General features: G+C 44.4%; 55 protein-coding genes (2 of these 55 cut by a window edge). 30 read left to right on the forward strand and 25 right to left on the reverse strand.

Annotation, left to right across the window (positions count from 1 at the left end; all coding sequences use genetic code 11):
- The 4 genes in view from LZG73_RS10255 to LZG73_RS10270 are tightly spaced (at most 34 nt apart) and all read left to right on the forward strand, a layout consistent with a single transcriptional unit that may run on beyond the window.
- On the forward strand, positions 1–572 hold the 3' portion of the coding sequence (locus LZG73_RS10255; protein ID WP_233848483.1) for a DUF1361 domain-containing protein. The gene continues 106 nt to the left of window position 1, outside the view; the window shows 572 of its 678 coding nt (coding positions 107–678); the start codon falls outside the window, past its left edge; its stop codon occupies positions 570–572.
- Positions 547–921 (forward strand): diacylglycerol kinase family protein, encoded by a 375-nt coding sequence (locus LZG73_RS10260; RefSeq protein WP_233848484.1) that lies wholly within the window; start codon positions 547–549, stop codon positions 919–921. The genes LZG73_RS10255 and LZG73_RS10260 overlap by 26 nt, the downstream gene beginning before the upstream one ends.
- Positions 922–945: 24 nt before the next feature.
- Complete coding sequence (locus LZG73_RS25585; protein ID WP_310588406.1) at positions 946–2,061, forward strand: hypothetical protein; 1,116 nt, start codon at positions 946–948, stop codon at positions 2,059–2,061.
- A gap of 34 nt (positions 2,062–2,095) precedes the next feature.
- On the forward strand, positions 2,096–2,392 hold the full coding sequence (locus LZG73_RS10270) for a transcriptional regulator (RefSeq protein WP_233848485.1): 297 nt from the start codon (positions 2,096–2,098) through the stop codon (positions 2,390–2,392).
- 70 nt (positions 2,393–2,462) lie between these two features.
- Here LZG73_RS10270 and LZG73_RS10275 read toward each other — a convergent pair whose 3' ends face one another.
- Positions 2,463–2,963 carry a DUF2911 domain-containing protein gene (locus tag LZG73_RS10275; protein ID WP_233848486.1) on the reverse strand — a complete coding sequence of 167 codons (501 nt, stop codon included), beginning with the start codon at positions 2,961–2,963 and terminating at the stop codon, positions 2,463–2,465.
- Between the two features lie 180 nt (positions 2,964–3,143).
- Here LZG73_RS10275 and recG point away from each other — a divergent pair, with 180 nt between their 5' ends.
- Entirely contained in the window at positions 3,144–5,264 is a 2,121-nt protein-coding gene (gene recG / locus LZG73_RS10280) for an ATP-dependent DNA helicase RecG (RefSeq protein WP_233848487.1), read from the forward strand.
- 4 nt (positions 5,265–5,268) lie between these two features.
- On the opposite strand, the gene LZG73_RS10285 is transcribed toward recG, so the two are convergent.
- The 8 genes from LZG73_RS10285 to LZG73_RS10320 form a co-directional block, all read right to left on the reverse strand.
- Complete coding sequence (locus LZG73_RS10285) at positions 5,269–6,612, reverse strand: FGGY-family carbohydrate kinase (protein WP_233848488.1); 1,344 nt, start codon at positions 6,610–6,612, stop codon at positions 5,269–5,271.
- A gap of 130 nt (positions 6,613–6,742) precedes the next feature.
- Positions 6,743–7,438, reverse strand: a complete 696-nt coding sequence (locus LZG73_RS10290) for a GDSL-type esterase/lipase family protein (RefSeq protein ID WP_233848489.1) — start codon at positions 7,436–7,438, stop codon at positions 6,743–6,745.
- A gap of 86 nt (positions 7,439–7,524) precedes the next feature.
- Complete coding sequence (locus LZG73_RS10295; protein ID WP_233848490.1) at positions 7,525–8,208, reverse strand: hypothetical protein; 684 nt, start codon at positions 8,206–8,208, stop codon at positions 7,525–7,527.
- Between the two features lie 7 nt (positions 8,209–8,215).
- Positions 8,216–8,872, reverse strand: a complete 657-nt coding sequence (locus LZG73_RS10300; RefSeq protein ID WP_233848491.1) for an outer membrane beta-barrel protein — start codon at positions 8,870–8,872, stop codon at positions 8,216–8,218.
- Between the two features lie 159 nt (positions 8,873–9,031).
- Positions 9,032–10,342 carry a TolC family protein gene (locus LZG73_RS10305; protein WP_233848492.1) on the reverse strand — a complete coding sequence of 437 codons (1,311 nt, stop codon included), beginning with the start codon at positions 10,340–10,342 and terminating at the stop codon, positions 9,032–9,034.
- 15 nt (positions 10,343–10,357) lie between these two features.
- Entirely contained in the window at positions 10,358–11,020 is a 663-nt protein-coding gene (locus LZG73_RS10310) for an ABC transporter ATP-binding protein (RefSeq protein ID WP_233848493.1), read from the reverse strand.
- Between the two features lie 264 nt (positions 11,021–11,284).
- The gene (locus LZG73_RS10315) at positions 11,285–12,196 is read right to left on the reverse strand and encodes a winged helix-turn-helix domain-containing protein (protein ID WP_233848494.1); all 912 of its coding nucleotides are present in this window, start codon (positions 12,194–12,196) and stop codon (positions 11,285–11,287) included.
- Between the two features lie 51 nt (positions 12,197–12,247).
- Complete coding sequence (locus LZG73_RS10320; RefSeq protein ID WP_233848495.1) at positions 12,248–12,709, reverse strand: hypothetical protein; 462 nt, start codon at positions 12,707–12,709, stop codon at positions 12,248–12,250.
- 231 nt (positions 12,710–12,940) lie between these two features.
- Here LZG73_RS10320 and LZG73_RS10325 point away from each other — a divergent pair, with 231 nt between their 5' ends.
- Together LZG73_RS10325 and LZG73_RS10330 are read left to right on the forward strand one after the other, a co-directional pair.
- A complete protein-coding gene (locus LZG73_RS10325; RefSeq protein WP_233848496.1) occupies positions 12,941–14,185 on the forward strand; it encodes an MFS transporter in 1,245 nt (414 codons plus the stop codon).
- Between the two features lie 96 nt (positions 14,186–14,281).
- A complete protein-coding gene (locus tag LZG73_RS10330; protein WP_233848497.1) occupies positions 14,282–14,473 on the forward strand; it encodes a hypothetical protein in 192 nt (63 codons plus the stop codon).
- 97 nt (positions 14,474–14,570) lie between these two features.
- On the opposite strand, the gene LZG73_RS10335 is transcribed toward LZG73_RS10330, so the two are convergent.
- Positions 14,571–16,976: an ABC transporter permease gene (locus LZG73_RS10335; RefSeq protein ID WP_233848498.1), complete on the reverse strand. Its 2,406-nt coding sequence runs from the start codon at positions 16,974–16,976 to the stop codon at positions 14,571–14,573.
- An 81-nt stretch (positions 16,977–17,057) separates the two neighbouring features.
- Positions 17,058–19,451, reverse strand: a complete 2,394-nt coding sequence (locus LZG73_RS10340; RefSeq protein ID WP_233848499.1) for an ABC transporter permease — start codon at positions 19,449–19,451, stop codon at positions 17,058–17,060.
- A gap of 351 nt (positions 19,452–19,802) precedes the next feature.
- Here LZG73_RS10340 and LZG73_RS10345 point away from each other — a divergent pair, with 351 nt between their 5' ends.
- From LZG73_RS10345 to LZG73_RS10360, 4 genes are all read left to right on the forward strand, one after another.
- Positions 19,803–20,807 carry a DUF6973 domain-containing protein gene (locus LZG73_RS10345; RefSeq protein WP_233848500.1) on the forward strand — a complete coding sequence of 335 codons (1,005 nt, stop codon included), beginning with the start codon at positions 19,803–19,805 and terminating at the stop codon, positions 20,805–20,807.
- Positions 20,808–20,898: 91 nt separating this feature from the next.
- Positions 20,899–21,348, forward strand: a complete 450-nt coding sequence (locus LZG73_RS10350; RefSeq protein ID WP_233848501.1) for a hypothetical protein — start codon at positions 20,899–20,901, stop codon at positions 21,346–21,348.
- Positions 21,349–21,360: 12 nt separating this feature from the next.
- Positions 21,361–21,804: a hypothetical protein gene (locus LZG73_RS10355; protein WP_233848502.1), complete on the forward strand. Its 444-nt coding sequence runs from the start codon at positions 21,361–21,363 to the stop codon at positions 21,802–21,804.
- A gap of 512 nt (positions 21,805–22,316) precedes the next feature.
- On the forward strand, positions 22,317–23,801 hold the full coding sequence (locus LZG73_RS10360) for a glycine--tRNA ligase (protein WP_233848503.1): 1,485 nt from the start codon (positions 22,317–22,319) through the stop codon (positions 23,799–23,801).
- Positions 23,802–23,874: 73 nt separating this feature from the next.
- On the opposite strand, the gene LZG73_RS10365 is transcribed toward LZG73_RS10360, so the two are convergent.
- Positions 23,875–24,132, reverse strand: coding sequence for a helix-turn-helix domain-containing protein (locus LZG73_RS10365; RefSeq protein WP_233848504.1), 258 nt, complete (start codon positions 24,130–24,132; stop codon positions 23,875–23,877).
- A gap of 138 nt (positions 24,133–24,270) precedes the next feature.
- On the opposite strand from LZG73_RS10365, the gene LZG73_RS10370 reads away from it, so the two are divergent.
- Complete coding sequence (locus LZG73_RS10370) at positions 24,271–25,740, forward strand: nicotinate phosphoribosyltransferase (protein ID WP_233848505.1); 1,470 nt, start codon at positions 24,271–24,273, stop codon at positions 25,738–25,740.
- Positions 25,741–25,753: 13 nt separating this feature from the next.
- A complete protein-coding gene (locus LZG73_RS10375; protein WP_233848506.1) occupies positions 25,754–25,987 on the forward strand; it encodes a DUF3820 family protein in 234 nt (77 codons plus the stop codon).
- A gap of 71 nt (positions 25,988–26,058) precedes the next feature.
- On the opposite strand, the gene LZG73_RS10380 is transcribed toward LZG73_RS10375, so the two are convergent.
- Together LZG73_RS10380 and LZG73_RS10385 are read right to left on the reverse strand one after the other, a co-directional pair.
- Complete coding sequence (locus tag LZG73_RS10380; protein WP_233848507.1) at positions 26,059–28,869, reverse strand: pitrilysin family protein; 2,811 nt, start codon at positions 28,867–28,869, stop codon at positions 26,059–26,061.
- 67 nt (positions 28,870–28,936) lie between these two features.
- Entirely contained in the window at positions 28,937–29,410 is a 474-nt protein-coding gene (locus LZG73_RS10385; protein ID WP_233848509.1) for a hypothetical protein, read from the reverse strand.
- Positions 29,411–29,532: 122 nt separating this feature from the next.
- Between LZG73_RS10385 and LZG73_RS10390 the strand changes: the two genes are divergently transcribed.
- The gene (locus LZG73_RS10390) at positions 29,533–30,831 is read left to right on the forward strand and encodes a hypothetical protein (protein ID WP_233848510.1); all 1,299 of its coding nucleotides are present in this window, start codon (positions 29,533–29,535) and stop codon (positions 30,829–30,831) included.
- On the opposite strand, the gene LZG73_RS10395 is transcribed toward LZG73_RS10390, so the two are convergent.
- Positions 30,821–33,790, reverse strand: coding sequence for a DNA polymerase III subunit alpha (locus LZG73_RS10395; protein WP_233848512.1), 2,970 nt, complete (start codon positions 33,788–33,790; stop codon positions 30,821–30,823). The genes LZG73_RS10390 and LZG73_RS10395 overlap by 11 nt on opposite strands.
- Positions 33,791–33,848: 58 nt before the next feature.
- Here LZG73_RS10395 and LZG73_RS10400 point away from each other — a divergent pair, with 58 nt between their 5' ends.
- Both LZG73_RS10400 and LZG73_RS10405 read left to right on the forward strand, forming a co-directional pair.
- Positions 33,849–34,130, forward strand: a complete 282-nt coding sequence (locus LZG73_RS10400) for a type II toxin-antitoxin system RelE/ParE family toxin (RefSeq protein WP_233848519.1) — start codon at positions 33,849–33,851, stop codon at positions 34,128–34,130.
- Between the two features lie 10 nt (positions 34,131–34,140).
- Positions 34,141–34,440 carry a HigA family addiction module antitoxin gene (locus LZG73_RS10405; protein ID WP_233848522.1) on the forward strand — a complete coding sequence of 100 codons (300 nt, stop codon included), beginning with the start codon at positions 34,141–34,143 and terminating at the stop codon, positions 34,438–34,440.
- Between the two features lie 18 nt (positions 34,441–34,458).
- On the opposite strand, the gene dinB is transcribed toward LZG73_RS10405, so the two are convergent.
- Positions 34,459–35,688, reverse strand: a complete 1,230-nt coding sequence (gene dinB, locus LZG73_RS10410) for a DNA polymerase IV (protein ID WP_233848523.1) — start codon at positions 35,686–35,688, stop codon at positions 34,459–34,461.
- Positions 35,689–35,827: 139 nt separating this feature from the next.
- On the opposite strand from dinB, the gene LZG73_RS10415 reads away from it, so the two are divergent.
- Entirely contained in the window at positions 35,828–36,604 is a 777-nt protein-coding gene (locus LZG73_RS10415; protein ID WP_233848524.1) for a LexA family transcriptional regulator, read from the forward strand.
- Positions 36,605–36,619: 15 nt separating this feature from the next.
- Here LZG73_RS10415 and LZG73_RS10420 read toward each other — a convergent pair whose 3' ends face one another.
- From LZG73_RS10420 to LZG73_RS10430, 3 genes are all read right to left on the reverse strand, one after another.
- The gene (locus LZG73_RS10420) at positions 36,620–37,012 is read right to left on the reverse strand and encodes a type II toxin-antitoxin system VapC family toxin (RefSeq protein WP_233848525.1); all 393 of its coding nucleotides are present in this window, start codon (positions 37,010–37,012) and stop codon (positions 36,620–36,622) included.
- A complete protein-coding gene (locus LZG73_RS10425; RefSeq protein WP_233848530.1) occupies positions 37,003–37,221 on the reverse strand; it encodes a hypothetical protein in 219 nt (72 codons plus the stop codon). The genes LZG73_RS10420 and LZG73_RS10425 overlap by 10 nt, the downstream gene beginning before the upstream one ends.
- Before the next feature lie 61 nt (positions 37,222–37,282).
- Entirely contained in the window at positions 37,283–39,064 is a 1,782-nt protein-coding gene (locus tag LZG73_RS10430) for an ABC transporter ATP-binding protein (RefSeq protein ID WP_233848532.1), read from the reverse strand.
- Positions 39,065–39,307: 243 nt separating this feature from the next.
- On the opposite strand from LZG73_RS10430, the gene nusB reads away from it, so the two are divergent.
- The 6 genes from nusB to coaE are packed head-to-tail and all read left to right on the forward strand — an operon-like array spanning position 39,308 to position 42,984.
- Positions 39,308–40,474 (forward strand): transcription antitermination factor NusB, encoded by a 1,167-nt coding sequence (gene nusB, locus LZG73_RS10435; RefSeq protein WP_233848536.1) that lies wholly within the window; start codon positions 39,308–39,310, stop codon positions 40,472–40,474.
- A gap of 35 nt (positions 40,475–40,509) precedes the next feature.
- Complete coding sequence (locus LZG73_RS10440; RefSeq protein WP_233848538.1) at positions 40,510–40,812, forward strand: YtxH domain-containing protein; 303 nt, start codon at positions 40,510–40,512, stop codon at positions 40,810–40,812.
- A gap of 9 nt (positions 40,813–40,821) precedes the next feature.
- Positions 40,822–41,262 carry a DUF1573 domain-containing protein gene (locus LZG73_RS10445; RefSeq protein ID WP_233848540.1) on the forward strand — a complete coding sequence of 147 codons (441 nt, stop codon included), beginning with the start codon at positions 40,822–40,824 and terminating at the stop codon, positions 41,260–41,262.
- A 52-nt stretch (positions 41,263–41,314) separates the two neighbouring features.
- Positions 41,315–41,617 (forward strand): preprotein translocase subunit YajC, encoded by a 303-nt coding sequence (yajC, locus tag LZG73_RS10450; RefSeq protein ID WP_233848544.1) that lies wholly within the window; start codon positions 41,315–41,317, stop codon positions 41,615–41,617.
- A 9-nt stretch (positions 41,618–41,626) separates the two neighbouring features.
- Complete coding sequence (locus tag LZG73_RS10455) at positions 41,627–42,340, forward strand: hypothetical protein (protein ID WP_233848546.1); 714 nt, start codon at positions 41,627–41,629, stop codon at positions 42,338–42,340.
- 35 nt (positions 42,341–42,375) lie between these two features.
- Positions 42,376–42,984, forward strand: coding sequence for a dephospho-CoA kinase (gene coaE, locus LZG73_RS10460; protein ID WP_233848548.1), 609 nt, complete (start codon positions 42,376–42,378; stop codon positions 42,982–42,984).
- On the opposite strand, the gene LZG73_RS10465 is transcribed toward coaE, so the two are convergent.
- The 4 genes from LZG73_RS10465 to LZG73_RS25665 are packed head-to-tail and all read right to left on the reverse strand — an operon-like array spanning position 42,981 to position 46,219.
- Positions 42,981–44,753, reverse strand: coding sequence for a DNA polymerase III subunit gamma/tau (locus LZG73_RS10465; protein WP_233848551.1), 1,773 nt, complete (start codon positions 44,751–44,753; stop codon positions 42,981–42,983). The two genes, coaE and LZG73_RS10465, sit on opposite strands and share 4 nt — an antisense overlap.
- A 35-nt stretch (positions 44,754–44,788) precedes the next feature.
- Positions 44,789–45,625 carry a family 16 glycosylhydrolase gene (locus LZG73_RS10470; protein WP_233848553.1) on the reverse strand — a complete coding sequence of 279 codons (837 nt, stop codon included), beginning with the start codon at positions 45,623–45,625 and terminating at the stop codon, positions 44,789–44,791.
- Between the two features lies 1 nt (position 45,626).
- A complete protein-coding gene (locus LZG73_RS10475; protein WP_233848555.1) occupies positions 45,627–45,785 on the reverse strand; it encodes a hypothetical protein in 159 nt (52 codons plus the stop codon).
- Positions 45,782–46,219 carry a DUF6934 family protein gene (locus LZG73_RS25665; protein WP_409014324.1) on the reverse strand — a complete coding sequence of 146 codons (438 nt, stop codon included), beginning with the start codon at positions 46,217–46,219 and terminating at the stop codon, positions 45,782–45,784. The genes LZG73_RS10475 and LZG73_RS25665 overlap by 4 nt, the downstream gene beginning before the upstream one ends.
- A gap of 126 nt (positions 46,220–46,345) precedes the next feature.
- Between LZG73_RS25665 and LZG73_RS10480 the strand changes: the two genes are divergently transcribed.
- From LZG73_RS10480 to LZG73_RS10505, 6 genes are all read left to right on the forward strand, one after another.
- On the forward strand, positions 46,346–47,350 hold the full coding sequence (locus tag LZG73_RS10480) for a GSCFA domain-containing protein (protein ID WP_233848557.1): 1,005 nt from the start codon (positions 46,346–46,348) through the stop codon (positions 47,348–47,350).
- 105 nt (positions 47,351–47,455) lie between these two features.
- Positions 47,456–48,562, forward strand: a complete 1,107-nt coding sequence (locus LZG73_RS10485; protein WP_233848558.1) for an Mrp/NBP35 family ATP-binding protein — start codon at positions 47,456–47,458, stop codon at positions 48,560–48,562.
- A gap of 67 nt (positions 48,563–48,629) precedes the next feature.
- On the forward strand, positions 48,630–48,887 hold the full coding sequence (locus tag LZG73_RS10490) for a NifU family protein (RefSeq protein ID WP_233848559.1): 258 nt from the start codon (positions 48,630–48,632) through the stop codon (positions 48,885–48,887).
- A 161-nt stretch (positions 48,888–49,048) separates the two neighbouring features.
- Entirely contained in the window at positions 49,049–50,758 is a 1,710-nt protein-coding gene (locus LZG73_RS10495; protein ID WP_233848565.1) for a D-alanine--D-alanine ligase, read from the forward strand.
- A 75-nt stretch (positions 50,759–50,833) separates the two neighbouring features.
- Entirely contained in the window at positions 50,834–53,539 is a 2,706-nt protein-coding gene (locus LZG73_RS10500; RefSeq protein WP_233848566.1) for an MGH1-like glycoside hydrolase domain-containing protein, read from the forward strand.
- Positions 53,540–53,583: 44 nt separating this feature from the next.
- Positions 53,584–55,347, forward strand: coding sequence for a phospho-sugar mutase (locus tag LZG73_RS10505; RefSeq protein WP_233848571.1), 1,764 nt, complete (start codon positions 53,584–53,586; stop codon positions 55,345–55,347).
- Positions 55,348–55,401: 54 nt separating this feature from the next.
- On the opposite strand, the gene LZG73_RS10510 is transcribed toward LZG73_RS10505, so the two are convergent.
- The gene (locus LZG73_RS10510) at positions 55,402–56,277 is read right to left on the reverse strand and encodes a hypothetical protein (RefSeq protein ID WP_233848573.1); all 876 of its coding nucleotides are present in this window, start codon (positions 56,275–56,277) and stop codon (positions 55,402–55,404) included.
- Positions 56,278–56,437: 160 nt separating this feature from the next.
- Between LZG73_RS10510 and LZG73_RS10515 the strand changes: the two genes are divergently transcribed.
- Positions 56,438–57,586: a carboxypeptidase-like regulatory domain-containing protein gene (locus tag LZG73_RS10515; protein ID WP_233848574.1), complete on the forward strand. Its 1,149-nt coding sequence runs from the start codon at positions 56,438–56,440 to the stop codon at positions 57,584–57,586.
- A gap of 1 nt (position 57,587) precedes the next feature.
- On the opposite strand, the gene LZG73_RS10520 is transcribed toward LZG73_RS10515, so the two are convergent.
- On the reverse strand, positions 57,588–57,671 hold the end of the coding sequence (locus LZG73_RS10520; protein WP_233848576.1) for a VCBS repeat-containing protein. 1,440 nt of this gene lie beyond the right edge of the window; 84 of the gene's 1,524 nt are visible here — the last part of the coding sequence; its start codon lies beyond the right edge, outside the window — the gene reads right to left on this strand; its stop codon occupies positions 57,588–57,590.

A 57,671-nucleotide genomic window follows, 5' to 3' on the forward strand; every position in this document is an offset into this window, starting at 1 on the left:
ATTGGGATTTCATCTTTCTGGCCTGGAACCTGTTTCTGGCCTGGGTGCCGCTGATTTTTATCAAAATGGTTTGGGAAAAAGAATCAAAGAAACAACTGCCATTCGGCATTTTGATGGTTTACTTAGTTATATGGCTGCTTTTCTTCCCAAATGCACCCTACATTATTACTGATCTGAAACATTTGAAAGGCGCGGCTGAAAACATTATCTGGTATGATGCCCTGATGATCTTCACATTTTCCGTGGCCGGTTTTCTGACAGGTTTGTACAGCATTCGCATTGTGCACCGGATCATCACACGCCGCTGGAACGAACGCCTCGCATGGCTAACCGTTTTAATTTCCATGGTAATGAGCGGGTTCGGAATCTTTTTGGGACGTTACGGACGCTGGAACAGCTGGGATATCGTAACGCAGCCGGGTGCGCTCGCGCGTGGCATTTTCAAGAGTATGCAGGATCCAATGGCCATAAAACACACTTTGACGTTTTCGTTCGTGCTGATGTTGTTGTACTTTGCGTTCCATATTTTCGCCGAACTCAAACAAAATGAAGGGACCCATAGATTTTCTTAAAGCCGCACGCAGTTTTCGCTTTGCGGGTGTGGGGATTTACAATTTATTCCGTTACGAGAACAATGCCCGGATTCATTTAATGGCCTGTATTCTGGTGTTAATGGCGGCTGTGTTTTTCGATATTTCGGGCGTGGAGTGGAGCATTATCATTATTCAAGTTGCGCTTGTGCTGGCCGCTGAGGCATTTAACACGTCTATTGAAAAGTTGGCGGATTTGGTTATGCCTGATTATCATCCTGTTATCAAGGTTGTGAAAGACACGGCCGCCGCAGCAGTGTTGCTCCTGGCAATCTCAGCCGTGCTGGTTGGTCTTATTATTTTTGTTCCAAAATTTTTGCTCCTTTTTTGATATAACACTTTTACAATCTGTTCTATGAATTCAAACGAGGACTCTCTGCATACATTGAACGAGATCCGTAGCCTAATGGAGCGGTCTTCCAAGTTCTTGTCATTAAGCGGATTAAGCGGTGTTTTTATCGGCATTTTCGCGCTTATGGGAGCTGGGGCGGCTTATGTTAAATTCAAGACCGACTGGCTTGCTGAAATCGCCACACCCACGGCACCCTATGCCGGCGGTCACCAGGAGGATGTTGCCCGGTTTTTGATCGCTGATGGCTTTTGTGTGTTGCTGTTTTCACTTGCTGCCGGCATTATCCTGACAGTTCGCAAAGGGAAGAAAAGAGGGTTAACCGTCTGGAACGGAAGCTCAAAAAGATTATTGGTTGGCATGGCGGTTCCGCTTCTGACGGGCGGGATTTTTTGCCTTGCCATGCTGCTTTACCATCACATGATATGGATTGTGTTTCCAGCAACATTGATTTTTTACGGCATTGCGTTGGTGAACGCCAGCAAATTCACTTACCCGGAACTCTTTTATATGGGCATCTGCGAAATTGCGCTCGGCAGTTTGACACTCTTTCTAACGAATTACTCGCTATTGTTTTGGTCGCTCGGCTTTGGTGTATTGCACATTGTTTATGGATTAGCCATGTACAACCGCTACGAACGCGAAAAAAATATCAGTAATAAAACAGTTGCCAAAGGCTTAATATGCGTTGCATTGCTATTGTTTTCATTTGCTAGCAACGGCCAAACGGTTTCCGACAGCGCTGTGGTGCTTGCCAAAAAATGGTATGACAAAGAGACGATTTACCTGCAAAGCGGAAACAGTTATGTGAAAGGGAATATGTTATTCAGAGGGCAAAAAGCGCTAAAAAACGAGTTTGTGATTTCACAGGGTGGCTTTGAACTTTACAAAAAGTCGCGACGGACGAGGGGCGTTGCCTTTGTGTTGTCCATGGCAGGTGTGATTGGATCGGTCAATTCTTTGGTTTCAGGAAATAGAAACAGCGTAAGAACTTTCTTTTGGGTGTCATTAGGAACAGGATTTGTTTCGACGCTGCTAACAACGCGCGCGAACAATCTGCGGGACCAGGCAGTGTGGCTCCGAAACAGGGATGCAATGTTGTTGATGGAGCTTGATAGATAATTTCTTGAAAAGAACTGGCCTGTGGCCGTAATAAATGGAGTGGTTAGAGAAGTTTAATAAAGTTTTTGAAAGTAAAATTAGGCTTGGGCTAATGTCTGTGCTTGTGGTAAACGACGCCCTCAGTTTCAATGAATTAAAAGATCTTTTGCAGCTAACCGACGGCAACCTGGCCTCTCATTTGAAGGCATTGGAAGAAACCAAATACATTGAATTTCAAAAGCAATTCCTGGGCAGAAAGCCCCTCACCACTTACAAAGCAACCGAATCAGGGCACAAAGCATTCACGGATCATTTGCAAGTGCTGGAAAATATGATCCGGCAGAATTTGTAGGATGAAAAAAAAGAGAGGACTTGCCAAGTTTTTGAAACTTGGCAAGTCCTCTCTTTTTTTTTAAACAACATTAAAACTTCAAAGGAACTGAAAAGCCAGTTTTGTCCCATTGAAAATCGAGTGAAGTGGCGCTTACTTTGAAGGTAAGTTTTTCTTCTGATGTTGGGTATGTTTTGCTTGGCACAGTCACTTTCAAGACGTCTTTGCCCTTATTTTTCTCGTAATCATATGCGCCGGACTGACCCAAAACGCTGTTCAAAATGATCGCCCATTCTTTTTCTCCGGGGATTGTGAACAAGCTGTAAGTGCCAGCTTTTACGGCTTTACCAGCGAACATGCCGTCTTTTTTGAATGTGATTTCCGTGGAAGCATTCGCGCCCGTTCTCCAAACTTTGTCATATTTTTCTAAACTCTCGCTTCCCTCTTTGCCAAAAAGAACTCTTCCTTTTTTTGAAGGCTGACCGTAAGCAATGCTAACATTCGGGCCGTCGGTTGTGACTCTCGGGCTTTGTGCGGACGCCCATGATAATGCGATTAGGGAAAGGAAAAGTGTCAAAAATGTGGTTTTCATAAACTGCAACATTGATTTTAGGTTGTGGAAAAAATTAAAATTTAGCGAAATACGCCATTCAAAAGTTGTTAATCAAGTCGCCCTGTTTCAAAATCGCTGATAAGCGGCGACATTAACTTTGATTAACATATCTGTGAAGCAGAAACATTGTTTTCTGCGATTTCAAGCTATATTTGAATAATGACTTCTGATGCAAACCCCACCGTAAAGACCCGCTTTTTTGACACTAAAATAGAGTTTCTGAAAGGCGTAGGACCGCAAAAGGCAGCCCTGCTGAATCAGGAACTGGGGATTTTTACGTTTGGTGACCTCATCCAGCATTATCCTTTCCGTCACGAAGACCGAACGGTTTTTCATAAAATAAAGGATCTTAACGATCAGCTGCCAGCGGCGCAGATCAAGGGCAGATTAAGAGAATGGACGCTTACGGGTGAGGGAAACAAGAAAAGGCTTGTGGCCTATTTTACAGACGGCACCGGCATACTGGAACTTGTTTGGTTTCAGAGCATTGCGTGGTATGAAAAAAACCTGCGCCCGAATACAGAATACATAGTTTTTGGTAAACCCGTCGCATTTGGCGGCCGGTGGAGCATTACGCATCCCGAGCTTGATCTGATTACGCCGGAAAATGAAAACGGCGGTTTTTGGCAACCGATTTATCCGCTTACCGAAAAGCTGCGCAGGAAATTTGTCGAGAGCCGCGCGATAAGTCGGATGATGCGGTCATTGCTTGAAATATCGCGGCCGCATATCCGCGAAACACTTCCCGAAAACCTGGTTCAGAAATACAGGCTGGTGTCCAAGGCCGATGCGTTGTGGAATTTTCATTTGCCGCAAAGCTCGCAATGGCTGCACCAGGCGCAACGGCGATTGAAATTTGAGGAGCTGTTTTACAACCAGTTTCGGTTGATCAAAAACAAGCTTTTGCACAAAACGGAATATCCCGGCTTGGTTTTTAATCATACAAATTTGGTAAAGCAGTTTTACGACCATCACCTGCCGTTTACACTTACAAATGCACAGATACGCGTGCTGGCGGAGATTCATGAAGACCTCAAAACAGGCAGGCAAATGAACCGTTTGCTGCAAGGCGATGTGGGCTCTGGAAAGACCATTGTTGCTTTCATTTCCATGCTTTTTGCATTGGATAATGACGCCCAGGCTTGCCTCATGGCGCCCACGGAAATCCTCGCCGATCAACATTATCAAGGTTTGAAAAAATTTGCAGATGCGCTTGGTGTCAACATTTGCAAACTGACCGGTTCTACCAAAAAGAAGGACAGGGGATTGATTCACAAGCAATTGCTTGATGGCTCGATGCACATCATTGTAGGAACACACGCGCTGATTGAAGACATTGTTCAATTCAAAAATCTGGGACTTTGTATCATTGACGAGCAACATCGGTTTGGTGTGGCGCAGCGCGCAAAGTTATGGGCGAAAAACAGCCATATCAACCCGCATATGCTCGTGATGACCGCTACGCCGATTCCACGAACATTGGCGATGACACTTTACGGCGATCTGGATATTTCGGCTATTAACGAACTTCCGGCAGGACGAAAACCCATCAAAACCGTTCACCGTTACGATGCCCACCGATTGTCTGTATTTGGTTTTTTGAAAGATGAAATTGCCAAAGGCAGACAGATTTACATGGTTTATCCATTGATCGAGGAGTCTGAAAAAATGGATTTGAAGGATCTGATGGATGGTTATGAGAGCGTTTCCCGCGCGTTTCCCGATGTGCCGTTAAGCATTTTGCATGGCAAAATGAAATCTGCCGACAAGGACTTTGAAATGGCTCGTTTTGTTCGGGGGGAAACGAAAATTATGGTGGCGACTACTGTTATCGAGGTGGGTGTAAATGTGCCCAATGCTTCCGTAATGGTCATTGAAAATGCCGAGAGGTTTGGTTTGTCGCAATTGCATCAGCTCCGCGGAAGGGTGGGGCGGGGCGCTGAGCAGTCCTATTGCATTTTGATAACCGATTACAAAATCAGTAAGGAGACGAAGTTGCGGATCGAAACGATGTGCCGGACCAATGACGGATTCGAAATTGCCGAAGTGGATTTGCAATTGCGCGGTCCGGGCGATTTGTCGGGAACGCAGCAGAGTGGACTTTTGGATTTGTTGGTCGCTAACCTGGCTCAGGACGGAGAAATATTAAAAGCGGCTAGGCAGTCGGCCGAGGAAATTCTTAACTCAGATCCTGATCTGCTCCAACCGGTTAACCAACCCATAAGAGCGCACATTGAGCATATGGGCAAGGAAGCAACCAATTGGAGCAGAATAAGTTAGCCGCTTATGGCTTGATCTCGTAAATTTCTTTTGAAAACTCAAATGTCTGCGGGCGTGTGACGTGCAATGCTGCGCCTAACGAGGTCGCGTAAGGCAAATCGGTTGCGAATACACTGTGATTTGGATAATTTGCTGCGATGAGTTTTGTAAATATTTCATTTCTCGCAAAACCTCCATCAATGTAAATTGCCTGCACATCATTCACAGCGATCAAGTCGAGGGAAACAAAAAGTAAGCTCGTCAATCCTTTCAAAAGATGGTGATATGCATGCTCAGCGGAAGCAAAAGCGCTGATCTGCCATTCCTGCGGGCTTGGCTCAGGGAACGGACCGTTTCCAACCATGCAAGCGGGATAAAACGGTGGCGTATCGGCTTTCAAAATCTCCGCGTCATAAATGACTCCTTTGTAGAAATCAGGCTCAACTCTGAAATATTCTGCAATGCGCGCAACCTGATAATCGTGCTCTCTTCCCAGGAATAAACGCGATGCCGTAACTCCGCTTCCTTCTGGCGTCAGGTAATTCATGCAGTCGCGTTCCAGCTGATAAGAAGTCATTGGCTTGGAAGCGAACGAGTTGAAGTTAATGCACCAGGTTCCGGTCGACAGAAGCACAAATGGCTTTTTGACAGCCATCCGATAAGGAATCAATGCAGAAGAGCTGTCATGCAACCCGAAGCCAGACTGAATTCCTTTTTCATTATGTCTGTAAATGAATGACGACGAGGCTAGCACCGGCGCAAGCTTTCTATGAATGCCTTCTTCCTTCACCCAATCGTGGTAATCCCACATTTCGAAACTCCAAAGTGCTGTGTGACAGCCCAATGAAGTGTAGTCACTTACTTTGCGGCCTGTGAGGAGATAGAGGATATATTGTGGTAAATGTAATGTTGTGACGATCTGTTTGTAAATGTCCGGATACGTGTATTTGAGCCAGTAAAGCTGCATGCCCGAATTAAGCATTCCCATGGCCGGAGAACCCGTTTGCAGCGAAAGCCGTGTCGGGTCGCCGTATGTGCTGTAAAATTGCTTTAAAAGGTTTTCGGGAAATGGCTTTAAGTAAGAATATAAAGGAGTTAGCGGCTTATTTGACGCATCCAAATGTACAAGACTCGCGCCATATGCAGCTACATTAATAGCCTTAATGTCGTATTTTGGGTCTTCCAGGAGGGCTGCCCAGCGGTCCTGCACCCATTTGGTAAGCAGCTCGATATCTTCGGTTGGGAACCCGTCTTCATCGGTTGTCTCCGGAAGTGACTCTGAAAATTCATCTAAAATCTGATACTTTTCGTCAAAAAGTATATACTTTTTATTGGTCCTGCCAATGTCAAAAACCGCTGTTACCTTCATTATTTGAATGCGATATCACTTTTATATCCGGAAATGTATTTTTCGGTTAATATAGTGACTTTACGTTAAAACCAATACCCTTACCTGTTCATTTAAAATCTTTGCAGACGCCGCGTGTCGGCACTTTTTCTCACACTGCTTTTTCCAAAATCGGTTTAAAAACCTTTGTCCAGCGGCGGTAACCTTCTTCATTCATATGGAGGCTGTCGCTTACGAAAATGCTGCCGTCGGGCCGTCCGTTTTTAAGCATAACCGGCCATACATCTATATAATGATGATTTTTATCCTTTTTAATGTAATCCTGAATGAGCTGATTGGCCTTGATGACATCGTCTTTTTTTGCCCATCTTGACGGCGAAGGTTTCAGCGAAACGAAATATAGCTGCACATCCGGAAGTTTGGCGCGAACCAGTTTTACAAACGTCACGTATTCGTCCCTCACCTGTTCGGGCGTTTTTGGCTTTTGACCAAACATATCATTTTCACAATATGTTACAACTGTTTTTGGATTGTATTTCAGCACATTGCGCGGGGCATAGTAAATGACTTCCGGGAATGTAGAACCGCCAAAACCGCGGTTAATGATGGGGAGCGGAGCAAGATCTTGAGCAGCCGTTTGCCATTTGGTGAAAGAAGAACTTCCCGTAAATACGATCCCGCCCGGGGCAGGCATTTTCTCAGCATCTGCTTTTTCAAACGCCTCGATGGACGACTCTGATCTTTTTATGTCATAATCAGGTTGCCATGACTCGGCAATATTCGTGGAATTGGGTTTGTGACAAGCACTTAGCCAAATAACAGAGAGCAGGAGAAAAATTTTTTTCATCAATAACAAAAAAGTGGATATACCAAAGAAGGCATATCCACCATGTATTTAATGTAAAAACTTCAAAAATTAGCATTGAGGCCTCCTTAATTCGCCAGGAAATAGCGAAGGCCCAGGCCTACGCTAGGGAATGTGAACGACGGAGAAAATTCATACTGGAATGCGCTGCTGTCAAAACTTCTGCCGTCACTCTTCCGGATCTGTTCGCCAAATTGGTAACTCACTGCAAGCGGCGTCGCGAATCCAAGACCTGCCGTTAACCACCATCTTTCTGACAATTTATAATACAGGCCGGCATTGACAGCAAATGCAACGGAAATGGTGTTCGTTTTCGTGTCAAACGGTTCGCCCTGGTCTTGCGTGATTTGATTGGACAGCGTATAACCTCCGTTCAATGCCGGACCGGCGAAGATGCCGAACTTGTCATTAAAGTGCTTATAATATTGCCAGAAATAACCTGCCCCAAGGCTGAATCCGGAGATACGGTCATTCATCTGAGGTTCACCATTCGCATTAGTAAAATACGATGTGCCGCCGTTCAAGGTAGAGCTCAGGTTCCAGCCACTGGCCCTTGTCTCCGTTTTGAATTTACCAATGCCAACATTCACATTGTAGCCATACGACTGACTCACCTTTGCCAAATCCGGGTTGTTGTTGCTAAACGCGACACCCGCCGAACCTGAAATGAATCGTCTTCCATCATATTGTGCCAATGCACCAAGCACGACAAAAAATTGCAGAAATATTAAGATCGATAAAAGCTTTTTCATGACTTGACTAGTTAGTTTTTTGAAAATACCACGACGCCCTGACCCCGAAATATTGCTGCAAAGAGGTGCTTATGCCCGACGAAATTCCGAATGCATTTGTGTTAAGAAAGTTGGTGTAATTCACGCCGAAGCTGAAAACGTTGACATCTGCTTCCAGCGAAAATTTGGGGTTGAACCAGTAAGTGATGCCGGGCGTGAGGTTGACACCGATTGTGTATCCATTTTCGTACTTGGAATTGTCGTCATAGCTATTTTTCAATCGTAAATAGCCAAGATTAATGCCTGAGTGCAGGAAGATTGCCCATTTGGAGCTTAGTGATTTGTAATTCCTAATATACGGATTAAGCGTCACAGAAAAGTTATTGACTCCCGTTTTGCTTTCTGTGTTCATAAACTCACTCTTGCTCCGGAGAAAATAGAAATTGGGGGTTAGCCCGATGCCCAGCATTACATTGTCCTTTGCGAACCTGCCAAACCGCAATGTGGGAGCAACGGCAAAAGTGCTCAATTTATGCTCGCCGTCCGGTTCGTAATCGTTTTTGCCATTTTGCCCCGTGAAGGAAATGGACGCGCCCAGGTAACCGGTTCCCTTTTGTAGCTGCGCCTGAACCTCGCTAGCCAGGCACAAAATGCTGAGTAGCGAGAAGAGGATAAGTTTTCTCATAGCTGTTGCTTTTAGTTAGTGAAAGCAAGATAATGATCTTTATGTAACCAATTAGTTATTTAACATAATTTAAACGAATACTACAAAAAAGAGGCAGTGATAAGTCACTGCCTCTTAAAAATTACCGATACCAAATTTAACCTAACAATCTTGAATATTTTAAAACACGCCCGTCCAGTTTCCCTGACGATAGTATTGTAACAATCGCTGCTGCATTAGATAATCATATTTTGCTTGAATCGCATTGGCCTGCGCTTTGGCAAGGTTCGCCTTCGCCAGCGAATATTCGTATGAATTGGCAATCCCGGCGTTCATCTTACTTTCAATCACCGCAAATGCCGCCGTAAGCGATTCCACCTGACCTTGCGCAGAGGCTTGTCTGTCAGCCATCGATTGCAGGTTTAACACGGCCAGCTCAATGGCTTGTCTCAAAACCTGGTTGGTTACGTCCAATGTATTTTGCGCCTGGCGTTCCTGCACCTTGGCCAGCTCCACCCGTGGCTTGGTAAGCCAGCGGCCCATAATCGGAATGCTCAGGCTCAGCTGCAATGAGCCATTACGGGTTGCGTTTAATTGATTAAAATAGTCCAGATTCTTGTTACTGGTTGCATACACGGCACCAAACCCGCCCTGCAATCCCAGCGAAGGATAATTAAGCGCTTTTATGGATTTTACCTGATACGAAAAGCTTTGGCGGTATAATTCTGCGCTTCGAATTTCGGGGAAACTTTTTTTGGCATCTTCATAAATGTCGATGGCATTGGCCGCGGTTAATGTCGAGTCTTTTGGAGCAAGTGCTTCAAAATCAACCTTGTCGTCTGGCGTGACATTCATTCTCTGGAAAAGAGTCAGTCTGGCGGTTCGGTAGTCAGTTAAGGCCGTCACTTGACTGAATTTATCATTGGCCAGCTGCGCTTTGATTTCATAAAGTAAATTGACTCCAACCGTTCCGGCATTCACTTGTTTGGAAATTCTGTCCACCTGCGTTTCGGAGGATAAAACTTGATCGGTCCAGGATTCGTAAAGTGCTTTTGTTGCCAACACATTTACGTAATTCTGCATTAGCAGCACAGTTTGTGCATTCAATATTGCAGTTCGGTTTTCTTCGGCAGATTCTTTAAGCAAAACCCCTTGTCTGATCTGGTTCTGTACTTTGAAACCCTGGAAAACGGGCACCTGAAAGTTAAGTCCAAGCGAACTATTCCCGAAAACCTCATCTATATACGTATTGGTAGACTGGTCAATGCTCCGACCCGCATTCAATGTTTGCGTTGACCCAAAGGCGATCTGCGGGAGGACCTGGGACTTGGTTTGCCTCAATTGTGCCTGTGCAGCCTCAGCTTGCAGACTACTTTGCTGATAAATAAGATTATTCTTAGCAAGCAGATCCACACATTCCGCGAGGGTGAGCGTAGATTGGGCCTTCCCGAAAACCGGTAACAGGCAAAAAAGTAAAATTAAATGTTTCATGGCTAATAAATGATGTTAGGCTAACCACCCGTCTTTGAGTCGCACAACCCGGTTCCCGTAACCTGCATTCACTTCCGAGTGCGTTACCTGAACAATGGTGACTTTATCTTCCTGGTTAAGTTTTTGAAATAATTCCATAATCTCGATGGATTGCTCCGAGTGCAGATTTCCGGTTGGCTCGTCTGCAAAAATCACTTTCGGATTGTGCACAATGGCACGTGCAACGCCGACCAATTGCTGCTGTCCGCCTGAAAGCTGGTGTGGAAAAAGGTCTTTTTTTGCAACCATATTGAACCTGTCAAGCAACTCAGCAACCCTGCTTTTCCGCTCCGAACCAGATGTTCCTTTGTAAAGAAGCGGCGTTTCAATGTTCTCATAAACAGTGAGTTCGTCGATCAAGTGATAAGCCTGAAATACAAAACCAATGTGGTGACGGTGTAACTCCGTGCGTTTTTTTTCAGTCAATTTTTGAACAGGCTCATCAAGAAAAAGATATTCACCTTCCGAAGGCTCTTCAAGCAATCCTAAAATGTGCAATAAGGTTGATTTGCCCGAACCAGACGGTCCCATAATCGATACAAATTCACCTTCTTTAATGTTTAAATCAATGTGGCGTAACACGTATGTCTTGCCAAAACCTGCCGGATAATATTTGGATATCTTTTCTAACTTAATCATAGAATTTTTAGGTTTGAGATTTTGGTATAGTTACAGACAAGCTGTTTTAAAAGCAAATGCGTATACCTCCGTCTCTTATGCCAATCCTATTTTAAAAAGGCTTGCCAGAAGGGTAATCTGTTGAATTTTAGGTTTTTATGTTTTAATCTAAAAGGCTAATCGTCCGAAATCGTACAAAATGTGTACGGTATCGGACGATGTCCGTTGAAGCGCTGAAAATCCGTTGAATGGCTTACACAATGCGTAATTGGCAAACATAGGTTTTCAAGAAAAGACTTCCATTTTATAGCCAACGCCGTGGACCGCAGCGATCTTAACTGCCGGTTCATTTGCAAGTATTTTGCGGAGGCGGGAGACGAACACATCCACGCTGCGGCCAACAATCACACCTTCATCTTCCCAAACCGATTTGAGGATAAAATCGCGGTCGAGCACCTGATTGGCATTCCGGGCAAACAGCGCGAGCAACTTCGCTTCGCGAAATGTGAGCTGATGGGTTACGCCAGCGGAAGTTAATGTCTGATTGGCGATATCAAACCTTGACATGCCAATCAACATTTTTGACTCATTGATCACAAAGTCAAGGGTTTCCGAAGTCGTTTGCAGTTCATTGCGAGGCCTGCTTTTTTTCCAGACAATGTAACCCAGGCCCGCCAGTAATGTTCCAAACGGCAATGCCCACCAGTTGCCGCCGGTCGTGGCTTCAACTGTTTCGGGCAAAAAACTGATCTGCAATTGATAGCAACCTGCTGTCTGAATTCGTCCGCCGCATGGCACACCGCCTTCCTGGTTCAGGTCGAGAAAGTTATAGCCCAGTTGCAACTCGTTATTTTCGCACTTGCGCATTGACACATTATATCCGCGCACGATTTGCTGCATTTGCAAGGATTGTTTTAGCAGTTCGGGAAGTTGTTTGTAGTCAAAAACGTGCTCCATGCGAATAGAAAAAGTGTTGGCGTCAAGTTGCTTGACAGGCGGGATTGTTGATAAAGAATCGCCGTTTTTTACTAACAATAAATGTGCAGTTCGCCTCAGTGCAATGTTTGCTTTTTCTGCAAAACGGAAATTTTCGCTGTTTGCCGACGCCGGATTTTTGATCAAAAACAAAGCGCAAAGAAGCAGCAGAAAAATTAACTTTCTGAACCATTGCTGTATTTTCAGTTGATGCATCTGCATGATTATCAATGTAATGAGCGCTTCTACAAATTTACCACAATCCCGATGGAATCAGCAGCCGTCGTTCTTTTTATTGAAACGAAACCAAATGAATTGCGGCGTAAGCTGACTGCTCTGCACGGTGATGATCCGCCTTTCAATCTGATCGCTTTTGTTGACCGGCTCAATGGTCATCTGGTCGCCAGCTTTGGCTGGTTTCAGCAGTTCATAAATGTCGGATTCTACGACCGGATTGTTGTGTGCGTAGGCATTGCCATTAACGATTTTTCCATTTCTTGTCAGGTAAATCAGAAAAGGCACTTTTGAAATCTTGTTGTTGCCCGGATTGCCTTTTACCAATGACAACTTGCCTCCGCGCGCCGTTGCAAGTTCAGCAGGGCTTACCGAACGACCATTCAAGACAAGCGGACTGACGAAAAAACCGTCCAGATTTTCCTTAGGCAATGCAACCGAAGGCGGCAGTGAAAAAATCAGCGTTAACGCAGGAATGAATTTCCAGATCTTGTTTTTCATGATGCGAATTACTTTGGTTTTTGATAAATTTTGAATTTGACCAAAAGTAAAAGAACCTGGAAACGGCCTGGTTAAACGCCTGTAAAACATTGTAAAGGAAATGTAAAAGATCACAATGCGGCTAAAAAAGGGTTGCAATTGCATTGTGACAACAATTTGCATCAATTTTATTCAAAACAGAACATTAACCCGCTCAAAAGGTGTTACTAACCTGAACACCACACCATTGATTTGAAAACAGTCGCTTCCCAAGATCCTTACGCAGCCCTGCGTTACTCCGATTTTAGATTTTTTATTTCCAATTCATTTCTTTTTTCGGCTTCGATCCTCATTCAGGAGGTGATTGTTGCGTATGAACTTTACAAGCTCACGCACGATCCGCTTGCATTGGGCCTGATTGGGCTTGCGCAGGTGATTCCTTTCGTAATTACATCCATTTTTGGTGGTTATGTCGCGGATCAGAAGAACAAAATAACGATCATGCACATTAGTTTGGTTGTGATTTTGCTTGGCTCGGTCATCTTATATCTGGCATTTCAGCCTATCATTTACGATGCACTTTCGCAGACGCAGCATTTGATCGTCATTTACTCGGTTTTCGCGTTGATTGGTTTTGCAAAAGGCTTTTACTCACCTGCTTCCAGCTCGCTAAAACCATTTCTGGTGCCCAGGGCAATTTATCACAATTCGTCCACTTGGAGCAGTTCATTCTCGCAAGCCGGATCCATTACAGGCCCGGCAATCGCCGGATTTTTATACGCCTACTTGGGTCTGACGGACACATTATTAATCGTTATTGGCAACTTTATTGTGTGCTGGGTTTTGCTGGGCATGATCAAAACACGACCCGAATTTCCGAAGATCGTCACACCGATCATTGAAAGTTTAAAAGAAGGTTTCCGCTTCGTTTTTAGGACGAGGATCGTGTTGTATGCCATTTCGCTTGACTTATTTTCGGTGCTTTTTGGCGGCGTGGTGGCGATTTTGCCTATTTATGCGGAAGATATTTTGAAGGTTGGGCCAGAAGGTTTGGGTTTGCTGCGGGCATCACCCTCCATTGGCTCGCTTGTCACAATGTTCGCTATGGCCTACTATCCGCCGACACACAACGCCTGGCGCAATATGCTGATCGCTGTATTTGGTTTCGGGGTTTTTACTATCATATTTTCTTTGTCGACAAACTTCTTATTGTCATGCGCAGCGCTATTTGCCACGGGCGTTTTTGACAGCGTTAGTGTAATCGTGAGGCAAACAATCTTGCTAATTTATCCCCCAGACGAAATGCGGGGGCGCGTCGCAGCCGTCAACGGTATGTTCGTCAGCTCGTCCAACGAGCTCGGTGCATTTGAGTCCGGCGCCATGGCCAAAGCATTCGGAACCGTCCCGTCCGTGATGGCTGGCGGCATCCTCACCATCGTCGTCGTCACCTACATTTATCTGAAATCCAAAGATCTGTTTTCCGTGCGGCTGAGTTAGTGAGTCACTCATATTTTTGTTAACTTGGCATAGAAAAAATAATGGATAATGGTATCACATTCAAAAATTTCTCACGAGAGTAACAGGCTTAGTAATATGCAAATCAGCTTGTTGCGTCTTTTTGACCAAGGCATTAGCGAGTCGGAGGAGCTTGAACTTCGCAAGATGCTTCTGAATTATTTTGATCATGGACTGCAAAAAGAACTTGATCAGGTTTTAGAACAAAAACAATACGTAACGCAGGATTATCATACGATGCTTTCAGATGATAATTTTAAGAGTAAATGATATATTCAAATCCATTCCATCTCCAAAACTAAGCCTCATAACTCTTCAATCTTTTCTGGAAATTTTGGCCAAACTGGATTGACTTTAAATGTGAACATCACTCACTCTGCAAGCTCTTAACAGAATCCATTAGTGCCGCCTTCGTTGTTTGCAGGCAAACTATAATGCTGATAACCAATGCAAAGCCGAGCCCGACGAGGGCGAATGTTTGCCAGCTGATCTGGATGCGATAGGCGTAGGTTTCGAGCCAGCGTTTCATGGCGATGAAGGCCAGGGGGAAGGAGATTAGCATGGCGAAACCCATAACGAGCAAAAATTCTTTGAGGAACAGCATGATGATTCCGGCGCCTGATGCGCCCAAAACTTTTCGGATGCCGAGCTCCCGCGTCCGGCGCGCAACACTCAGCGAAACCATTCCCAAAACGCCTAACAACACAATAATCACTGACAGCACCGTAGCAACTTGCGACGCTTTTTTCAGCTGCGTTTCCGTTTGATAAAGCTTTTGCAGCGTGTCATCCATGAATGCATACTCGAATGGCGCATCCGGCATGAGCGTTCGCCATTTGTTTTCCAATGCCGCCATCGACTCGCCTAAATTGGAAGGATTAAGCCTGAAAGTCAAAAAGCGAAATGCGTTTCCGCTCTTCACATGGAAAAAAGCCATTGGCTTAATCTCCTGATGTACAGAGGCAAAATTGAAATCTTTACAAACACCGTCGACAGTGAGTGGCGTCGGAACGTTGTGGACCCTAACCTGCGTCCCAACGGCGCTTTCAGCATTTTGATATCCCAAAGCTTTTGCCGCCGTTTCATTCAAAACAACTTTATCCGGCTGATATGCGCCCTCCCTTGCATTGAAAAACTTCCCGGCCCGCATGCTGATCTGGTATGTGTCGGCATATTTTTCGTCTGTGCTGAGAAACTGTGTATGAATGGCTTGCGTCGAATCCTGGCCAGATTTGTATAATCCTGAATGTCCGCCATTGTTGCCATTTGGAATTTCATAGGACAAACTCACATTTTTTACTTCCTTCAAACGCGCGAGCTCGTCTCTGATCCCTTCCATTTTAGCCACGCCTTCGGGCGTCCAGTCGCGCGGGACGGCGATGCTGACGAGCGATTCTTTGTTATAACCAAGGTCTTTGTCGAAAAAATAATTAACCTGTCCTGAAATGACCATGGCTCCTGCAAAGACAAACAATGCAATCGCAAACTGCGACGCAATGAGCACGCGCCGCAGCCGGATATTCTCCTTGATCGATTTCAGCTTGCCTTTCATGGAGTCGACAGACGAAATGCCAGAGAGAATAAATGCGGGATAAGCGCCTGCAATCAAGCCGATTAGCAGTGCGGAAATCAAAGGTAAAATGATAGAGTAGGGGAATAGAGAGAATGTTGAACCCAACGGTTTGGCCAAAACATCAGCAAATGCCGAGCGTGACATTTCATAAAACAGGATAGAAAGCAACATGGCAAACAATGCGAGGATTACAGATTCAGCCAAAAATTGACCGATAAGCTGCTTTTTGAGACTTCCCAGCACTTTCCTTACGCCAATTTCTTTCAGGCGGGATGAGGATTTGCCAATTGAAATATTAACAAAATTGACAATCGCCATGAGCAAAATGAAGAGCGTCACACCCGATAATGTGTATATCATTTTGCTGACCAGCCCATTGTTTGCTTCCCGATAATAGTTTTTTAATGGCGTAAAGTAAACTTCGAGATTAGCCCGCATATCCGCCGATGCATGGGTCGCGAGCGTCTGTGCGAGTGGTTTTTTTAAATCCGCGGTGCTAACGCCCTTTTGCAGCTCGATGTAGCTGATCATGTAAGGGAAATTCCAGTTGTCTTCCGCTCCCTTTCGGCCTTCCAGACTGCTCAATGGAATGAAAACGCCGGAAGGTTTAGGCAACAAATGAGTAACAGAATTGACAGGAATGTCTTTCAAAACGGCCTTAATCTCGAACTCCTGTTTCCCGCCGATGAAATTATGCAAGGTGATCGTCTCGCCCAGGACATCGCTTTTGCCAAAGTATTTCAATGCTTTTTCTTCCGTAATCGCCACCGAGTTCTTGCGATTCAATGCAGTTCGGGCGTCGCCATGCAGCAGCGGGAACCCATACATGGAAAGCAATGTTGAATCTCCCGTCTGGACCTCTTCCCGGAAATGCTTTTCACCCTTCGAAACAGCCACTGTGATGCCGTCATAGCGATAAAAATTGGCAACGAGATTCGGATAATCCGCCCTTAATGTTGCGCCAAGCGGTCCAAGCGTTGCCATGTCCACACCCATGTCCGGATTTTTCCATTTGCTGCGGATAATATATTGGTTGTCTGCATTGCGAAGGTCTTTATTAACCTTCAATTCACCCCATACATAACTCATAATGAGGAAAGTAAAGGTCATGCCGACCGAGAGGCCAAAGATCATGACGAGCGAGTAGAACTTGCGTTTCAGCAAATTTCGCCAGGCGATTTTGAAGTAGTTTTGGATCATTTTCAAAACTAGGCAAAATTGTAAATGCCAGGTTTTGAAAATGAGCTGTTTAACTATTTTTAACTATTTGGGAAAGCGCTGTTATTCTGCTCGCAGCGCCTCCACCGGATTTGATAATGCTGCTTTTATCGCCTGAACGCTCACCGTTGCCAATGCGATGATTAACGCAATAAAACCCGACAACGCAAAGATCCACCACGATAAATGCTCGCGATATTCGAAGTTTTGAAGCCACGATTGCATGGCGTAAGCGGCAATAGGGACGCCAATGACGATGGCAATGAGCACGAGTTTGAGGAAATCTGTTGATAGCAAAATCACAACATTCTGCACGCTCGCTCCCAGCACTTTTCTCACGCCGATCTCCTTCGTCCGGGCTTCGGCAGCAAATGCAGCCAGTCCGAACAAACCGAGGCAAGCAATGATAACGGCCAGCACGGCGAACGACAGCAAGATGCTTCCTTGTTTCTGTTCAGCTTTATATTGTTGCGAAAAGTTTTCGTCGAGAAAATGGAAATCCAGTTTTGCCTCAGGGTCAAATTCTTTGAAAACGCTATTAATGTAAGCCAGCGCCTCTTTGGTTTTTGCTGGCTGAATCCGCACGTAAATGTTGTCCTTGTCCTCAGTTTCAGGCATTTGAATTACGAGCGGTTCAATTTTATGTTGTAGTGAATAAGTGTGAAAATCAGCTACGACACCAATTACTTTTGCTTCCTGTGTCGTTCCTTTTTCATCAACAAAATACTTGATTCTCTTACCGATAGGCGCATTCCACCCTTGCTTTTTGACCATTGCCTCGTTCACAATCACAGCGCCATACAAATCCGCCGGAGCAGCTTCCTTGAAATTCCGTCCTTGCAGCAATTTGATTTCAAGTGTATTTATATAATCGCCATCAGCGGCAAATCTTTGCAGAATTTGGGTCGATGTGGGCATTTCTCCGGATTCGGTTTCAACAAACAATGCGCCTCCGCTGATGCTGTTATTGCCCAATGGATTGCTTGCGGCAGCAACGCTTTCAATGAACGGACTTTGGTTTAACTTTTCCTTAATTGCCCGGATCTGTTTCCTCGGTTCGTCATTGTCGACATGGAAAGTGAGCACCTGATCTTTATTGAAACCCAGATCTTTATGGGAAACGTAATGCAGCTGGCGATATACAATGCCGGAGCAAGCGATCATCACAACGGTTGCAGCAAATTGAAAAACCACTAGCGATTGCCGCAATTGGACGCCGCCAATGTTATTGCCTAAACGCCCTTTCAGCGCCTCAACCGGACGGAAGCCCGAAAGCATAATCGCAGGATAAACGCCGCTCAATAATCCAATGACTATAATAAAAGCGGCTGCCATCAGGATGGTTGAAAATCCATTGCTGTTGTTGATTGTCAGCGCTTTATCGGCCAGTTCGTTAAAGTAAGGCAACGCAAGAATGACCAATAATGCAGCCAGACCGCCTGCCAAAAAGGTCATTAGAAAAGACTCGGTCAGGAACTGCCCCATCAGTTGCGAGCGTGTCGAACCAACTGCTTTGCGAACGCCAACTTCCCGGACGCGCTTCATGGATCGAGCCGTGTAAAGATTGATATAATTAATGCAGGCAATGACGAGAATAAGCGCCGCCACGACCGAAAAAATGTAGATCGTGTTAATATTGCCGTTAGCGCTTAGCTCATATTCCAAATGCGAATGCAAGTGAATGGACGCAATGGGCTGCAAGGACATTTTGTAATCAATGTCTCCAAGTTCTTTTTTAAGATATTTTGGAAAAAATGTCGCTAGTTTCTCTTCAAGTTTTTGTGGATTAGCGCCTTCTTTTAATAAAATATAAGTGTAAAGATCCGATTGCTGCCAGCCGGAAGTGTAATTATCCGGCAATGAGCGTAAAGCGCTGAAATTGAGGTGTGAGTTTGCAGGCACGTCTGCAATGACGCCAGACACGGTGTTTGGGAAGTTATTTGAAAATAAAACCGTTTTGCCCAGCGCTTTGGAAGCGTCACCAAACAGTTTTTCGGCAAGTGTTTTGGTTAAAACAATTTTTTGCGTGCCCTTTAATGCCGTAAGCCTGTCTCCATACAACATTGGATAATTGAAGACCTCAAAAACGGAGGCATCGGTAAAAAATATGTCGTTGGCTTCGATTGCTTTTTCATTAAAAGTAATGGTGCCGCCACCCTCTGTGCTGATCCGCACGGTTTTATCAATATCGGGATAATCATTCTGCAATGCGGCCGCATATGGAGCCGAAGTTGGCGCGAGATTAAAGCTTCCGGTCGCCCATTTCCCCTCCTGAACCACGCGGTAAATGCGATCCGCTTTGTCATAAAACCGGTCATAGCTAAGCTCCTCGGCAACATACAGGACCATTAGCCAAACCGCGGCCATGCCTATCGCAAGTCCGCAAACATTGAGGCTGCTAAACAGCCGCTGATTCCGAAAATTTCGAAATGCTATTTTGAAGTAGTTAGGGAGCATGATGTGAAGATTTATCAGTTAGGATCAGTGCAGGCAACTGATATGTGCAAATAAAATTAACATGCCAACAAGCGGAAAAGCTGATAATGAGCTGTTTGGAGCAAATTCGAACGAATGTCGCTGTTCGCTATTGAACATTGGTGTTTGATTTTGGCTGGAAATGTAAATTCTGCTAAAAAACTAGCCGATAACTTAATGGCGTCAGCCGCCAGATAATTGAGCCATTATTACAAGCTATTTCTCCTGGAATGTCGAATATCTTGCAAAATAAAATCCCGCCCCGAGATTGGCGTCGGAAGGGCGGGACGACACTGGTTCAAATTATTTTCATCATTTAAACCGTTTCAATTTATGAAATTAAATTTAAGGAATGTGCTTGTGTTTACGTTTTTTGGCTTTGCGATTTCGTCCTGCGATAGACCTGGTGCGGACGAGAGCGTTGCTCCGGAAATAGCAACGGAAATAATTGCTTTCAAAGGAGAGCGGGTCGTTGTTCCGGCGAATTTTCCGAAGGAGCTTTTTGGTCAGACTCAGGAAGAGTTTGACAATTACTATGAGCGGCTTTCACAAATTAAGCATGCGAAGACTTCCGGTGAATACGCAGGCATCACCTATGAAGAGTTACTGCCGATTTTAGTGAAGCACAATGCTAATTACCCTGTCATCACTTCGGAAGAAGGAATTTTAGAAAAGGACTTGGAGAGGGTTTTCAGGGACTTTCCAGACATTGAAACGCATGAAGAAGCAAACGAAAAGCGCGGCCTTATTTACGACTATTATCAAACGCTCTGCAAGCGCGATGTTGTAGCGGAGGTGATTGCGTTAGAAAGGCTAAGAAATGCAAGAACTGCTGGGCCGTCGCCTGGAAGCTTGACAACTCCTGAGAAAAATCATTTGTTGCTAAATCCGGGATACGCACAGCATTACATACAGGCTGCAAATGATGTGAATTTCCTGACGCCGAATATATATAATAATGACAAAGATGGGAACAACGCAAATGCGTTTAAGCACTCTACTTGGAACGCACTATCAATTCGTTATATCTTAAAGGGAAGTCCAGCAAGCGAGAATCAGGCAGTCGATTTTACACAAGATGGAACTTCAAAACATGAAATGAATGATGACGGATCGCAAAACCAAATCAAAATAGTAGCCATGGATTTGCACAATAATATGTCAGCGCGTGAGTGGATGGCAAATGAGACTTCATGGGGGTTTGGACCATTCCGAAAAATACCTAGCGTAGATGATATAATCGCCACAATGATAACGAAGGCAAATTCAAGCGCGGTTCACCCTTTAATTGACATTTTAAATTTGGCATGGAGGGAACAATCAGACAACTTGGAATAAGCTCTACAACGATTTATATAGCCCTAATCAACACTTGGTCCAAGTCGATCCGTTGACGAATTAAGAACTAACCTGTAAACAATGACTCGATATGAGAAACTTGCCTAGAATAGTCTGTTTTTTGCTAGCTATGAATCTGACCGGATGCCACGAAGTTTCTCATCCTCATGTGGACACCTTGTATGTAAATGGTGGCACCGAAGAAGCAGAAAAGTTGGAAGCCATTCCGAAATTGTATGCGCATTATGTAAACAGCCAAAAAGATAAGGAGGCGTATGAGGTTATTTCAAATGGTAATGGCCGGTTCATTCTTAATTACACTCCAAAACTGGAATTGCTAACGCTGTGTGCAGATCCGGGAAGTGGTTGGTTAAACCAATTCAAAAATGTGAAAGAAGTAACGCTTCAAAAACTCGCTTTAGGTGGTTATTCCTTTGATAGCCTCGGCAAGATTGCATCAGATCCGATCGGTTACGATAGTTTGCTCATTGTGAATGAGCCGTTTATTAATGTTAAAACGAATGGTAGTCCAAGTCTATAACCAAATGCTTCTATGATTCTAAAATTGAGGTTGATTTTGCAGATGCTGTTTCTGATGAGCTGCCATGAACTTTCGCATCCCGACGTCGATACGCTTTATATCGATGGGAAAGACCGGGAGGAATCGCGTGCGGATGCTATTAATACTTTGTATGATCATTATATGAACAGCACAAAAGAAAAGGAGGTTTACGAGGTGATTGCAAGAGGGAACGGAAGATTCATAATCAATTATGTTCCCGAATTGAAGCTCTTGACCCTCTGCGGCGATCCCGGAAGCGGTTGGGGTCCTCAGTTTAAGGAGGTTGACGAAGCCGCATTGCAAAGACTAATAAATGATAAAATCACCTTTGACGATCTACATGGTGTAGGGTCTATCGGAAGTGCTTTTGACAGTGTTTTGGTCAGGAATAATCCGATGTATAGTGTGAAAACAAACGGATACCCCAGTATTTAACTATGAAACTGAGACGAACGATATTACTATTTCTGATATGTTCACTGGCCGGTTGTATCGGTTCAGTGAACCCGATTTCGACAAGAACATTGCTTCTAGAAGAAGGGGATAGAGTATCACAAAGACGCGATGCCATTCCAAAACTTTATGAATTTTACAACAATAGACCAGATGATAGGGAGGGCTACGAGGTAATATCTAAACGAGGCGGGAAATTTATCTTAAACTACGTCCCGAGTCTGGGTCTGTTAACTTTGTGTGGAAAGCCCGGGCTCGGTTGGTCAAAGCAATTTATCGATGTCGATGAGACTCTACTCAAAACGCTGGTAGATAACAAGGCCACATTTGATGACCTTAACACTGGGAAATATGATACTTTGTTGGTCACAAAAACGCCAGTCTTTCGTGTTAATACGAATGGAAAACCTTTTTAATAAGGCAAATTCCCTAATTTTGCCAATTAGCTGAATTCAGTGGATAATTGTCGTTTTTAATCGAATTAAACAAATAGAATGAACCAAGCACCTGCTACTTCTTTACAAGACATTGTTGGGCATGCCAAAGAATACGGTTTTGTGTTTCCATCTTCTGAAATATATGACGGCTTGCAAGCTGTTTATGACTACGGTCAAAATGGTGTTGAGCTAAAAAATAACCTTAAAGCAGCGTGGTGGAAGGCCATGACGCAACTGCACGATAACATTGTCGGCATTGATGCGGCCATTTTTATGCATCCGCTAACCTGGAAAGCTTCCGGTCACGTGGATGGTTTTAATGATCCGATGATCGATAATAAAGATTCCAAAAAAAGATATCGTGCAGATCAGTTGCTGGAAGGCAGGGCTGAGCAGTACGAAGCGGAAGGACAGCCTGAAAAAGCGCAGGCTTTGCTGGCTGAAATGGGACGATTGCTGAGCGCGGAAGACTTGACCGGTGTTCGTGAATTGATCATTGCCGAAAATATTAAATGTCCGGTTTCAGGAACGACCAACTGGACGGAAGTGCGGCAGTTTAACCTGATGTTTAGCACGCAGGTGGGCTCGGTGGCGGAGGAATCCAACCTGATTTATCTGCGTCCGGAAACGGCTCAGGGGATTTTCGTCAACTTCCTGAATGTGCAGAAAAGTGGTCGCATGAAAATTCCTTTTGGCATTGCGCAAATTGGTAAAGCATTTAGAAATGAGATCGTTGCGCGTCAGTTTACATTCCGTATGCGGGAATTTGAACAAATGGAAATGCAATTTTTCATTCGCCCCGGCACTGAAATGGCCTGGTATGAAAGCTGGAAAGAAGCACGCATGAAGTTTCATAAAGCGATTGGCTTACCGGCCGAAAAACTGAAATTCCACGATCACGAAAAGCTTGCACATTATGCCAATGCTGCCGTTGACATTGAATATCAGTTCCCATTTGGTTTCAGAGAAATGGAAGGAATCCATTCAAGAACCGATTTTGACCTGCGAAATCACCAGGAATTGTCTAAGAAAAAACAACAGTATTTCGACTCTGACCTGGACGAAAATGGCAAGCCTTACGGAAATTACATTCCTTATGTGGTGGAAACTTCGGTTGGTGCCGACAGACTTTTCCTTGCTGCGTTCTGCAATGCTTATACGGTAGAAACGGTTGGGGAAGGCGAAAATGTTAAGGAAAGAACTTATCTCAAATTGCATCCGGCCCTTGCTCCATTCAAAGTGGCAGTGCTTCCGTTGGTTAAAAAAGATGGATTGGCAGAGAAAGCACAAGCAATTGCAAACTCGCTAAAATCTTCTTTCCGAACCACTTATGATGACGGCGCTGCGATTGGAAAGCGTTACACACGCCAGGATTTAATTGGAACTCCGTTTTGTGTTGCCGTGGATTATCAAACAATGGAAGACGATACGGTTACGATCCGCCATCGCGATACGATGGAGCAGGAGCGTGTGGCAATCAGTGAATTAAAAGAGAAAATTGGTTATCAGGTTGCGATCGAAAGGATCTTGGAAGCAATTTAACGATCATTATAAAAAGGAAAAGGGCTGTTTTGGAAAAAGCAGCCCTTTTTTAATGGTTGATGCGTGACGCAGGTTACTTGGTTGTATGCAGGCGCACGAGATCTTCTGAGTTTTCATTGATCAGATCGACGATATCAACGCCCAGAATTTGAGCAATTTGTATCAGCCGCTCCAAAGTAAGGCGCGTGTAACCCAATTCTATCTTGCTGTAAGCATTTTGTGAAATGCCGAGTTTCATTGCCAGATATTCCTGCGTGTAATTACGAAATTCTCTGATCTTCCGAATGTTATGAGCTACCGATCTGATTTTTGAATCGATTGTTTGTGTCATGAAACGTTGATTTAGTTTGCTGGGTTAATGTCAGCTTTACCAGAACATACGAATTTGAAGGTCATTCCAGATCTTCCAAAGTAGACTTAGTCGCGAATATTTGCTAAATAGTCAGTCTTTAATCATTCAAAAACACGCATGATCAACAAATTGTATGACACATCACTAAGCTTACTGACTGATCTTTACCAACTTACCATGGCTTACGGCTATTGGAAAGCGGGCAAGGCGGAGCAGGAGGCGGTCTTTAATCTCTATTTCCGAAAACATCCATTTCAGGGCGGATTCACCATTTCTTGCGGTTTGAGCAGCGTAATTGATTATCTGAACGATTACCGGTTTAGTGAAGCAGATTTGGAATATGTAGGTTCTTTAACCGGAAACGATGGTTCGAAGCTTTTCGAACATGGCTTTCTAGAATATTTGCGGACAATGAAGCTGGAATGCAGCATTCACGCCATTCCGGAGGGGACTGTGGTTTTTCCAAATGAGCCTTTGCTTCGTATCCAAGGGCCGATTCTCCAATGCCAACTTCTGGAAACGCCACTTTTAAATCTGATTAATTTTCAGTCTTTGATCGCAACAAAAGCGGCGCGAATGCGGCTGGTTGCTAAGGATGATGTGTTGTTGGAATTCGGTTTGCGGCGTGCGCAGGGTCCGGACGGAGGCGTAACTGCGAGTCGGGCGGCATATATCGGTGGCTTTGATGCGACGTCTAATGTCATTGCAGGAAAGGTTTACGACATTCCGGTTAAGGGCACGCACGCGCACAGCTGGGTGATGTCTTTCGATAGTGAACTTGAAGCTTTTGAGACTTACGCAAAGCACATGCCCAACAATGTGACATTGCTTGTCGACACTTACGATTCGCTGAATGGCGTTCAAAATGCAATTAAGGCAGGGCAGAAGCTGCGTGAACGTGGTTATGATTTGAACGGAATAAGGCTGGATTCGGGTGATTTAGCTTATTTGAGCATTGAGGCCAGGAGCATGTTGGATGAAGCAGGATTTGAAAAAACAAACATTGTCGCCAGCAACGACCTCGACGAATATATCATGGACAGTTTAAAGATCCAGGGCTCAAAAATCAATGTTTGGGGCATCGGGACGAAGCTGGTGACTGCCTTCGATCAGCCTGCATTGGGAGGCGTTTACAAATTGGCGGCCATTAAAACAGCGTCAGGCGAATGGGATTACAAGCTCAAACTTTCCGAACAAGCCATCAAGGTTTCGACGCCCGGCATACAGCAAGTGCGGCGATTCCGAGATGCGAGTGGTTTTGTTTCGGACATGATTTTTAATGTTGAAACACCGATGGAAACGAAACCGACAATGGTGGATCCCTATGACTTTACCAAAAACCGGTCCTTCGCGGAGGATGTGCAATTTGAAGATTTGTTAGTGCCGGTTTTTACCAAAGGACATTTGGTTTATACATTGCCATCCGTGCATGAAACGCGCCGCCGTGTGCAACAGCAATTGGCAAATTTGCATAAGGGAAGCAAGCGTTTTGTTAATCCGCACACCTATCCGGTTGGATTAGAAAAAGGTCTTTTTGATCTAAAAACGGACCTTATCATTAAATTAAGGGCTGCTAATAAATCTTAAACTTCGTCAAATTATGCAAGAAGCCCCACTGCCTGACCCGGCATTACTTAAAGAACTCCTTCAATATAAAATGCCTTTTGGCAAACACAAGGATATGCTGATTGCCGACCTGCCCGTTTCTTATTTGGAGTGGTTTCAACGCCAGGGATTTCCGGCAGGCAAGCTTGGCATGCTCCTCAGCACCATGTATGAGATCAAGATCAATGGCTTGGAGTCGCTTTTGTATAGACTGCGCAAAATGGGTTGATTTGAAACTAAATGAGCTCTTAACCATCGCCATCGCATTGATTAAGAGCTCATAATGTTATTTGTTCCTCATTATTTCTTTTCGGGCATCAAAACAACCTTAATGAAGTTGTCATCATTAAAATAGCGCTCAGCCGCAGCTTTTGTGCTTGCCACGGTGATCGACTTCAACAGCTTATCCTGCATGAAAATTTCATTCAAATCATCTCCAAGGAAAGTGTTATCGTCCAGATAATCCAGCCAGAAATTGTTGGTTTTCAATGCAGTTTCCGTCTTGCGCTGTGATTCGGCTACAAACTTTTCAATGTCTTTCGGATCTGCTCCTTTTTGTTTGATCTTATCGATTTCCTCACGCGTGCGCTTAACCAGTTTGTCCACGTTCTCGGGCGCGCATCCAAATCCAACGCTGAATCTGTAATGTCCTGACGGGAATTTTTCGGTGCCTTCGGAAACACTTACGCCGTAAACGCCGCTTTCCTCTTCACGCAAAGCCTCAATCAATTTGATTTGTAACACTTCCTGCAACGCTTCAATTTGAATGTTGTTTTCCGGGCTGTATTCAAATTCACCACTTGAAACGAGCGTTACGCGGCTTTTGGGCTCCAATCCTTTGTAAATTGTTTTCTCAATCTTGCCTTTTGGCGGGAAGATGTTTGGGTGCTGGAATGTGTCATCCCGATCCGTGGAAGGAAGGCCACCCAGATATTTTTCCAGCAATGGCTTCATTTCCTCTGTCTTGAAAGCGCCTACAAAAGTGAATACGAAATCAGAGGCGTCTGTAAACCTATTTTTATACATTTCCACCGCTCTGTCCAGGCTCACTTTATCGATGCTTTCGGCTGTCAGTGGTTTGCGTTTGGGATTATAGCTTGTCAAAACGCCGTTCAGTGAATCGGAATACACTTTTTCGGGTGTAAGCGTTTTCTGCATGTTTTCCAGATAAGCCTTTTGATTGGCTAAAATCCCGGTCACCACATCCGCATCTTTCCTGGGCGCAGTGAAATATGCATATATCAATTGCAATGTCGTTTCCAGATCTTTCGGACTTGTGCTGCCACCGATTCCCTCTGTAAGTTCGCTGACATAAGGTCCTGCACTGGCCGTTTTTCCAGCAAGGAATTTTTGAAGCTGCGTTTGATTATATGGTCCCACGCCACCGGATTGAACCAAATAACTGGAAAAAACGCCCGTTTCGCGCTCATCAGGGAACAGTGAATAACCCCCTTTTCCTGTGGCTTTGATCAAAATTTCGTCATTTTTGAAATCAGTCGGTTTCAACAAAACTTTAACGCCATTGGAAAGCGTCAGCTCCGTAACGCCGAGCTTTTCCAATGCTTTTTCGCTCGTTACCTTGCCCGGTGTTGGCTCCGTGGGCAGCAATGGCGAGTCAACAACGTCGTCTACATAAGCCGTCACGTCCTTTCCGGCTTCCAATAAAAGCTGACGAATTTCGGCTTCCTTAGGCAATTCGTCCTTGCTTTTTTCTGGGCCCATCACCACCACAGCGCGGTTTTTGTCAGTAATGTATTTCTTGGCAAGCCCGTTGATCTCAGCAAGTTTGACGCCGTCCAGGTGTTTTTTTACAAACTCAAAATACGCTTCCGGCCCCATAAATGCGTTTTCGTGCAAAAAGTGGTCTAGATATTCCTGTACATGATTCGCCGATTTCGTTTTATCGCGCTCTTTGTAATATTGCTCAATGGATGTGTAAAAATCCTTTTTTGCACGATCCAGTTCTGGCTGCGTAAAGCCGAATTTTTGAACACGGGCATTTTCTTCAAGCAATGCTGTCAGCGCCGTTTTCATTGAAGCCGCATCTTTCGCAAGCGCAACAGAAGTGTAGGAGTCAAGATCACCCAGGAAGTCGCCATATTGACTGTCGCCGTAAAGAAATGGCGGATTTGCTTTTTGGGTTAATTCCTGCATGCGTTGAGCCATCATCGAATTATACAATCCCTGAGCAAAGTTGTCACGCACGTCCTTCAAAGATTTTTCTTTGGCGTTCGGCTGTTTGTAAATCAACTGGATCAGATTTTGCGGATATTCTGGGTCCGTAACAATGGCCACTTGTGTGGAGCCATCGAGCGGAATATCGTATTTCGTGCGTTTTTTAGCATTGGTTGGAACCGGGATCGAGCTGAACTTTTGCTTGATCGTCGCTTCCACTTTATCCACATCAAAATCACCGACTGCGATCACGGCCATCAAATCAGGACGATACCAATCCTGGTAAAATGCTTTTATTGTCTCCGGCTTGAATGTGCTCAAAATGCTGTCCTTGCCAATCGGAAGGCGCTTTGCATAACGGGAATTGTTGAGAATCACTTTCAGAAACTTGTCACGCATTCTTTGTTGTGCGCCCCGACCCAATCTGGATTCTTCCAAAACAACGCCTCTTTCTTTTTCAATTTCGGAAGGGTCTAGCAGTGCGCCATGTGCCCAATCTTCCAAAACCTGCAATCCTTTGTCAAGTAAGCCGGCAGAATCAGTCGGAATTGGCAGCATATAAACGGTTTCATCAAAACCTGTGTATGCATTCAAGTCGGCACCAAAACGAACGCCAGTTTTTTGGAGGAAATTGACCAGTTCATTTTTGGGAAAGTTGGTCGTTCCGTTGAAGTTCATGTGCTCCATAAAGTGCGCTAGCCCTTGCTGCGCGTCCGTTTCGAGCACAGAACCGGCTTTCACTGCAAGTCGCAATTCTGCGCGGTTCTTCGGTTCGGCATTCTTTTTAATATAATATGTAATTCCGTTTTTCAACTTTCCAACACGGACCGAGGGGTCAAGAGGGATCTTTTGAGTGGATAAATCCTGGGCAAAAACACTGCTGAGCGGGTTAATTCCAATTACGGCAATGCACAAAGCGATTAGCGCCTTTTTCATTTGTTTGTTTTTATTTAAAAATTTTCATGACGGCGTAAGATATTTAAAAAGCCGAACTTTTTCTCAATCAGTTACAATCCACAGCTTTAAACAACAGACCATTCTCGAAGTTGAGTTTCGCTCTATCTGTAAACGACATTGTTCCTTTTTTGTCAGCAACCGGGCCAAAACCTTCGACCCAATCATTTCCTTTTCTCAAAAATGCCGCCTGCCGTGTCGATTCCACGCCTTCCGACATGAATGTGTAGTCAACAAGCAGCGTGTCACCGACTATTCTGCCATCAATTTTTCCAATGTTCTTGTCTTTTTCAGCCAATGCATAAGTGAGGTCGCCTGTAACCAAGCTGTCAGCAATGTTGATTTTCAAAAAAGCGGAGTCGCCTTTGGCTTCGTAAGCAAAGCATGCGGGCTGGCTTTCTACAACCGATGACTGCTCCGTTTTGGTCGTATCCGCGTCGTTAACCTCCTTATTGTCCGATTTTTTGCCGCAGGAAGCAAGCGCGACAGTCGCGACGAGCATAATGTGAATGTGCTTTTTCATTCTCGGTTCGATGTTTTTTTTCCTTAAAGTAACGCAAACTTGCCGGTTGATAATTTTTAACACTTGCCAATCTCGGTTTTTAGCGATAATTTGTAACTGGTTACATCCTAAATGGTCACTGTATGAGCCGTCCGGGTTTGCAATTACAACACGCGTTACTCGCCCACGTAAATGAAATATCCGAAGGCGATGTGCGCAAGCGACTTTCAGTCAGGAACATTGCATTGCTGCTATGCTTCGGTTTTTATCTGCTGATAGAGGTCGTTTATCTTTTCGTCCGGTTCCATGCGCAAAGATTTGACCTTAACCTTTATTATAACACTGCGACACGAATCCTGGCTGGTGACATTCCGTTTCAGGATTTCCCGCTTGAATATCCGCCATTTGCGCTGATTCCCATCATTATTCCCGGCATTCTAAGCCACATTTTTCGAAGCAATTTTGAAACTTACACTGCATGGTTTGTTATTCAAAACATTGTATTCGGTCTTCTAAGCGGCTTTTTTATTTTCAAAACAACTGTTTTGAGTAAGCAGAAAGCTGTATACAAATATTTTATCCTTGTCGCATTAGCATTGCCGATTTTCCTGTTCCGGTTTGATCCGTTTCCAGCTTTTCTAACGAGCGTCTTCATTTATTATCTTTCAAGAAAGCCAGTTTTATCAGGTTTTATGCTGGCGTCCTCCATTGCTGCCAAGCTTTATACGATCATTTTTGTCCCCATCATTCTGCTATTTTTCTGGGTTAACCGTGCCTTCAAGCCCTTCTTTTCTTTTTTAATGGGCGGATTCATTGTTGTATTAATTATGTTTTTGGCTTATTTGCTAACACCCGGACATGTCCTTTTCGATTTCCTTGGCTATCACAGTTCACGCGGAATTCACATTGAGAGTCTTTCGGGCGGGATTCTTTTGTTTTTAAATTGGGCAAATCTTATCGGATTGGATGTTTTGCACAATTATGGCGCCTTCCATCTCGCAACGCAGTCATCGCAATCCGTTTTAGCAGCCATCACAATTGTCACTCCGCTCGCCTTTATTGCATTGAGTGCGTTGATTTTCAAATCGTTTCAAATTGAAAAGCGCAATAGGAAATCAATATCAGTCCTTTGGTTAAGCAAAGCATTTGTTGCGCAGCTGGTCCTTTTTTTGCTTTTGAACAAAGTGTTCTCACCCCAATATTTGATTTGGCTTTTGCCGGTCATTCCATTTTGTGGTAAACGCATCTTCCTGATTTTTAGCGCAATAGTAATGTTAACGGTCATTATATTTCCAGGTGAATATCACCATTTGGTAGCAAAGCACATTGGATTAATCCTCATACTAAATCTTCGGAATGTTCTTTTAATCTGGCTGCTTATCGAAAGCATTGCAAATCTTTTTCCAACAGCAAGACGTTCCCCTCGACCATTTACCGCATAGCAGAATCCATCCGCGTGATTTCAACGACTTCAATGGTCAAAAAGCCGAACTCTTCCATCACTACACCGCGAATTTTATAAACTCCTTTCACGGCAAAATTGAATTTCGCAGCAACCTGCGGAAAATGCACGGTGTCAATGAAATGCCCTTCCTGATCCAGAAAAGTGCCGAATTGCATGGTTTCGCCTTTTGAAGTCCGTGTATTTTTAACGGCAACCAAATAGCCATATTGCACAACTTCGCGGTTGATATAATGGTGCAAATCCTTGCTCATGATGCTTTTGGGTAACGCATTTTTAAGCATATCAAACGGGCTGCAAAGTGAAAAGCCCAGTAATTCAATCTGGTCATAAGCGTCGTCAATGGGCGACGAATGGAATGTGGGCAGCTCGTAATCCTTCACTTCTGTATGAAATAACTGCTTTTGCGGCACTTTCGAAGGCGTTTTACTCAGCCTGAAATGCGCTTTCCACAACAATGTCTTCTTATTAATGCCCGTAAACCGGAATGCATCAATACGGATCAGGATCGTCAGCTGTTCAATCGAAATCGGCACGCGGTCCAGGAAATTATTCAATGATGTAAATGCGCCTTCCTGCTCGCGCGCCGCCAGGATTTTATGAATGGTTTTTTCTTCAATCTCATTCAAAAACTGCAAACCCAGATAAATTTCTTTCCCCTCAATGGCCGACTGCGCATAACTGTGGTTCACGCAGGGCGCCAATATCGTCGCACCCATCATGCGGGCTTCGTGCAGGTAAAGTTCGGGACTGTAAAATCCGCCGCCGTTGTTCAAAACGGCCACCATGTATTCCAATGGATAATAAGCTTTCAGAAAAAGCGTCTGATAACTTTCGACGGCATAGGACGCGGAATGCCCTTTTGCAAATGCATATCCGGCAAAACTTGCAATTTGATTCCAGATTTCCTGCGTTGTCTGGGGCTCATAACCCATGTCATTGCAGTTTTTGAAATACTTCTTTCTGACACGCTCAAACTCATCCCGGCCTCGAAACTTTCCGCTCATTCCGCGGCGAATCACGTCCGCTTCACCGAGCGTAAGCTTCGCAAAAAAGTGCGCAACTTTGATCACGTCTTCCTGGTAAACCATAATGCCGTATGTTTCAGGCATTAACTCCAATAACTTGGGATGCGCTTCGCTGATTTTCTCAGGATTTTGATGGCGCAAAATATATTCACGCATCATGCCGCTCTTGGCAACACCCGGGCGAATAATGGAGCTCGCGGCCACCAAACCAAGATAATTGTCAACTTCCAGCTTGCGGAGCAGCATGCGCATGGCAGGAGATTCCACATAAAAACAGCCAATGCATTGCCCCTGCTTGATCAGCGCATTGATCTTCGGATCTTTTTTGAATTTTTTAACATCATCAATATCAATTGGAGGCTCTTCCGGACGGTTGTAACGAATGACTTCCAGCGTCTCCTTAATTTTTGCCAAGCCGCGCTGAGCCAAAATATCATATTTATTCAGCCCAACATCTTCCGCGATAACCATATCAAATTGCGTCGTCGGGAAGCCTTTTGGTGGCAAATCCGTCGCGGTAAAATAATGGATAGGCCGCTCCGAAATCAAAATCCCGCCCGCATGAATGCTCAAATGATTGGGCTGGTTGTTGTCTTGCAGATAACCCGCATATTTCACAACCAGACTGCTGATCTGATCAAGTTTTTTTGGATCAAATTTCCCGTTGTTCAGCGCATCAATCTCGTAAGCGGGCAAACCGAAAACTTTGCCCAATTCACGAACCGCGGCACTGTGTTGAAATGTGCTGTAAGTGGCGAGGAGAGAAGCCTGGCCGTTTTTACCAAATGTTTCGAAAATATATCGGGTAACATCTTCCCGGTCACGCCATGAAAAATCAATGTCAAAATCGGGCGGATTTTTTCGATGTAAATTGATGAACCGCTCAAAATAAAGATCCAGCTCAATGGGGTCGACATTGGTGATGTTGAGCAAATAAGCAATGATGCTGTTGGCTCCGCTTCCCCGCCCGACATAATAATAACTTTGCCGGCGCGCATAACTGATAATGTCATGATTGACCAGGAAGAAAGGGACAAAATTTTGTTTTTGAATCAAATCAAGCTCCATCGCGATCCGGTCAAAGATATCGTCCGTCACATGATCGCCATACCGGTATCCAAGGGCTTGATAACTTAATGATGAAAGTCGCTGATAATCATCTCGTTCGCTCGCTCCATACACACGCAGGTTCTGATGTTCACGATCATCACCAAAATTGAAATGAATGCTGCATTCCTCCATCAACTTTTGCGTGTTATGGATAATGAAGTCCAGATCTTTTTCCCTGAAATGATATTCAAGCACTTTCAACGGGACGATTTGTTCAGATTCTTCCGCCGTGTCAGTTGCCGGAAGCTTGCTTAGCAATGTGTTGCAGTCGACGGCACGCAGCAGCCTGTGCATGTTGAAATCACGCTTGTTTCGAAAAGTCAGCGGCTGCAAAACGATCAGCTTTTCCTTTTGCTTAAATATAGGTGAGAAGCGGATCTTGTTCAGGTCTTTCAGCGAAACACCGACATATTCATTGGGCAGAAGTTTTTCCCTTTTTGATTGCAAAAGCGTTTCAAACGGATAAATGAATGCCGTATTTTCAAGCTCGGGCGCTTCCTCTGGAAAGGGTAATTTTTCGTGAGAATGTTTTGATAAATAACTGTTTAATTGCTGAAAACCAGCATTATTCTTTGCCAAGCCCACGAATTGCTGGTGCGCGCCATTCCTGAAATCGATCCCGACAATCGGTTTTACGTCATATTTCGGTGCCATTCTTATAAAATTCAAACAGCCGGATGTATTGTTGATATCGGTCAAGGCGATACAGCCATAACCGTTTTCCCTGGTCAATTGAAGCAATTCCTGCTCAGGAATCGTCCCGAACCGAAGGCTGAAATAAGAATGACAGTTGAGTAGCATGGCAATTGGGGGAAACAAACTTTTTTACTTACTTTTAACGTTAGTAACGCACTACGATATGATTCTAAATTTTTCGTCTAAACACACTGAAAAAATATGGCTTGGCGAAACGGTCACTAAAATGCCACTGGAAATTCAGGCAATAGGCCGGAGAAAGCTGAGAATGCTGAACAACGCTCAGAACCTTGCCGATTTGCGCATTCCTCCTGCCAATCGTCTCGAAAAGCTGTCTGGAACATTGAAAGATTTTTATAGTATCAGAGTCAATGATCAGTGGCGAATTGTTTTTATATGGCAAGACGGAAATGCATCTGATGTAAACATTGTAGACTATCATTAATTTAGGCATAATGGAAAAACTTAATAATGTTCATCCCGGCGAAATCCTTTCAGAAGAGTTCTTAATTCCAATGGGCATTTCTGCATATAAGCTGGCCAAAGACACTGCTATTCCTCAGACAAGGATCAGCGAAATCATCAAAGGACGAAGACGAATTACTGCGGACACGGCACTTCGGTTGAGTAAATATTTTGGAACTTCGGCCAAATTCTGGCTCGGTTTGCAAGATGATTTTGACTTGGAAGAAGAACAGCATTTGATTTCCCAGGATTTAAAAAATATAAAAACACTTGACCAAAAGGCGGCATAAGCAGCAAATCTCATAAAATCACGCATTCCTATGCGCGGGGATAGTGGGTGGGTCGCCGTTGAAGGGATTTCCCATGCTGGAAATGTTTGGAATGCCGATGGTTGTGCCCCAGCTCAGAATGGCGTTTCCGCGCTTGTCTGTTCCATATCGGTTTCTGATGTAATCCATTGCTTGATATAAATTGAGCTTTTCCTCAGAATCATCGAACATATTAATCTGGTGATTGCCCGTGACGAGATCGCTGAAATTCACACCCACAAGCCGCACCATCATTCTCCGGTTATGAAGCTGGTCAAAAAGCCGCTCGATTTGCGGAATGAGCACGTGATCGGCAGACGTGTAGGGAATCTTGACTTGCTTTGAAAATGTGTTAAAATCTGAGTAGCGAATTTTAACTGAAACACAAGATGTTAGCTTGTTGCCATTGCGCAACTGATAAGCCAGATTTTCTCCCATCGCGCGCAGCATTTCACGCATTCGCTTTACGTCACCCGTATCTTTCCCGAAAGTACGCTCATTGGAAATCGACTTTCGTTCGTGAAAAGGAACAATAGGGGAGTTGTCCAACCCATTTGCCCTGTTCCAAAGCAGCACGCCATTTTTACCTAAAATCTCACCCATCATTTCAACGGGCATTTCCTGAATGGTTTTGACATATTTGATCCCCATGTTGTAAAGAATCTTGTTTGTCTTGTCGCCAACCATCGGGATTTTTTGCACATGCATGGGAGCTAAAAAGCTCTTTTCCGTTCCAGCGTCGACTTTCTTGTGGTTATCTGGCTTGGCTTCACCCGTCGCCACTTTCGACACGACTTTACTCGTCGAAAGTCCGCAAGAAATCGGCAGCCCGCTTTCCCGCTTGATTTGCTCGCGAAGATTTGTTGCCATCTGATAGGTTCCGAAGAACTTGTCCATGCCAGACAAATCGGCGTAAAACTCGTCAATGCTGGCCTTTTCGAATACAGGCACGGTCTGGGCAATGATCTCCGACACGACTTTCGATTCATTGGAATAAAGTCCGCTGTCACCACGAATGATAGTCGCTTCGGGGCACAGCATTCTTGCCATTTTCATTGACATGCCCGAGTGAACGCCAAAAGGTCGCGTTTCATAGCTGCATGCTGCCACAACACCACGGTCGCCAGTTCCGCCGACAAGGACTGGCCGGTTATTCAATCGACTATCGTGCTTTCTTTCAACGGATACAAAGAATGTATCCAAGTCCAAATGTAATATCGTGCGCTCCATCGTTTGGAATTTTTACAAATTTATGGATTTATTCCAAATATATGGAGCATATCCAAAATTTAAAAGGAAATATTCCAAAAATGTTTGTATCTTTGCTATTCACAAGGAGTTAACATTTTTTTTGACAGATTAGCCGCATATGCAAATCGACGAAGAGTTTAAGCGTTTTAAGCAAATTAGGGAAGAGCTGAATTTGACCCAATCTGCATTCGCGGAAGAGCTGGGCATCAGCGCGACGACTGCCGACATTGAAAGAGGCAGGACGCGGATTCCGGGACAGGTTGTAAAGGAACTTTTGAAAAAATACCATATCAATCCACTTTGGCTGTTTGGTGACAGCAAGCAGAAATATTTGAACGCGGAAAAAATATTAATGAGTCCCAAAGTCGTCACCGTCGACAGCACGGGCAATGACAACATTGTGTTGGTCAATGCAAAAGCAGCGGCGGGTTATCCCAACAATATTGGCGATGCGCAGTGGTTTGAAACTTTACCGGCTTTTTCAATTCCATTGCCTGAGTATCGCAATGCCACGTTTCGTGGATTTCAGGTCGATGGGGATAGCATGATGCCTGTGCTTCATTCGGGAGAGTGGATCGTTGGTAAGGCGTTGGATGATTGGGAGGATTTAAATCCGAAGCAGATTTATGTGGTTGTGACAGTTGATAGTATTTTGGTAAAGAAAATACAAAAAGAAAACGAGTCAACATTCGTAAACCTCATATCCTCAAATCCGGAATACAGTCCCATCCGCATTGACCGCAACGAAATTAAGGAAATTTGGATCGTCAACAGCAAGTTGACATTTGATTTGGAAGCAGACAACAAGCAAGTCAGCCTGCTAAGCCTGCATACGGAGATGAAGGAATTAAAGGAGGAGATGAAGAAGCTGGTAAAAGATGTCGTGCTGAAATAGCACGATTAGCCAAGGTCAAAAGTCGAAAGGATTTACCGTATTTAATCCGCCTATATTGACAAAATCTTTGGTATTTCTTGTAACAAGCGTGAGGTCATAGACCATTGCTGTGGCAGCAATGATTGCATCAGGCAGTTTGAGATTGTATTGTTTTCTAATAGCTGCGGTTCTTATCTTAATCTCTTTCTCCAATTCAATGATTGTCGAATCCTCAATAAATGCATGTAAAACTTTCAAGTCATCTTCGGACGCCGCCTTCCAGCAGTATAGCTCGATTTCAGTTATTGACGAGATGATTACTTTGTAATCTTTCGCAATCTGATCAATAAAATTTTCAGCATTTGTTGGAAATTGCTGTTGGAGAAAATAGATAACCGTGTTGGTGTCCCAGAGATATTTTATTCCCATCCTCCGCGGAGTTCATCCAGCTGCTTGTCGACTTGTTGGATGGATTGTTTAGACATTCCTCCTTTGTATTTTAAAACTTCGGACCTATTATTCGATGATAATGGAGTGTCCCAAGCTTTTCTCAAAGTAATCAGTTCAAGGCGCTCCATATCCATCAAAAGATTGATTGCCTTGTCATTAATTATATCAACTGTGATGGTGTGTCTCATATTCTTGCATTTAAAAGTGCTACAATATACAAACAAGTTCTAATGTTTGCTGCTGGATTATCTACGCCTCCTCGGCAACCAACTGCTTCTCGTACAATTCCTTGTAAGCCTTGTTTAGCGCCATGAGCTCAGTGTGGGTGCCTTGCTCTATAATTTTCCCTTCGTCGAGGACAACGATGCGGTCGGCTAGTTTGGCGGAGGAAACGCGATGGGAAATGATCACAGAGGTGCGCTGATCCATGATGCGTTTCATATTATTCAGGATAATGTTTTCGGTATTTGTGTCTACTGCCGAAAGGCAGTCGTCCAAAACAAGGATTTTTGGGTCTCTTGCGATGGCCCGGGAAATGGAAAGACGCTGTTTTTGTCCACCGGATAAGGTTATGCCGCGCTCGCCGAGCATGGTTTGATAGCCTTGTGGGAAATCGATGATATTGTTATAAAGATCAGCATCTTTGACAGCCTGCTCAATCCTTTCAAATGGCATATCCGTTGTTCCGAAACGCACATTGTTTTCAATGGAATCAGAAAAAAGGAAAACATCCTGCGGCACGTAACCAATTTGCCGGCGATAAGCATGAACATCATAATCGCGCATAGGAATGTTGTCAATCAAAATCTCACCTTCGGTTGGATCATATAAACGACATAGCAAGTGCGCCAGCGTACTTTTACCGGAACCAGTCGTCCCCAGAATGGCGACGGTTTCGCCCTGTTTTACTTCCAAATCAAAGTCGTGCAATGCTTTAATGCCTGAATCCGGATATGTAAATCCTACATTCTTGAAAGTGATTTTGCCGTCCAATGGTTTTTTCAAATTTTTGACAGAAACCAATGTTGTTTTTTCATTCAAAAACTCATTAATCCGGGTCTGCGAAGAAGCCGCCCGCTGGATTTGACTCGTGGTCCAGCCGAGTGCCATCACGGGCCAGGTTAGCATATTGACATATAAAATGAACTCGGTAATGTTGCCAGGTGTGAGGTTTCCATTGATAATTTCCTGTCCGCCAATGTAAATGACCAGCACATTACTAAACCCGATGAGCAGCATGATAATCGGGAAGAAGAATGCATCCACCCGCGTAAGGCTCAGCGATTTTGTTTTGAAGTCTTCCGCCTCTTTTTGAAAGTTGGTAAAAGAATGTTTTTCCTGAACAAAGGATTTGATAACGCGGATTCCGGAAAACGCTTCCTGCACGTAAGTGGAAAGCCCGGAAAGCTGCTTTTGGATCGCCTGCGATCTTTTCATGATCATGTTATTAACCACATAAACGCTGATCGAAAGCACCGGAAGCGGTAACAAAACGAAGATCGTCAGCTTCGTGCTCACCGAAAGCATGTAGGAAATAACGAGAAAGAAAAGCACAATGAGGTTGATCCCGTACATCAGAGCCGGGCCCAAATAAATACGGACATTGCTAACATCTTCCGAAATGCGGGCCATCAAATCGCCCGTGCTGTGGCGGCGGAAAAAACTGGCTGGCAATGTCTGGTAATGGCTGTAAATATCATTTTTGAGTTCAAACTCAATGTGCCGCGACATAACAATAATGGTCTGCCGCACCAGGAACAGGAAAATCCCTTTTAGCAACGCCATTAATAGAATAAGAAGCCCGTAAAGCAGAATGCTGAAAGCGAAAATGTCGTACATCTCACTTTGCAATGAGGCGCCATTGAACAAATAATAAATGTCCAGCGTCTCAATCACCAGATCCAGCGCATATCTGACGAGCTGGGCGGGTATGATGCCAAAAAGGTTAGAAATAATCGTAAAAATGGTCCCCAAAATCAGATACCATTTGTATTTCCACAAGTACTGGTTGAGGTACTTTAATGCTTTCACTATTCGTTATTTTAGACTGCGGACTTCCTGTGCGGGACGGGCAATAACTAACCAACATCCTATCGTTTCAAAACGTTGCAAAATTAAAAGACGCCATTTCATTTTTTCGATTCTAAACAAAATAGTCTATTTTTGCGGTTAATTTAAACAAAAATGCAGGGTTCAGCAATCAAACAACCTTGCTAAAACGCAGATCACGTTCTTTGATTTATTGTACCTTTTATCCAATTAGTGTTCCGGCTTATGCTGAATAGAAGATTATTAAGAACTAAGGCCGTTCAGGCACTTTATGCCCGTCAGCTTACCACAGACGCCAACAGGCTACTGGCCTTAGACCACATTGAAGAGGCTTTTGCGCCGGATCTTAACTCAATGGAGCCACAGAATCGGACTAAGCTTGCGGGAATGAGAAAACTTGCCGGATCTGCCTTAGATGAATTTATCAAAAACGGAAAACTCAAAGAAGACAAGGAGGTTCCGGAGCAAGTGATCAAAGTTGCGCGCAGCGCATTTGAAGCATTCAGCAGACAAACAATATCGGACGGTGAGAAAATGGTTCGTAGGGTTTTGAACGAGACGGAATCCATCTATGTGGATTTTATCAGGGTTCTTTCCATGTTAATCGAACTATCGCATCAGGCCAAAATAGACCGCGAAAGACGATATGATGATCCGGAAGCGCCTTTTCCAAAAGACAGCGGTTTGGATACCAATAGTGTAATCAAGGTTTTGATTGCTGATAAAACACTTGAAGAAGAGATTATCAGGAACGGCATCAATTGGAGCAATGAAATGAACCTGGTTCGTAAAACTTATCGCGAAGCATTGCGTAAGGATGAAACTTATGAAGCTTATTGCAAAAGCGCTTCGCATACGCAGGAAGAAGATCAGGCCATTGTGCAGCATGTGTTGCGTCAGGTGATTTTGAAGCATGAAGTGCCTCTGGATTATTTTGAACAACGCGATCTTTATTGGGTCGATCATAGCGAGTTGATCAGAAGTCTTGCAATCAAAACGTTAAGATCAGCAGACGACAGCGGTTCGTTTCAATTGTCGCCTTTGACGAAGGATTGGGAAGAAGATCGTTTTTTCGTTGAAGAACTTTGCCGGATCGTAGTAGCAGAAAGTGATCAATATGACGTTTATTTGGATGAGCATCTTAAAAACTGGGAGCTTGACCGGATTGCATTGGTTGATCTGATCATTTTGAAAACGGCGCTTGCCGAGTTGATTCATTTCCCTGGAATTCCGGTAAAAGTGACGATCAACGAATTCATTGAGATTGCAAAAAGGTACAGTACGCCAAAAAGCGGTAAGTTTGTAAACGGCGTCCTCGACGTGCTTTCTGTAAAATTAGCCAAAGAAGGCGTTATCAGAAAAAGCGGCCGCGGACTAATCGATAACAAATAAGCTGAGCAAAGTAATTACAGCTAAAACCAAATGTCATGAGTAAAACCAGCAATAGTTTAATCGCATTTTTGACAGGTTGTGTAACAGGCGCTGCCCTGGGAATACTTTATGCACCTGATAAAGGGAAAGTCCTGCGTACACAATTGACATACAGGCTTTCCAAATACAGAGAAAAATTGAAAGATGTAATCGAAGATTTGGTTGATAAAAAAGATCAGCCGGGCAGTCTCGCAAGAACCGAAGGCGAACGCGTAGTGAGTGATGCGCGCGAAAAAGCCGAAAGATTACTGGAAGATGTGGACCGTTTGATGGCGCAGATCAAAGGGCAAACCAGCTGATTTAGCATTATGAAAAGATTATCACTGGGTATTTTATTGGGAATTGCAGTTGTATTTTCCAATTGCTCAAAAGGAGACAAAAAAGAAGAATCGAAACAGGCAGACTCAAAAATGCCTGTTTTTGCTTTGATTGACAGTGCATCATTCGATTTTGGGTCGATACAGGAAGGTGCGGTTGTTGAGCATGATTTTAAATTCCGAAATGACGGAGAGTATCCTTTGATCTTGAATAACATTACTTCGTCTTGCGGCTGCACAACACCGGAATGGCCAAAAGATCCGATCGGCCCAAAACAAACATCCAGTATTAAGGTGCGCTTTGATACTAAAAACAAGACAGGCCCGCAGGTAAAAACAATCACAGTTTATGCCAACACCGAACCTGCTTACTCCGAGCTGCGACTTAAAGGCATCGTGAATGCTGCGCCTGCTCCCGACGCTACTAAATAACATTCCCGTTCACAACCCAAAAGGTTATTAATTTACTAATCAATCCGTTACAATGAAGTTCTCTATTTTAGCACAAGCAGCATCCGGCGGTTCAGAAGCCATGATTTATCAGGTTGTAATGTGGGTTGGTATCATTGGTGTGTTCTATTTTTTCATGATCCGTCCGCAGCAAAAAAAGCAAAAAGAACAAAAAGAGCTTCTTGGTAATCTGAAAAAAGGCGATCAGGTTGTTACAATTGGCGGAATCCATGCGCGGGTTTACACGGTAGAAGACGCCACGGTTACATTGGAATTAGACAAAGGTGTTAAGCTTACTATAGACAAATCAGCCGTTGCGCGCACAATTGCAGCGTAGAGTCATGTTATGAGTAACGAACCATCAGGTCAAAATAAAGTCAAGACATTCTTTGTATGCATTCTGGCAGCCTCGTTTTTTTGGTTAATGAATGTGCTGAATAAGGATAGTTATTCGATTAAGCTGAATTATCCGCTAGACATCGAATACGATAATTCAGCCTTTGTTCCCATGCAGCCTTTGCCAAAACGAATTTCGGTGAATGTGTCGGGCGACGGATGGACTTTGCTTCAAAAGTCATGGCTTAACTTTAATGCTAATCCGGTGGTTTACAAGGTCAATAACCCCACCAAGTCCAGCTTCATCAATTCAACAACATTGACGGACCAGATTACCGAACTGTTTCCCAATCTGCATGTTAATTATGTGATTGCGGACACTTTCGAGCTCAATTTTGAGCGGAAAATCAGGAAAATAATTCCAATCAGGGTGGACAGCGCGGCGATCAATATCCGTGATGGCTATGTCATTTCGAGCATTATTAATGTTTCCCCATCCCTTATTTCTGTGGATGGGCCCGTCTCATTGATCCGCTCTTATCCGGACACAATTCGTATTTCTGTGCCGGTCCCCAAGATTCAAAACAACTTCGACGAAAGTTTGCCCATTCCATTGCCTGCTTCGCCTTTGGTAGAAGTCAGCCATCGGGATGTTTACATCAGTTTCGAAGTGGCCCAGTTTCTCAATGCGGTTCCACCCCAAGGCGAACTTCCTCCTCAATAGAATTCATTCAAGTATTTTGTAAAAGCATGCTTGCCATGACCCTACCGCTTCAAGTTGGCATTACTGGTGGAATTGGATCAGGAAAGAGTGTGGTTTGTCAGTTATTTTCGTGTTTGGGCATTCCGGTTTACAATGCGGACAATCGTGCCAAGTGGTTGACAAACAATGATCTTACCGTCCGTGAGCGTGTCATCGCATTGCTTGGTAACAATGCTTACACCGACACTGGCTCATACAACACCGCTTATGTCAGTTCCATCGTTTTTAAGGACGAAAATCTGCTCAAAGCACTGAATGCGATTATACATCCGGTGGTGATGCAAGACACGGCTGACTGGGTCCGAAACAATCATCAAAGTCCCTATGTTTTGAAGGAAGCGGCAATCATGAACAAGGCCGGTGATCACAATTCGCTGGATTATGTTGTGGTGGTGGAAGCGCCAGTGGCATTGCGTGTTAAACGAATTTTGCAACGCGATCAGCGAAGTGAGGAGCAGATTAGGGCAATTATTGAAAGGCAGGTTTCGGACGAGGAACGGCGAAAATTGGCCGATTTTATTGTCCTCAATGATGAGAAATCAGCATTGATTCCACAGGTTATGAAACTGCATGAAATATTTAAATCGGGCAGGAAGTCATCTTAAAAATCGACGTCCAATCCCAGAGCGTGCTTTAATTCCAATAAATAAGGGTTTTTCTCCGCCATATAATTGAATTTCTCGGCGGGCGTGTAGGGAAGTCTGTTAACTTCCTGCGGCGCAACGCGGGGATTAATGTCGAGCTTAGGCGCATCAATTCGGCTTTTCAGAAAACTGATCAGGTCATAGCGCACATTGTTAATTGCTTCGAGCTGGTGCGTGTTGCCTAATGCAATTTCAATGGTTGTGCCTTCCAGCTTAAATTCTTTATTCAAGCTAATCTCCTCCGTAGTCGAATTTCCAGCCTTCCTTCTTTTTTCTGCAAATTCAATCCAATGCGTTTGAAGTGTTTCAAACGTCAAAGCGTCTTTGCGAACATTACTCGGTGCACTGGATTGCTGCTCATGCTGTCCCGGGGCATCTTTAACAGCCGTTTCTGCGGCGGGTGCAATAGGCGCGAGTGCTATGGTGTTTTTTAGACGAGAAGTTGCTGGTGCGCTTGCAACTGGACGTGGAGTGCTTTCGGCAACCTTATTATTTTGTCCAAAACTATTTTCTGAAAAGCCATTAGCAGGAGTTTCGGCTGGCGTTGCAGGCTCAGGATTTAATGGCTTTGGCTCAGGCTCAACTTTTTTTTTTGCCGTTTCATCAACGGCCGCAAGTGAATTTAAATGAAGAACGTGGGGCAGATTAGCCAGCTTAATCAGGCAGAGCTCAACATGCAGCCGCTGATTTTTCGCAGACTTGTAATTAATGTCGCATTGGCCCGTAATGCTAAGCGCTGACAGGAGAAAGCTCATTTCAGCCATCGCTGACTGTTGCTGATATTTTCGTTCAGCAGATTCAGAAACCTGCAAAAGCGTAACCGTAGCCGGGTCTTTACCAACCAGCAGATTACGAAAATGTTCCAAAAGGCCGACTACAAACAAGTGGCCGTCAAAACCCTTCCTTAAAATTTCGTCGAACAAAACGAGCGAACGCGCAATGCTGCCTGATGTGAGGGCATCCGTGATTTTAAAATAATAATCATAATCGAGAATGTGCAGATTTTCCAGCACAGCCTCGTACGTAAGCTTGTTGTCAGTCGAAAAAGTTACATTCAAGTCGAACATTGAAAGCGCGTCCCGCAAACCGCCATCCGCCTTTTGGCCGATCAATTCCAGTGCTTCCTTTTCCGTTTCAATGCCTTCTTTTTGAGCAATATCTGCCAGATGATAAGCAATGTCTTTGGGCTGAATGCGGTTAAAATCGAAGATCTGGCAGCGCGAAAGGATGGTTGGCAGGATTTTATGCTTTTCCGTTGTTGCCAGGATAAAAATGGCGTAACCCGGCGGCTCTTCCAATGTTTTCAAAAAAGCATTGAATGCAGCCTGCGAAAGCATGTGAACCTCATCAATAATGTAGATTTTATATTTTCCGGTTTGGGGCGGATAACGAACCTGGTCGATCAGGTTACGAATGTCTTCAACGGAGTTATTGGAAGCAGCATCCAGTTCGTGAATGTTGAACGACGCATTGTTTTGAAAGCTTACGCACGATTCACATTCTCCGCACGCTTCAACCTCGTCGCTGAGATTCTGACAGTTAATGGTTTTGGCCAAAATCCGCGCGCAAGTCGTTTTTCCCACACCCCTTGGCCCACAAAAAAGGAAGGCCTGCGCCAGGTGATTGGTGCGGATTGCATTTTTTAATGTTGTAGTAATGTGTGACTGCCCAACCACCGAATCGAAAGTGACCGGACGATATTTTCTGGCCGAGACAACGAAATTATCCATAGCGCAAGATACTTCCGTGCGCTCGATTTTCAAAGCTACCTTTTCTCGACAAGCGGGTAAACACGCACGTAATCAATCTCCATTTTTTGAGGGAAAACGCTGTCGTCCACGCCCTTCTGCCCGCCCCAGTTGCCTCCAACTGCGATGTTTAAAATTAAATGAAAAGGTTTGTCAAACGGCCATTGTGACCAATCATAGCCCTTTTCTTTGGTAAAAGTAAAATAATCTTTTCCGTCTAGAAGAATCTTCACAGTTTCAGGCGTCCACTCGCATGTGTAAGTATGAAAACTTTCTGAAACGCCTTCCACAACAACATTATTCCCTTTGTTGGTGCCAATAGAATGGTTGAATGCCTTTGTGTGAATGTTACCATGAACCTTGTTTTGGTCAAAGCCGACGTGTTCCATAATGTCAATTTCACCATTGTCCGGCCAACCTTTATTTCCATAATTGTTCTCACTTGCCAGCATCCATATCGCGGGCCAGGTGCCGCGGCCTTTGGGCAGCTTAGCCCGAATTTCAAATTTGCCATAAAGGAAATCTCCTTTGCCTTTTGAAACCAACCGCGCCGAGCTGTAATTGGCCTTGCCCGACTTTTCCTTGATCACCTCAATGATCAGATGACCGTTCTCGACCTTGGCATTTTCAATCTTGTCAGTATAATTTTCCAACTCATTGTTCCCCCAGCCATGATCGCCCAAGTTATAACTCCACTTTTTCGGATCAGGCTTGCCAGCATAATCAAATTCATCCTGCCAGGAAGGTTTGGCGGCGAATTCGTATTTGACGGGCTTGTCAGCTTGGATCGTGTCGTTTGGTTGAGCACAGCCGAGAAACACATTGGCTAGGACGGTAATAAGGGCTACACTCATATCAGGAAACTTTTTTAGCATCTTCCCGCTGTTTCCTGCTTTCGAAAATGGGCGACAAATCGGTTTTACTCAGCATTTCATTAGCCTCACGTAACTTTCTTTGTACGACAGGGTGGTTTGAGATGTCATTCAGTTTGACTTTTTGTTTTTCTTCTTTCATAACTTTTCAATTAAGTAATGGTCGTAATTTACATTTGGTTGGAATACTTCGAGTAATCCATTTTGTCTTCCCCATATTCGAAAAGTTTTGGTAATCTTTTCGAGCTCATTTGTCAGCAAGATGCGATAAAGTCTGTGTCGTCGCGCCTCAGTGCCTGAGAACATTACCAATGTTAACGGTTGTTTCTCTAGAAAATGCTTAACAATTGCCATAACTGTCGACATTACCGTTCGAAAGTCACCGTTTCTGGTCTCGGTGATATCGCATAGGCTATCATCTTCAAGTAAGTCTAGCAATGCCAGGTTATATATGTCTTCTGCATTCACCAGGCTTAATAGAACCACTTTTGATACTTTTTTTGCTGGACTGATACTTAAAAATTCATATCGAATTTCACTGGATGCGACTGCGAATGGGTAAGGTTGTATATGCATGACTAGAAAATATAGTGTGTGATTCTATTCCCAAACATACAGTTTTTTGCAGATTTATGAAAAAGCATCCATTGCCTAAATCCGGACAAATCCTCCTAATTTTACACCTTCCATTTTATTGAATTAATGAAGCAAATCAAACTCACTACAGAGGTTACAATCCCGCCTTCTGATTGGAAAATAAATCAGCATTCCAAAATATTTACGATCGGCTCTTGCTTTGCAGATGTGCTTGGGAGCCAGCTTGCTGCGCACAAATTCCAGGTGCTGAACAATGTGTTTGGGACCGTGTTTAATCCGCTAGCAATTGCGAAGATCCTCGATGCATCATTGGATGGCAAACAACCGCATCAGGCGCTATATTTTCAAAACGCGGACAACATTTGGCTGCATCACGACTTCCATTCTTCATTGTTTGGCAATGACCAAGCGGCGCTGCAAAACCAGCTAACGGTTCGATTACAGGAAGCACAAGCCTTTCTACGGGAAACGGATATTTTGGTCATTACATTCGGGACAGCATTTGCATTCAGACATAAAAACACCAATCAAATTATCGGTAATTGCCATAAGGTGCCGGCGGACAACTTCGTGAAAGAGTTGCTGCATCCCGATCAGATTATGATTGCTTATGACCAGCTGATTCAAAAGTTACAGTCCGTTAAGCGTAATCTGCGGATTATTATGACGGTCAGCCCGGTGCGCCACACGCGGGATACGCTGCCGTTGAACAACGTGAGCAAGTCAACATTGCGGCTGGTTTGCCACCGACTTTCGGAAAAATACAAGCAGGTTGAATATTTCCCATCGTACGAAATTATGATGGATGAGCTGCGTGATTATCGGTTTTATGAAGAAGACCTGATCCACCCTAATAAGACTGCGGAGGACTACATTTTCAATGCATTTTCCAAAGCTTACATGCATATTGATGCATTGAATTTCATGAAAGAATGGGAATCCATTCGTCAAATGATAGCGCACAGGCCGCAGCATGGCGCCACGGAAAGCCAGCGAAAGTTGCTCAAATCACTGCATGCCAAACTTCACGCGCTTGCATCACAAGTCGATGTATCTGTCGAAATCAAGGAAGTGGAAGACAAATTACTCGAATTTTCAGAAGCCGGATAAACTCATTGGAGGCAATCTGTGTTGCATAATCAGATTCAAAATTTCAGATAATCAAGTTTTAGGGACTGCGCCGAAAAGCTGCTCGGCAAGTCACCAACCAGCATAATGGGAGAGTTTACAATCAATAAAGAGAAAGTTTTACAGGCGCTCAGCACTGTCGAAGAGCCGGATTTGAAAAAAGATCTGGTAACGCTCGGCATGATCCAGGACATTGAAGTCGGTGTGAATCAGGTCAAGTTTACGGTTGTTTTGACCACGCCAGCTTGTCCGTTAAAAGAGTTGATCCGCAGGAATTGCGAGGCTGCGGTCCACACGCATTTGAGTCCGGAAGTTGAAGTAATTATTAAGCTTACGGCGAATGTGACATCGATACGGCAGGTTGGACCGTTGATTCCGGGAGTCAAAAACGTCATTGCAGTTTCATCCGGAAAGGGTGGCGTGGGCAAGTCCACAGTCACTGCAAATCTTGCGATGGCGCTGCACCGATCTGGTGCGAAAGTCGGCATAATTGATGCGGATATTTCGGGACCCTCGATTCCGCTCATGTTTGGTGCGGAAAATATGCAGCCGACCATTACACCAAAAGACGGCAAAAATTACATCAACCCAATCCGCCAATATGGGATCAAAATGATTTCGATTGGCTTCCTTACTCCCGCAGACAGCGCCGTGGTTTGGCGTGGCCCAATGGCCAGTCAGGCATTGAAACAGTTTTTTGCAGACACAGACTGGGGTGATCTGGATTATCTGTTAATTGACCTTCCTCCCGGCACCAGCGACATACACCTTACATTAGTGCAGACCGTGCCTGTAACCGGCGCCGTGATCGTAACAACACCGCAAAAAGTGGCCCTGGCCGATGCAATTAAGGGTTTGCAAATGTTCAAACAGCCGCAAATTAACGTTCCTATTTTGGGTGTGATTGAAAACATGGCATGGTTCACGCCAGAAGAGCTTCCTGATCATCAATATTACATTTTTGGTAAAGGCGGAGGGCAGTTGCTCGCTGATAAATTTAATGTTCCTTTATTGGGTCAAATTCCTTTAATACAAGGCATTAGAGAGGCCGGCGACGAAGGGCGTCCGGCTGTTATGGATGTGAATCCGATCGTGAACGATGCTTTCCGTGATGCAGCAGAGTCGCTGGCGCAACAAGTCGCCATCCGGAATGCATCGAAGGATAAAACGCAGCCCGTGGAAATTCAGGTTTAGTCTGGCGGCGGCAATGATTTGATTTTTTGAATATATTCTTGCATCTTAGCAAATAGATTTTTTAACAATGGATTCAAAAGAAAAAACAATAGAACTCATCGAGCAGGCACTCGATACGGTACGACCTTACTTGCATGCAGATGGTGGTGATGTAAGATTTGTGGAGTTGACTGACGATCTGATCGTGAAATTGGAATTGCAGGGTTCTTGCCAAAGCTGCCCGATGAGTGCAATGACGTTCCGCGCAGGGCTGGAAGAATCCATTCGCAAAGCGGTCCCATATGTAAGCAAAGTAGTTTCAGTAAATGTTCCTGAACTGGCCTGACAAAGGCGATTTCTATATCAGCATAAAGCAAAGCAGCTTTTCCAAACGGAGAGCTGCTTTTTTGTTAAAAATTCAATGGCATTTTGTGCGGAAATTGATTCGTCCCAATTAGAACACTATATTGCGGACGAGATTAAATCGATTTATCAGGCCAGTAAGATATGCGTATCGGAATATTTTTCGGAGGACCGTCCCGCGAGCGGGAGATTTCATTTGCCGGTGGAAAAACTGCTTTTGAATATTTGGATAAAACACTTTTTGAGCCAATTCCGGTCTTTGTGGATAGTTTCGGGCGCTTTATTTTGCTTGAAAAAGAATTGATGTATTCCACTGATATCAGGGAATTCTATCCGTCAAAAAATGACAAGCAAGACAGTTTCAAAGTCTACATTGAATCTTATCCCGAACTGGCAGATGAACCCATTCCTGCTGAAATCGGAACACTTTTAGCGCCAGATCAATTCAAGTCGCATTTTGATTTTGTGTTTCTGGCCATGCACGGTCCGGACTGCGAAGACGGTGCGATTCAGGGTTTGTTGGAATGGTTTAAAATTCCTTACAGCGGTCCGGGTTTAATGGGTTCTGCGGTTGGAATTGATAAAATCTTGCAAAATGAAATGATCGCATTGATCAACGGACAGCAGAAAAAAAGCTGGACCCTGCGCTATGATCAATGGATCCCTGAGGAATATCCTATTCTGTTTCAGGTTCTTAAAAAACATCTTGGCCTCCCATTGGTTATCAAAGCGCCGCATCAAGGCTCGTCCATCGGCGTTGCGATTGTGAAAGATGATTCATTGGATGAGTTTGTTTCGGCTGTTAATCAATGCTTTTTTCAGGTTGGGCTTGACGCTGTGACGTGGAATGCGCTGGGTGCCTCGGAGAAGCGAGGCTGGGCACAGAAAGTTGCCAATTTAGATGAGGGGATCGGTTTTCCGGTTGTTATGGCCGGGCAAACGATTTATCATCCTGCAAAATTGATTGAAACATTGGATGCTTATTTCTCGAATGGAAATGAGCACACATTCCTGAGCAGCTCGAACAGTGAGGATCAGGTGTTAATTGAGGAGTTTGTCAATGGTCAGGAATTTTCGTGCGGTTGCATCCAGTTTGATGATGGAAGACCATTGGCGCTGCCGCCAAGTGAAGTAATTAAGCTCGTTCAGGTTTTTGATTTTAATGCAAAATATAAGCCGGGCGCGAGCCGCAAACGCATTCCTGTTGACGCAAGTCTTGAAAAAAACCAGGAAATCCAGCAGGTGATTGCAGCGGTTTTTGAACAATTGGGAATCAATGTCTGCGTCAGAATTGACGGGTTTCTTACGCCAGAAGGCATTATCGTCCTGCACGATCCGAACACCATTCCCGGAATGTCGCCTACATCATTCATTTTCAAACAAATGGCTGAAATCGGGCTGAATGTAACCCAGGCGCTGACTTATCTGGTGCGTCAGTCGATCAGGGAAAGAATCCGTTCGGGAAAAAATACGTGGCAGCTTAGAAACTTGTTGGACAGTCTGGATGAAAGCATTAGTGCAAGCAAAAACAAAATTAAACCAGCCGAACTAATTGTATTCGAGTCAAATGACGAGGATTATGCGGCAGCGCGACTCAGTTATGGCCGATTAAATGCAGCAGGTGAAGTCACGCCAGTTCCAATTTTACATGCATCAGATGGGAAATTCTATAAATTGACCAACCCGCTGATGTTCAAGGAATATGTTGCAGATGTGGAAGCATTGCTTTCGGCAGAGCGGCATCCATTGCTAACGGAAACTTCGGAGAGAGCGGCAGCAACGACTGCGTTTTATGCCGGAAAAGTGAATTTTGGGATCAGCGTATATAATGCACTGGAAGCTGTGGAAGCTTAGTCATAGTGTGCTGTTCATTTCCAAAATGTGTTAGATTTACACTGATTTTCATTCCTATCGAAAAATATCAAATTAATGGCACACGGCCCGGAAAAAGTAAGATTAAGTCTGCAAAAGGAAAACCAGGGTTGGAAGAAATGGGGGCCTTATTTGTCTGAACGCCAGTGGGGAACGGTTCGGGAAGATTATAGTGGAAATGGCGATGCCTGGAATTACATCACGCACGAAATGGCCCTTTCCAAAGCTTATCGCTGGGGTGAGGACGGCATCGGCGGGTTTTCGGATAATAAGCAGCACATTTGCCTTTCCTTCGGTTTTTGGAATCATAAGGATAAAATACTGAAAGAACGGATCTTCGGGTTGACAAACCGGGAGTCGAATCACGGTGAGGATGTGAAGGAAATGTACTATTATCTGGATAGCACACCGACGCATTCGTACACCAAAATGCTCTACAAATATCCGCAAGAGGCATTTCCTTACGAAAAGATCCGTCTGGAAAATGGACGCCGCGGCAAGGAAGATCCGGAGTATGAGATCATGGACACCGGTGTGTTTGAGAATGATGAATATTTTGACATTTTCATTGAACACGCGAAAGCCGACGAAGAGGACATCATGATGAAAGTGACCGTTTACAACCGCGGTCCGAAAGATGCTCCAATCACCGTTTTGCCAACAATCATGTTCCGAAACACCTGGTCGTGGGGATATGAGGCGTTCAATTACAAGCCGATCATGAACGGCATTTCAAACCGTTTGATAGAGGTTACGCACCGGAAACATGGCAAATACAATCTTTATCTGGATGGAGCCGACGAATTGCTGTTTTGTGAAAATGAGACCAACTTCAAGAAGCTTTATGGAACTGCGAATAACACGGCTTATCCGAAGGATGGCATCAATGATTACATTGTAAGCAATAAAAAGACAAATACGGTCAATCCAAACAGCATTGGAACCAAAGCTTCTGCGCGATTTACAAGAACAATCAAGGCGGGCGAAAGCGCAACATTCAGATTAAGATTTGTAAATCACTCAATATCAGAGCCATTTGGTGGTTTTGAAGATCTTTTTGCCAAAAGGATTCGAGAAGCAGACGACTTTTATGACGATTTGCAGCGCGATGTGGCCGATCCAGATCTTCGCTCCATTCAGCGCCAGGCTTATGCAGGAATGCTTTGGAGCAAGCAATTTTATTATTATAATGTATATGAATGGCTGAAAGGTGATCCTGCGCAGCCGGGGCCAAATCAGGGAAGGAAATGGGGCCGAAATTCAGGCTGGAAGCATTTATATGCAGCCAACATCATTTCAATGCCTGATAAATGGGAATATCCATGGTTTGCGGCATGGGATTTGGCATTTCACTGTGTTCCACTGGCGCGGGTCGACGCCGATTTTGCCAAAAGACAACTGGAAATCCTGCTTCGTGAATATTATATGCACCCGAATGGGCAGATTCCGGCTTACGAATGGAATTTCTCGGACGTGAACCCGCCCGTTCACGGATGGGCCACCTGGAAAGTGTACGAGATTGACCGTGAGCAGAATAACGGTGTTGGGGACATTGAATTTCTTGAAAAAATCTTCCATAAATTACTGCTGAACTTCACCTGGTGGGTCAATCAGAAGGACGATACGGGCAATAATATATTTAGCGGGGGTTTCCTCGGATTGGACAACATTGGTGTTTTCGACCGGTCGACGCCGATGCCCTTTGGCGGAAAATTGCAGCAAGCGGACGCCACCGGCTGGATGGCCATGTACACATTGAATATGTTGCGGATTTCGGTTGAAATCGCGCTTGTGCATCCGGTTTACCAGGATATGGCGTCAAAGTTTTTTGAACACTTTCTGCACATTGCGGGCGCCATGGAATCCATTGGCGGCAAAAATTCTTCCATCAGCCTTTGGGATGAAGAAGATCAGTTTTATTACGACGTCATTCACATTCCAAACGGACAAAGTATATTGCTGAAAGTGAGGTCAATCGTAGGGTTGATCCCATTGTTTGCGGTAGAAATTCTTGATCCGCAGAATCTGGATAAAATGCCTGTTTTCAAGCGGCGTGTGGAGTGGGTTTTGGCCAACAGACCAGACTTGGCTAGATTGATTTCGCGGTGGTTCGAATCCGGAAAAGGGGAGAACAGGCTGCTTTCCATCCTGCGTGGTCACCGGATGAAAATGATCATGAAACGAATGCTTGACGAGAGCGAATTCCTTTCAGATTATGGTGTGCGTGCTTTGTCAAAATATCACGAAGAGAATCCTTACAAGTTTTATATCAATGGCGAAGTGTTGCAGGTGGATTACACGCCAGCTGAGGCACTTACAGATATCATGGGTGGAAATTCAAACTGGCGCGGCCCGATCTGGTTTCCATTAAATTATCTGATTTTTGACTCGTTAATGAAATTTCACGCTTATTACGGTGAAGATTTCATGATTGAATATCCCACGAACTCGGGCAATTTGGTGACCATTAAGGAAGCCGCAGTGGCCATTGCGTGTCGCTTAATCGATATTTTCAAGCGTGATACGGAAGGAAACAGGGCCGTTTACGGGCACGATCAGAAAATGCAGAAAGATCCGCATTTCAATGAGCACGTGCTGTTTTACGAATATTTTCATGGCGATAATGGCCGTGGCTGTGGTGCCAGCCATCAAACCGGTTGGACTGGATTGGTTGCCGAATTGATCCATAAAACAGCAAAAGAAACATTGAAGCAACCTGAAAAAGAAGCGCTGGAAGTCAGCAAACTGGAAGTCAGTAAGTAACTCAACACAACGAATATTTCTCAATTTATCCATTCCATCAAATTATGACTGCAAAATTGGAACCAAGTGTAATGACCAAAGTGAGCAGCTGGCTCACAGGTGATTACGATATCGATACCAAACAATCCATCCAACAATTAATCGATGAAGGAAACGATATTGAACTGACGGATGCGTTCTATAAGGATTTGGAATTCGGAACGGGTGGGCTTAGGGGCCTGATTGGCATTGGTTCCAATCGCATGAACCGCTACACGGTGGGCACGGCGACACAAGGTTTGGCAAATTACCTGAATCAGGCATTTCCAAATGAAGAAATTAAGGTGGCCATTGCTTATGACAGCCGCATTAAGTCGGACGAATTTGCGAAGATCATTGCTGACATTTTTTCCTCGAACGGCATTACAGTTTATCTTTTTGAAGCACTTCGCCCTACGCCAGAGCTTTCATTTGCGATCCGTTTGTTGGGTTGCAAAAGCGGTGTTGTCGTAACTGCATCGCACAATCCGAAGGAATATAACGGTTACAAAGCTTATTGGGACGATGGTTCTCAGGTTGTGGCGCCGCACGACACCAACATTATCAAAGAGGTGAATGCGATCACGTCCATCGATGATGTGAAATTTGATGGCGACGCTTCCAAGATCTTCAAGATCGGAGCGGACGTTGATGAAAAATACATGGATCACATTTTGTCACTTTCCATTTCAAAAGGTGCATTGGAAAGGCAAAAAGGGTTGAAAATAGTTTACACGCCCCTGCACGGAACAGGTGTAACATTGGTTCCTGCGCTTTTGGCAAAAATGGGCTTTGAGGCGGTAACCGTTATCGAAGAACAAGCTGAGCCAAGAGGAAACGGGCAGTTTCCAACGGTGATTTATCCAAATCCTGAGGAAACCGAAGCAATGTCGAAAGCGGTTGAAAAAGCCAGACAAATTGATGCTGATCTTGTTTTAGGAACTGATCCGGATGCTGACCGCGTGGGCATTGCAGTGAAAAATCACCATGGAGAGATTCAGCTTCTGAATGGCAATCAAACTGCCAGTGTGCTGATTTATTATCTGCTTAATGCATGGAAAGATGCAGGAAAGTTGACCGGAACCCAGTTTGTCTGCAAAACCATTGTGACGACCGACTTAATTGATAAAATGGCGGCGGCTTACGATGTGAAATGTTATAACACGCTGACTGGTTTCAAATACATTGCGCAGGTGATCCGTGAAAAAGAAGGCATTGAGCAATTCATCGGCGGCGGCGAAGAGAGTTACGGTTATTTGATCGGGGACGCCGTTCGTGATAAAGACGCGATCGCTTCTTGTGCGATGATCGCTGAGCTTACGGCTTATGCAAAAGACAAAGGTTTGAGCCTTTTCGACATGTTGATGGAGATTTACAAGCAATTCGGCTTCTATTATGAAGGCTTAATTTCATTGACCAAAAAAGGAAAATCGGGTGCCGATGACATTCAGCAAATGATGGCTGATTTCCGTGCCAACCCGCCGAAAGCGCTGGCCGGATCGGCTGTAATCAGAATGGACGATTACAAAGCATTAAGCACGGTTGATTTCATAAATGGAACATCACATTCGATTCCATCGGGCGAGATGGGCATTGAACCTTCCAATGTGTTGCAATTCTTCACCGAAGACGGAACGAAGTTTACCTGCCGTCCATCAGGAACCGAGCCGAAGATCAAATTCTATGTAGGCGTTCGCGCCGCTTTGGAGAAAAACGAAGATTTCGACAGCGTTTACGCAAGCTTGAAAGACAAAGTGACAGCAATCGGCGTGGAGCTTGGATTGATATAATCGTTATTTTTCAAAACCAAATGCAGGGGCTGTTCTGACTGAACAGTCCCTTTTTTATTTAGAAAACACGATCACAAACTTTCGATCGAATTTATCTTTCTTAATTTGCACTTTTACAAACTTATCAAACGGAAGTGCATTCAGTTCGTCAACATTAACCTTTTTTGTATTAAGGTAAAGGTCTGAATTTCGGTATAAGTCTGTGATCAAAAACGTGTTATGACTTGATTTGCCGACACCGCTCATTTCCAGAATTACGGCGGAAGTGCGTCCTTCTAACAACTCCCTGGAAAACGTGATATCGCTAGAAAAAAAGATATCGCTTTGCTCAACATTGGGTTTCGAGGTTGCGTTGCTCAAATAAGTCAGTTCGTTTTGTTTATAAAACGACATAGCCTCCTGATAATCAGCATTAATGGTTTGATTAAGTGGTTCAGGAACTGAAAGTAATCCAATTGCAAGTCCGTTTTTGATCAGATATCCAGAGTAATGTTTGATTGGCAGGGCGTTTTTGCCTTCTACTGATCCTAGACCGGTCGAGCCGGACTTTGTTTTTACGTGAATTGTTATGGCGGTGATGTATTTATTTAATGGATCCCGTTCAAAGTTTCCAACCAGGAAGTCACCCCCGAACTCACCTATTTTTTTCCTCATAACGCCAAGGTCATTAATAGTCATGAGCGATGTTACGGACCAGTAAAGCGTATCATTACGAATCAAAATGCCTTTTGCAGCAAACCGTTTGTTAATGAGTGGCATTCCAACCAGTGGTCCCATTGTCTTCGCAACAGCAGGTTCCGGTTTAGTCAACTTCGTTTCAAATGGAGTTACAAAAGCGGTTGATAGACACAGCGCCGAAAAAAGTGCCGCAGATTTGCACAGTGCCGCGCAGCGCTGCAGACTAATTTCTAAATTGTAAGGTAACAGCATAATGTTCAGATGTTTAGCCTTTCGAAATAAGTAATACAATGTAAACAATTCGCCCGGTAAACGTGCTACTTTTCTCAACAGCCCCGCTTTTTTTCTTCCAAACAGGCCGCTCCTTCGACTCGGGCCTTTATATTTGGAATAAAAAGCGAAGCGTTTGCCAATGCATCTGAATATTAATTCAATTAGTCCGAAGAAGATCGGTTATTTATGGCTGATTGCTGTCGTTTTCCTTTGCTCTAATCAGGTTTTTGCGCAGCAGGGCGGTGGCGTCACGCTCGTAGGGAAGGTGACCGACGAAAAAACGGGCAAGCCGCTTCCTTTTGCGAATGTTTTTATCAATAATTCGTCCATTGGAACCAATGCAGACGAAAATGGAAATTATCGGTTAAGTAATTTGTCGATTGGTAACCTGGAAATGGCGGTTTCGTTTTTGGGTTATGAAACGGTGAAGCAAACATTGCGCTTCGAGCAGCCGGGAACCAAGAATGTCCTTTTCAAATTGCGCGAGGGAATGGAGCTGGAAGGCGTAACTGTATATGCCAAGAAAAATAAGAAACGCGAAAAATATTTGAAAATCATCACGCGCGAGCTCCTTGGAAACAGCCGATTTAGCAAGCAATGTAAAATCCTGAATCCGCAGGTTTTGAAAATTTCGGAAGATGATGACAAGCATTTGACCGCGCAGACAACCAAGCCTTTGATTATTGAGAACCTCGCGTTGGGTTACCGCATTCACCAGGATCTCGATGATTTCGATTATTTCAACGGGAAGGTTTATTATGGAGGCAGCACGCGGTTTGAGCTGCTGGTGCCAAAAGACAGTTTGCAGAAAAAGCAGTGGCGCGCGAATCAAAAAATCGCTTATCAGGGCTCCGTGAAGCATTTGCTCGCAAGTATGGTTGCTGACAGCTTGCAGGAGCAGGGTTTCAAAGTGTATCAGGCCATTCCCGATTCCATGCGGAGGTTCAACACTGTGCGAGCGCCGAATGGTTACAATACGATCGCTAATCATGTGCATAACCGCATTGAGCCCGTGCGCGGAATGCGCCTCGTGCGACCGGGCGAGCTCATAACAGAGCGACTTGTGGTTTCCGGGACACAGCTGGAAGTGTTTTTCATGAAGAAAAAAGGGCGCTCTCCTTATTCGGATATGCCTTATGCTTACACGCAGATCACGCTTCCGCAAGGTTACATGGTCATTACGCCATCAGGCTGGGTTTCCATCCCAATGGGCTTTGAAATTGCAGGCGACTTGGGCAACGATCGGTTTTCATCGCTTTTGCCGGCAGACTGGAAGCGAGACGATTGATTTACAGCGGCTTTCCAGGAATAGTTTTATTTTCGAGCAGCACAAACGGCATGTGCACATCCCACGTAGGTTTCAGGTTTTCCTG

The sequence above is a fragment of the Dyadobacter sp. CY326 genome, assembly GCF_021390515.1.
Classification (GTDB): Bacteria; Bacteroidota; Bacteroidia; order Cytophagales; family Spirosomataceae; genus Dyadobacter.

Excerpts from the sequence above, each read along its gene's own strand:
- LZG73_RS10360 (WP_233848503.1), top strand. The coding sequence starts at position 22,317 with ATGAACCAAGCACCTGCTACTTCTTTACAAGACATTGTTGGGCATGCC.
- LZG73_RS10395 (WP_233848512.1), bottom strand. The coding sequence starts at position 33,790 with ATGCTACTCAACTGTCATTCTTATTTCAGCCTTCGGTTCGGGACGATT.
- LZG73_RS10370 (WP_233848505.1), top strand. The coding sequence starts at position 24,271 with ATGATCAACAAATTGTATGACACATCACTAAGCTTACTGACTGATCTT.
- LZG73_RS10385 (WP_233848509.1), bottom strand. The coding sequence starts at position 29,410 with ATGAAAAAGCACATTCACATTATGCTCGTCGCGACTGTCGCGCTTGCT.
- recG (WP_233848487.1), top strand. The coding sequence starts at position 3,144 with ATGACTTCTGATGCAAACCCCACCGTAAAGACCCGCTTTTTTGACACT.
- LZG73_RS10500 (WP_233848566.1), top strand. The coding sequence starts at position 50,834 with ATGGCACACGGCCCGGAAAAAGTAAGATTAAGTCTGCAAAAGGAAAAC.
- LZG73_RS10390 (WP_233848510.1), top strand. The coding sequence starts at position 29,533 with ATGAGCCGTCCGGGTTTGCAATTACAACACGCGTTACTCGCCCACGTA.
- LZG73_RS10445 (WP_233848540.1), top strand. The coding sequence starts at position 40,822 with ATGAAAAGATTATCACTGGGTATTTTATTGGGAATTGCAGTTGTATTT.
- LZG73_RS10310 (WP_233848493.1), bottom strand. The coding sequence starts at position 11,020 with ATGATTAAGTTAGAAAAGATATCCAAATATTATCCGGCAGGTTTTGGC.
- LZG73_RS25665 (WP_409014324.1), bottom strand. The coding sequence starts at position 46,219 with ATGCATATACAACCTTACCCATTCGCAGTCGCATCCAGTGAAATTCGA.
- LZG73_RS10315 (WP_233848494.1), bottom strand. The coding sequence starts at position 12,196 with ATGCAGATGCATCAACTGAAAATACAGCAATGGTTCAGAAAGTTAATT.
- LZG73_RS10270 (WP_233848485.1), top strand. The coding sequence starts at position 2,096 with ATGGAGTGGTTAGAGAAGTTTAATAAAGTTTTTGAAAGTAAAATTAGG.
- LZG73_RS10455 (WP_233848546.1), top strand. The coding sequence starts at position 41,627 with ATGAGTAACGAACCATCAGGTCAAAATAAAGTCAAGACATTCTTTGTA.
- LZG73_RS10495 (WP_233848565.1), top strand. The coding sequence starts at position 49,049 with ATGCGTATCGGAATATTTTTCGGAGGACCGTCCCGCGAGCGGGAGATT.
- LZG73_RS10330 (WP_233848497.1), top strand. The coding sequence starts at position 14,282 with ATGCAAATCAGCTTGTTGCGTCTTTTTGACCAAGGCATTAGCGAGTCG.
- LZG73_RS10400 (WP_233848519.1), top strand. The coding sequence starts at position 33,849 with ATGATTCTAAATTTTTCGTCTAAACACACTGAAAAAATATGGCTTGGC.
- nusB (WP_233848536.1), top strand. The coding sequence starts at position 39,308 with ATGCTGAATAGAAGATTATTAAGAACTAAGGCCGTTCAGGCACTTTAT.
- LZG73_RS10505 (WP_233848571.1), top strand. The coding sequence starts at position 53,584 with ATGACTGCAAAATTGGAACCAAGTGTAATGACCAAAGTGAGCAGCTGG.
- LZG73_RS10440 (WP_233848538.1), top strand. The coding sequence starts at position 40,510 with ATGAGTAAAACCAGCAATAGTTTAATCGCATTTTTGACAGGTTGTGTA.
- LZG73_RS10350 (WP_233848501.1), top strand. The coding sequence starts at position 20,899 with ATGAGAAACTTGCCTAGAATAGTCTGTTTTTTGCTAGCTATGAATCTG.
- LZG73_RS10470 (WP_233848553.1), bottom strand. The coding sequence starts at position 45,625 with ATGAGTGTAGCCCTTATTACCGTCCTAGCCAATGTGTTTCTCGGCTGT.
- LZG73_RS10480 (WP_233848557.1), top strand. The coding sequence starts at position 46,346 with ATGAAGCAAATCAAACTCACTACAGAGGTTACAATCCCGCCTTCTGAT.
- LZG73_RS10485 (WP_233848558.1), top strand. The coding sequence starts at position 47,456 with ATGGGAGAGTTTACAATCAATAAAGAGAAAGTTTTACAGGCGCTCAGC.
- LZG73_RS10300 (WP_233848491.1), bottom strand. The coding sequence starts at position 8,872 with ATGAGAAAACTTATCCTCTTCTCGCTACTCAGCATTTTGTGCCTGGCT.
- LZG73_RS10285 (WP_233848488.1), bottom strand. The coding sequence starts at position 6,612 with ATGAAGGTAACAGCGGTTTTTGACATTGGCAGGACCAATAAAAAGTAT.
- LZG73_RS10340 (WP_233848499.1), bottom strand. The coding sequence starts at position 19,451 with ATGCTCCCTAACTACTTCAAAATAGCATTTCGAAATTTTCGGAATCAG.
- LZG73_RS10490 (WP_233848559.1), top strand. The coding sequence starts at position 48,630 with ATGGATTCAAAAGAAAAAACAATAGAACTCATCGAGCAGGCACTCGAT.
- coaE (WP_233848548.1), top strand. The coding sequence starts at position 42,376 with ATGACCCTACCGCTTCAAGTTGGCATTACTGGTGGAATTGGATCAGGA.
- LZG73_RS10320 (WP_233848495.1), bottom strand. The coding sequence starts at position 12,709 with ATGAAAAACAAGATCTGGAAATTCATTCCTGCGTTAACGCTGATTTTT.
- LZG73_RS10515 (WP_233848574.1), top strand. The coding sequence starts at position 56,438 with ATGCATCTGAATATTAATTCAATTAGTCCGAAGAAGATCGGTTATTTA.
- LZG73_RS10510 (WP_233848573.1), bottom strand. The coding sequence starts at position 56,277 with ATGCTGTTACCTTACAATTTAGAAATTAGTCTGCAGCGCTGCGCGGCA.
- LZG73_RS10290 (WP_233848489.1), bottom strand. The coding sequence starts at position 7,438 with ATGAAAAAAATTTTTCTCCTGCTCTCTGTTATTTGGCTAAGTGCTTGT.
- LZG73_RS10345 (WP_233848500.1), top strand. The coding sequence starts at position 19,803 with ATGAAATTAAATTTAAGGAATGTGCTTGTGTTTACGTTTTTTGGCTTT.
- LZG73_RS10475 (WP_233848555.1), bottom strand. The coding sequence starts at position 45,785 with ATGAAAGAAGAAAAACAAAAAGTCAAACTGAATGACATCTCAAACCAC.
- LZG73_RS10415 (WP_233848524.1), top strand. The coding sequence starts at position 35,828 with ATGCAAATCGACGAAGAGTTTAAGCGTTTTAAGCAAATTAGGGAAGAG.
- LZG73_RS10295 (WP_233848490.1), bottom strand. The coding sequence starts at position 8,208 with ATGAAAAAGCTTTTATCGATCTTAATATTTCTGCAATTTTTTGTCGTG.
- LZG73_RS10465 (WP_233848551.1), bottom strand. The coding sequence starts at position 44,753 with ATGGATAATTTCGTTGTCTCGGCCAGAAAATATCGTCCGGTCACTTTC.
- LZG73_RS10260 (WP_233848484.1), top strand. The coding sequence starts at position 547 with ATGAAGGGACCCATAGATTTTCTTAAAGCCGCACGCAGTTTTCGCTTT.
- dinB (WP_233848523.1), bottom strand. The coding sequence starts at position 35,688 with ATGGAGCGCACGATATTACATTTGGACTTGGATACATTCTTTGTATCC.
- LZG73_RS10420 (WP_233848525.1), bottom strand. The coding sequence starts at position 37,012 with ATGGGAATAAAATATCTCTGGGACACCAACACGGTTATCTATTTTCTC.
- LZG73_RS10365 (WP_233848504.1), bottom strand. The coding sequence starts at position 24,132 with ATGACACAAACAATCGATTCAAAAATCAGATCGGTAGCTCATAACATT.
- LZG73_RS10380 (WP_233848507.1), bottom strand. The coding sequence starts at position 28,869 with ATGAAAAAGGCGCTAATCGCTTTGTGCATTGCCGTAATTGGAATTAAC.
- LZG73_RS10375 (WP_233848506.1), top strand. The coding sequence starts at position 25,754 with ATGCAAGAAGCCCCACTGCCTGACCCGGCATTACTTAAAGAACTCCTT.
- LZG73_RS10275 (WP_233848486.1), bottom strand. The coding sequence starts at position 2,963 with ATGAAAACCACATTTTTGACACTTTTCCTTTCCCTAATCGCATTATCA.
- LZG73_RS10335 (WP_233848498.1), bottom strand. The coding sequence starts at position 16,976 with ATGATCCAAAACTACTTCAAAATCGCCTGGCGAAATTTGCTGAAACGC.
- LZG73_RS10405 (WP_233848522.1), top strand. The coding sequence starts at position 34,141 with ATGGAAAAACTTAATAATGTTCATCCCGGCGAAATCCTTTCAGAAGAG.
- LZG73_RS10305 (WP_233848492.1), bottom strand. The coding sequence starts at position 10,342 with ATGAAACATTTAATTTTACTTTTTTGCCTGTTACCGGTTTTCGGGAAG.
- LZG73_RS25585 (WP_310588406.1), top strand. The coding sequence starts at position 946 with ATGAATTCAAACGAGGACTCTCTGCATACATTGAACGAGATCCGTAGC.
- LZG73_RS10425 (WP_233848530.1), bottom strand. The coding sequence starts at position 37,221 with ATGAGACACACCATCACAGTTGATATAATTAATGACAAGGCAATCAAT.
- LZG73_RS10355 (WP_233848502.1), top strand. The coding sequence starts at position 21,361 with ATGATTCTAAAATTGAGGTTGATTTTGCAGATGCTGTTTCTGATGAGC.
- yajC (WP_233848544.1), top strand. The coding sequence starts at position 41,315 with ATGAAGTTCTCTATTTTAGCACAAGCAGCATCCGGCGGTTCAGAAGCC.